Raw genomic sequence first — 57671 nt, 5'->3', positions numbered from 1 at the left:
CCGTCGCATATAGCCTATAGTGCTTTTTGCTACAGTTTTTTGGATGGTTCAAATAAACGTATTTTTCGTGGTAATGGTTAGTGGTTAGTGGGTAGGCTATTCACTACTAACAACTAACAACTAACCACTAACAACCAACTACTAAAGACCCTCATAATTATGTTTTTTTACACCCCATTACTAAAGCAAGTGTTCTCCATTCTACTTGTTGCCCACAGCAAAAGTGGAAACTATGTACGGTGAATTTATATTTGGCGTTCGCCCGATCGCAACTAATGCTTGATACACCATTGCTGCTACTTCTGCCCGGGTTGCTTCCCGTGTAGGTTCAATTTGCTTGGGATCTGGGTAATTGACAACGATCCTTTGCAGTGTTGCAGTTGCGACTGCGGCACTAGCATAGTCGGGAATACTATTGCGATCGCTAAAGCCAAGTAAAACATCGGGATGGGCTGCTGGTAAGGTAAGCCCGTTTACCAACGAAACAATTACCTGTAGCCGTTGCACATTATGCTGGGGGCGGAAAGTGCGATCGCTAAAACCACCAACAAAGCCGCCCTGTGCTGCTTGCTGGATAGATTTATATGCCCAAAAATCCTTGGGTACGTCAGTAAAATCTGGTGCCGAACGTTTAGGAGTGGGGTTAAAAGCAGCAGTTACTAAAGCAGCATACTGGGCGCGAGTCATAGGTTGATCGGGTTGATAGCTACCATTAGCAAAACCACGCGTTAAATTCATGCTTACTAATGCCCGAATAAATCCTTCTGCCCAGTGTCCGAGGAGATCGGTAAAAGAGGGAATATCTGCATCGGGATTGACAATGTAAGGGGAAATAATCGGCTTTTGTTTGCCAATTGTTACCAACGCTTGATAGATTAATGCTGCCACTTCAGCGCGAGTGATATCTCGCAACGGTTCTAGTAATTCGGTTTGCGGATAGTTCACCACCAGCAGTTTCTGGGTAGCAACTGCCACGGCATCATTGGCATAACTGGGTATTTGGGCGCGATCGCGATACACTGTTAACACATTTGGATTACCACCACTTAGTTGTAACCCATTTATCAAAGATACTATTGCTTGAATCTTAGTTAAATTTTGTCCCGGTCTAAACGTCCCATCCGGGAATCCACTGATAAAATCCATGCTAGCAGCACGCTCAATGGCTGTTGCTGCCCAAAAATCTGATTTTACATCTGTAAAATTATTTACTTGATTTTTCTGAGGTAAGTCAAAACTTTTAGCAACGATCGCCGCATACTGGGCACGAGCGATCGGTGCTTCGGGTTGAAAGGTACCATCACCAAAGCCACTAATTAAGCCTTTACTCAGCAATGCTTCCACAAAAGCCGCTGCCCAATGCCCTGTCATATCAGAAAAGCTAGTGCTAATAGTTACTTTTTTGGAAGTATCTTCTGTAGTCGCGCCTAACTCAACTAACCCTTTGATTCCAACAGGATTCAATAAATTCCCAGCTGAGACTAGTTTTTTAGAAGTAGCATTGTGGACGTCAAAGCTGGAATTGCTGCGAAAAATGTTACCAGCAGGGTCTTGAGTGCTGCCCAAGTCAGGGGTGGCGTTGCCATTTACCAGCAGTCCGCCTTGGGAGTTTTTTTCGATGATATTCTGCCGGAGTACTGGTCGCGCATCTCGGGACAGAGCGATCGCAGTCCGGTTTTCTGATAGTTTATTATTTGCTAATAAAGGTGCGGCAAAGTCACTAATAGCAATTCCTATTGCATTTTTTTGCACAACATTCCGCAGCACTTCCCCTTTGCTATGGCGGGCCATGACTAGCCCAGAGGCTCCATTTTCTACAAATACGTTATCGAGAATAGCTGGTTTGCCAGTACCGCTGACAAATACAGCTTCCCGACCACACTTGATCAAAGTATTGTTAGCTAAAGTTGGTACTGTCGATTCAATCCAGACGCCAGTACCTTTAGTGATGGCGTTGGTTACAGTTACACCCATGAGGCTAGCATCATCTAACAATAGCAGTGTAATATTTTGCACTCCAAAACTTTCGCTTTGATACTCGCCACTTCCGGAAATGATAATGCCCTGACCTTTGGTTGCTTCGTTACCCACTACCATCACTCCAGCTGGAATGACCAGCGGGAAAATCTCACCATTAGTAGTGCTGTAAGTCCCCGGTGCAAGCTGAATAATCATCCCTGTTTTGGATGCTTGTAAGGCACGAGTGAGAGTTTTATAGGGAACCAACCGTGACCCAGCATTGGCATCATTCCCAGTCACGGGGTTGACATAGAGTGTAGCAACGAGGGTAGAGTTGACCATTGATGATTTATAGATAGGCAAGTTTAAATTATGACAATCAAAAATAACTGTTCACATGCCTTCTGACAAGAATTTTACAAATAGTGGTTGGTGGTTGGTGGTTAGTGGTTAGTGGTTGTTAACTATGCCCAATGCCCGATGCCCAATGCCCATTCTCCCACTCCCCCACTCCCAAATTTTCAGTGAGGTTTAATATTATTGCGTGTCTTACTATCATTAGCGATTAGTCCAAACCAATGATTGAAGTTGAGCATCTGAGTAAAATATACGGCTCGACCCGAGCAATAACTGATGTAACTTTTAACGTTGAACCAGGAGAGATTTTGGGGTTTTTAGGGCCAAATGGCGCTGGTAAAACCACGACTATGCGGATTTTGGCCGGTTATTTACCTGCGACAAGTGGTACAGCTAGGATTGCTGGCTTCGATGTCCATGAAAAATCGCTCCTCGTGCGGCAAAGGATTGGTTATTTACCGGAAACACCGCCGTTGTATCCAGAAATGACTGTGGAGGGATTTTTGTATTTTGTGGCGCGGATCAAAGGAGTTCCGGCTGGCGATCGCACTTCTAAGGTCAAAGCAGCAATAGAACGTTGCAACTTACAAGACAAACGCCACGTCATTATCCGCAAACTTTCTAAAGGATATAAACAGCGTGTTGGCATTGCTCAAGCAATTGTCCACGACCCCCCAGCGATCATTTTGGATGAACCTACCGTGGGACTCGATCCCCGCCAAATTATTGAGGTGCGAAATTTAATTAAAAGCCTAGCTGGTTCTCACACAATTATTCTCTCGACCCATATTTTGCCAGAAGTCAGCATGACCTGTAGCCGCGTGGCAATCATCAATCGCGGCAAAATAGTAGCAACTAATACACCAGAACAACTCATGACCCAGTTGACAGGTGGCTCTGGCTATGAAATAGAAATTGAAGGTGAAGCGAGTTTAGCCAAACAGGTATTGCAAAATCTGCCTGGTGTGAGTTTGATAGAATCAATGCCTGCGGCGGGAATGCACGGTCACTTTCCGAAAGACAATCGTGCTTACCTGCGGGTAATATCGCAACCGGGTGCTGAACCAGGAAAAGATATTGCCGCGGCATTGCTGCGGACGGGATTTGCTTTACATGAAATGCGACGGGTAAGCGCCACCTTAGAAGATGTCTTTTTAGAACTGACCACAGAAGAAAAAAATTTTCAGACTGAGGCAGAATCAGCAACAGCTAATGAGGAGGAAGCGGCTTAGATGGGTGTAGTACTGAGTAATATTATTGCCATTTATCGCCGAGAGTTACAGAGTTATTTTGTCTCGCCTTTAGCTTATGCGATCGCAGGTATTTTTTGGTTTATAGCTGGGTTGTTCTTTATCCTGATTTTGATGGGCCCAGACGGAATTTTGGCAGCAGTAGCCGCATTAGACACCCAAGGACAACAATTTGGAGTGCCAGTGCCGGCAATAGATGTACCCTATGAATTTGTGCGGGCATTTTTAGACCGGATGGGATGGTTGTTGTTGTTCGTACTGCCCATACTCTCAATGGGACTTTACGCCGAAGAACGCAAGCGCGGTACTTTAGAACTGTTAGCCACATCGCCAGTGACAAACTGGGCAGTAGCTGTCGGTAAATTGTTGGGAATTGTCACGTTTTTTACCACAATGGTAGTACCGATGCTGGCGTTGGAAGCGATCGCTTTGAGTGCCTCAAGTCCAGCAATGCCGCCAACAATTCCTTTGCTGGGACATTTAGCATTAATTTTGCTAGCAGCAGCAATTTTATCTTTGGGAATGTTTATTTCTTCTTTAACAGACAGCACAATTTTGGCCGCCGTCCTCACCTTTGCCACCATTTTATTGCTGCTGTTTGTGGATTTAATTGCTAAAAATATCAGTGGCCCGATCGGACAAGCCTTAGGCTATTTATCGCTGCTAAAACATTACAACAATCTCATCCAAGGCATTTTTGATAGCAGCAGCTTAGTATTGTTTGGCAGTTACATTGTCTTAGGTATCTTTCTCACCGCACAATCAATTGATGCACTCCGCTTTCAAAGACAGTAGTTATTGGTTGGTTGTTGTTTGTTGGTGGTTGGTTGGAATTGCTTGGGTGTTCGTGGTTTGTTGTTGCTTGATTAACAAACACCTAACAACTAACAACTAACAACTAACAACTAACAACTAACAACTAACAACTAACAACTAACTAATCATGAAAATTATCGCTACAAAAAAACTTTGGAAATATCTGATTTGGCTGGGCTTATTCTTAGCTACTGCTGGCTTAGCAACTGGTTTGGTTGCAAACGAGTGGGGAACAATTCCCCTAGCGTTGATAATTTCTGGAACAGTCATCATTGGCTTGTGGCTAGTATTGCAAAGCCAGGAGAGTAACTGGTGGGGGCGTCGTTCCACCCAAGCTGGTACTAATGCCTTAGTTGCAACTTTGGCAGTGTTGGCGATTTTAGGGTTAATTAACTTTTTAGCCAGTCGCTACGAAGTGCGGGTAGATTTAACAGAAACTCAGTTATTTACCCTCGCCCCTGAGTCTAAAGAACTGGTGCGGAACTTAAAACAGCCAGTAAAAGTATTGGTATTTGATGTGGCACAAAATCCTCAAGATCGGGAATTGCTGGAAAATTATCAGAAGCAAAACTCAAAGTTTCAGTTTGAGTACATCGATCCTCAAGCTAGACCAGGATTGGTAGAGAAGTTTGGCGTCAAAGATTATGGTGAAGTTTATTTAGAATCTGGGAATAAACGGCAATTATTACAGGTAGTAAATGTTAACGATCGCCTTTCAGAAATCAAATTAACTAACGGTCTGCAACAAATCTCTAGTACCAGTACAGCTAAAGTTTACTTCCTCCAAGGCCACGGCGAACGCCAGCTTTCCAGTGGTGAAGGTGCGATTTCCCAAGCAGTTCAGGCATTAGGCAACAAAAATTACACCACCGCCCCACTCAATCTAGTGGAAAAGTCAAGTGTTCCTAGTGACGCTAATGTCTTGGTGATAGCCGGGCCAAAGCGATCGCTGTTTGACGGCGAGGTGAAAGTCTTGCGAGACTATCTCAATCAAGGTGGCAACTTGCTGTTGATGCTCGATCCAGGTACAGATCCTAAACTTGACAGTTTGCTGACAGAATGGGGTGTAAAGCTGGATAATCGCTTGGCTGTCGATGTCTCTGGTAGCGTCGCATTTGGCCCTGCTGTTCCCATTGTTACAGAGTACGGACAACATCCAATTACTAAAGATTTTGGTAACAGCATTTCTTTTTATCGGTTAGCACGACCAATTGAAACTACTCCAGTACCTGGTGTTGAAGCAACTAAACTACTACTGACTAAACCCTATCCCAACACTTGGGCAGAAAGCGACTTGCAAAACGAAAACTTGCAGTTCAACGAAGGAAAGGATCTCAAAGGCCCTTTGACCTTAGGTGTTGCTTTAAAGCGGAAACTACCAGTTCCATCTCAAGCCAATCCCAGCCCCACTCCTCCTGCTAACCCAACTGCTACCGAATCACGAATGGTAGTCATCGGAGATTCTGACTTTGCTACAGATGGCTCATTTGCACAACAGTTAAATGGAGATGTATTCCTCAATTCCGTCAATTGGGCAAGTCAACAGGATCGGCAACCTCTTTCCATTCGCCCCAAGGAACCAAAGAACCGTCGCATTAATCTCACAAGCGCACAAGCCAATGTTTTAGCTTTATCTTCTCTGTTAGTTTTACCCCTAATCGGATTTGCAGTCGCAGCTATTCTATGGTGGCTGCGAAGGTAAGTGGAAGTGCAGGATTAACCAAGGGATTGATGAATATCTTGCGCCTAACGTCTACAGGCGTCTCAGGCGGATTAACCAATCCAGTCTTGTCAATCATTGAGCTTACGATCGCAATCGCACTGTCTGTTTTGGCGATCGCAACCCCACTGGTAGCAGGAATCATCGTCATTGGTGTTCTAATATTTGCTATTCAAAAAGTCTGGAAGTTCTTCAAAAGAAAACCATCTTCCCAACAATCCGAAAGCATCTCTACATGAAAGCAAAGCATCAAGTTTTAATGAATGTCAATATTGCAAGATTTTAAAGACCGTAGGAGTGTATGTACATTCTTGTATAGTCGTTAATGTAGCTTTGACGATTTAATGAGTAAGTTTCAAATCGATATCGACTTCGGCAATGTAGATTTCTCTTCCCTTGAGACAGAAGACGATTTTCAAGCAGAGGCGAAAAAATTACTACCTGCTGCACTTGTAAAACTAGGTGAAACCATTGGTGAAAAGACGTGGGAGGAATTACAAAAAGGGGGCAAAGCACTAGGAGGTAAACTTAAATCTTCTCAAAGTGAGAAACGTAAATTTATTCAAGAAACAGGAAAAAATTATCAAAGGAGTGCAAGTAATCGAGAAAGGCAAGAACTAGAAGATTACATCGTAGAGCAATTACGCAAGCATAAACAAAATGACGGTTAACCGCTTGCTTTACCCAGACAATTGGTCAACAATTGCTTTAGCATTTATTATTGACGCCGGTTTACTTACAGCATGAAGACCGTGTTACTGGTTTGATTCGGCTGCTTGCAATTGGCTTACTCTTTTACCCCTGAGTAGGCTTTTTTCTAACTCCTCTAAAAATGGGCAACCGGGAGTCATAAGCAACTATCAATAAATGACAAACGACTGATGACTAAAAAATGAAATTACAGCGAACAACTTTAATTTTGATATTGCTAGCGCTGGGTTTGGGCAGTTTTGTTTATTTCTATGAATTTCGTTGGAAGACTCAGCAAGAGAAAGTCCAGGAGAAAAAGCAGCAAATTTTCTCGTTTGTAGCGGATGATGTGGCGTCTCTGGTGATTAAGACTAAAAAAGCCACCATTATTCTGGAACGCAACCAGAATTCTGAACGACCAAAATGGTTAATGAAGTCTCCTCATCAAGCACCAGCCAGTGATGCCATAGTTTCTTATTTAATGGATTTGTTGGTCAAGGGTAAGAGCGATCGCACTTTATCAATCTCTGCTAACCAACTTCCAGAATTTGGTTTAGTTCAACCCCAAGCAACTATCGATATCAAACTTAAAAATCAGAAAACCCATCAATTAATTTTGGGTAAGTCTGACTTTAACCGCCGTTTATTATATGCTCAAACCGATCCTGGTATTAAACCAGATGGGAATGTAAACGTACTGTTAGTATCTACAGATTTTGAAAACGCAGTCAATCGAGAATTATCAGAATGGAAACAATCTACTGATACTGGTGAAAGTAAGCCCTTACCTAGCCTCAATTTACCCACTCCTCAAAATACTAAATAGACAATTAGAGATTAATATCGTGTCCACTTGAATACTAATATAGGACTAGTATTTGATTTTTGAAAAGATACGTAGGGGAGGCAAAAAGGGGTGTGGATTTTCCTCCCCTTTTATTGCCGTTGCGTTACGCCAAAGGCTAACGCACCATTCTATGTTTTTGGGCCGTACTCTCGCTGATCGCACACTAATTCATGTTCATTAAAAACCCTCACCCCGTCCTGTCGAACACCCCTCTCCCAAGTTGGGAGAGGGGCACGGGGTGAGGGCAGATACGGTAACTAATCAAACGGATTTGATATTATAAAACAATAGCCTTTAAGTAATTAACAAGTTTTGTATCACTACTCATAAATACTAGAATCTGACTTATTGATTAATATATCGATAAATCTTTTGTGTTTTTTATGAAACTTTAATAGTTCTAAATAAGCAAAAGGAACTACGATTGGCCACAGAAGACTAGCTACAACTAAAATGATACCAGAAAAAGAGCGCTGTGCTGAATTCATTTCTTTGTCTTGTAGAAAGAAATCCAGCCATGCACTAAAAAAACAGTAGGTCATTACTAAGTAAATTAGCATAGCTGAATAAGCGAGAATAGTTTTCACCATCATCATCATTGGTTCTTAATTTAAATTAATGTTAAGATTGTCTTACCTTAAAACTGCAATCATAACCTAGTGACTAGGTAATACAGGTTTTTTTAAAAAATTTTTATTAAAAATCATATACAAATTTTTTCTCTTGATGCAGCTAATGTATAGCTACTCTTGCAGACATTAGCATTTCGATGTTACGACTTTATCATGACAAGTCCAACAGCAACATTATTAATTTCCTGCCCCGATCAACGGGGATTGGTGGCAAAATTTGCCAATTTCATCTATTCTAATGGCGGTAACATTATTCATGCAGATCAGCATACAGATTTTGCATCTGGGTTATTCCTTACACGCTTGGAATGGCAATTGGAAGGGTTTAACTTGCCGCGTGAGTTGATTGCACCAGCATTTAATGCTATTGCCAAACCATTAAGCGCGAAGTGGGAACTGCACTTTTCTGATAAAGTCCCGCGGATTGCTATTTGGGTAAGCAAGCAAGAACATTGTCTGTTGGATTTAATTTGGCGACACCGTGCTAAAGAATTTGCTGCTGAAATTCCTCTGATGATCGGCAATCATCCTCATCTTAAGGAAGTGGCAGAGCAATTTGATATCGATTATTACCACATTCCCATCAATAAAGATAATAAACCGGAACAGGAAGCTAAACAACTAGAATTACTGCGGCAGTACAACATTGATTTGGTTGTATTGGCAAAATATATGCAAATTCTTAGTACTGATTTTATTGCTAAATTTCCGCAGGTTATCAATATCCATCACTCCTTTTTACCAGCTTTTGTCGGTGCAAATCCATATCATCAAGCTTTTGAACGCGGCGTGAAGATTATTGGTGCAACAGCACATTATGCAAATTCTGACCTAGATGCGGGACCAATTATTGAACAAGATGTGGTGCGGGTAAGCCACCGCGATAAAGTGGAAGATTTGATTAGAAAAGGTAAGGATTTAGAGAGAGTTGTATTAGCTAGGGCAGTACGTTTACATTTGCAGAATCGCGTCTTGGTCTATGAAAATCGTACGGTAGTATTTGAGTAAATTATCTCTAAAAACGTGATTGTCTACGATATCCAAGGTTTAGTCAAAACCTATCCGGGACAAACTGAACCTGCCAACAAAAACATCACACTGCAAATTTATCAAGGAGAAATCTTTGGTATTTTGGGCGATAACGGAGCAGGTAAAAGTACACTTGTACGCCAGATGGTAAACTTACTCGCCAGTGATTCCGGTGTGATCGCTCCGATGTTGGGTATCATTACTCTTGGTAGTTTTGCCCAAGGTTCACAGCAGCCAAACCTGGCATACATCCTCACGGGTAATCTAGTGATGGGGAGATGGGGTGATCCTAATTCTGTATTCTCCCCACCTCCCTATCTCCCTATCTCCCACTCTCCCACTCTCCCATAAAGACAATATCTGAATACTGAATCGACGTTCTAGAACATCTCGCGTCCATCCCCGAGAAGGTTTGAATGACAATCAATTCCTTGTTTGACACAGGAATCAGTCCAAGTTTCCTTGATTTCTGGATCCCAACCGTCAAACCAGTCTGCGTGCATTGAATAGCCACCCGGTTGATCGGTGCCGTAAGTGTCAGAAGAAAGTCTCCATCCGGAGGTGTCGCCATCTGGTGGAACAGAATACAGAATATTCATCGTAATGGTAGGTATTGCAACTGGATGTGTCGATGGGCAGGCGTTATCCACAGGATAGACGACATGACTTTTATGGTCAGCTGAATCAAGATTTTTACCATCCCAACACTGTGGAAAATCAATACCCATCTTTATAAAGTCACCTACCTGACATTTCGAGTCCGGAATTGAGTCGAGATTGCCAATATATTGATTCCAACAGCCCCAGTGTACATGTTCTGTGTTTTGAGGCCCTGTTGCTTTGGCATTTCCCGCAATCATTCGCAGTCCATCGGGAATTTTATTGATTTGAGAGGCTGAAACCCCAAAGTAACCTGACTTGTAATAAAAGTGGCTTTGAGCAGGTTGTATCGGTTCACCTTGCTTATCAAGCACTGCTGGCACCCAGTAGGCGCTGCGATTGGCAATACCTCCGAAGCATGTGGAGTTACCACTGCTTCTCAAGCTCTCATAGGTAGAAGAAGCATCAGCTAGGGTATTTCCAAAATAGACATGCAAGTGCGATTTTCCAGGTTGATTAGGAAACAGAATTGCATCGTCGTTGTTCATGTGAGAGGGGTCGCACACAGTACGAAATGCACCAACACCATCACCAGCTGTCACGGTTTGTGCATCAGTTGGTCGCACATTGAATTCGCCCGATCCAGAAGCGGCCACTAGTTTACTTGATTCAAAAAAGCCCAATAGGAGTATCAGAATCAAGCTCAACGCAAATTGGTAGAAGAACTTCCATGATTTTTTTGCAACGCTCACCTTCAGATTTGTCCCTAAAGTATTCGCCATAAGTTGTCCCTTGGAGTAACGTCAGTTGGTAGATACCCCTGGGTTTACATAGCTGGCGGATTTAGCTGAAGGAAAATTCAGCATTTGGAAGGGTGTAGGTAAAAGCAAACTCTTATTCGTTCACACCCTTACACACTTCAAAACTGACATCTTGCACTAAGCTGATGTGCATTTAAGTTGCATAATCAGGGCGGGCGAGACGCCCACCCCACAAGAGTTTGATTTTTTTTGAGAATGCAAATTAAATGCCTTTTAGCTTCTTCTCAAGAAGAGCTAAAAGCTCTTATTCTCACCTGCCAGGTTAAACCTGGCACAAAGATTGAATTGTACTAACTGAACTGTATTGGCTTCTAACCTAGTAACCAATACCTGTTCCTTTTGAGTGCATACAGCCGCAACCCCACCCTAATGAAAGACTTAAAAGCTTTCATGCTTGCGTGCGAGATGGAGTCAAGGTGTATGTATCCTCAACGAGAATTGCTATAGATATCAGACCATCACGAAATCACTAGCAATGGTTTCAAGCCATCTGTTCGGTGTAGGCTCAAGACACTTTTTGGTAGAAGCAAACCTGAAGAGAAATGAGTAGAGGTAGTGAGAGCCTGTAGGAAAGAAGCTTTTATCGGAGGTCTGTTGATTTGGGTTGGCTTTGGGGGTTAGATTCAGACCAGTGGCTTCACAAGCAAGTAGATATCTCAATTACGTCTCTGCCTTTTGGTATTTCTTGTTTTAGGGGTTCTTTCTCTGTAAAAACTGAATTTTTAGAACTAGTACTCATCAAGCCCTCGATCCATGAGATTTACGAACACGTTCCACAAGACAACCCACACTCTCCCACAGAATGTGAGTTTCGGTCGAGGTAGAACGCACAATTGCAGGGGTATGTTTGTAGTTGGTTAGAATTACCCCTACATTGGAAGCGGTTTGCTACTTTGCTTTCTTGATAATTAAGCAAGTGTAAACAAGTATCTCCACAAAAAATTAGATACTCGCGAAATCTAGGGATTCGCTTGCAAACCTGTATACGTGCACACCGTCACGTAATTTGCTTTTAACGAGTATATCAGCCTGATGAATTTTTTGTATACACAAAAAATTAAAAAGTCTCTTTGATTTCAAGGAAAGTTAAAGTATTACTTTAAATACGTATATACAAATATATATGAATTCAAGCATTAAAAGCCGTTAATTCTAGAAAATCAATGCTAATTAGCATGTCACAATACGTTTAATATTACACGCAGAGAATTATTTAATACTTTAAATTAAATAAAAAATACCCAATATTGCTGAGGTAAATTATTTTCTAGAATTGCACAAGATTGAATCAACAATGGCAAGCAAGGAAAATATGATTTTTTTGAGTATCTTTATTAACTAACATTTACTTAAAATCTACATGGTTCGCTTAAGTGAGAATTAATGGCATTTTTATTTATAAAACTATAATTTATCTAATATTGCCGAGTATTCACATTATTGTTGTCTATGCCAAAACGAATATTCAAACCTTTAAATGTATTTTTATTTACTAAAAATTTTTATTTAACTGAAAAATAAATTTGACTTTCTAAAAAATTGGTCTAAAATGACTGAAGTCAGTATTGGATGTAATGTTTGAACTGAGTCTCATTAAATTCAAGTTTAAAAATTTGACAAGGTCTTACTAGAAAAATTCCTGTTATGACTAAAACACCGTGTAAAGAAGTAAAGGTAAGGACTGAAAAACGTAAGGGTGCTTTAGATACTCCCATAGCGTCAGATATGTACATCTCCATCTAATCCTTAGAACCTTGGAATACCGAACGCGTGCGAGTCAGGCTTTCCGATTGCATAAAGCTTATAACTGGAGGGTAGCAAAATGCTTCAGGCAATTGAGTTTTTGTCTTTACTGCATCGTTACCAATTGTTGCCGCAGATATGGTGAGCCAAAGTTATAGACGAAGCGATCGCGCAATTTTCGACGTTGCTGAACTTGGTCATGAATTATGTTTGTAAAAATTTTTGTAGTTAGACCCAAATCTTTGTAGAGACGTAGCATTGCTACGTCTCTACACACCCGTGAATTGTAAATTCATCCGCATGATTCAGCAAAGCCCAATTTTCTTATCTAGAAGCAGAGAAACAAACAGCTTTCGCCCACTTTTGACAACAGCGCCGACTAACCTCCACAGAGTTACAAAGGACATGGTTGCAGCAAAACCGACTACTTGAGATAAAACAGCATTCCAATTCCAGCGATCGCCATTATTACACCCGCGATCGCTCTCCAGGTAACTTTCTCTCCTAACCAAATCGCGATCGGAATAATAAACACTGGACTAGTCTGCAACAGGGTAGAAGCAACTCCCGCAGTTGTCAATTTCAGCGCTACCTGCTGCAACCAAATTCCTAAATAAGTTCCGCAAAAAGCTGCAAAGAAAATTGCTAGTATGACTCGCGAAGATTGCCAGTACCCTGTAACCCTATCTCTTTGCTCCTTTCCCAACTTCTGCAAGAAGTCTAAGGATACCCATATTATCAGAATCAGCACGCCTGCACTCAACCGCAACAAAGCTGCCCACAAAGGGCTGATACTGGTATGAGTGAATGCTGCACGAGAAAAAACAGCCCCTGCGGCATTTGCCATTGCTGCTAACACTCCCAAGCCGATTCCCTGCCATAGGTGCGTTGTAAAATTATTGTTTGTATCAGGAGTACGTTCTGTCACCACCCAAGCGACGCCCAAAATTGTCAGCAAAATTCCGCACCAAGCACTGATATTTAGACGTTCTTGAAGAAAAATCACTGCTGCTATAGCTGTCATAGGCGGGGCAAGGGTTCCCATGAGCAAGGCACGACGCGGCCCGAAAGTATTGATGCTGGCAAAGAAGACTGTATCTCCCAAACCAATACCCACCACACCGCTGAGGAGGATTAAAGACAGGGGAACAGGGGCAATGCTGGGAAATAATTCGCCACTGATGAAGATGGTAAGGAGGAGGAAGGCGATCGCGACTATGCCTTTAATCAAGTTTAGTTGCAACGGTGGGATGCGCTCTCCTAAACGCCCATACACCACAGATGCTATAGCCCACAAACAGGCGGCAGATAATGCTGCTATTTCACCTTCAAAACCCGTTAATGGCAATATTAACAAAATATTAAAAATAATATATACCCCTTTTCAAACACTAAAAATTTTTCATATTTTTAAGATATATACCTTTATAAACTTTAGCACTCAATGCTCATCACTGCTAATTTTTGAGGAATAAGCTTTAGCACTCAAACTAATCGAGTGCTAATAAATTTCATCAGATTTAATCCCTATGACATAGATATCAATAACACTTTTTTCAGATGACTTTTCAGCAAATTTATACCATCATTTAACAAAGCCAAAATAGCATACAACTTATTAATAAGTGGGATAACTGAAATGAAATACACTTTTGATATTGTTGGAGTATCTCAAATTTTACATTTTCTCAACCACCAACAGCAGACTTTGCAAAAACCACAGCACCAGGGAGTGGAGTATGTGACAACACATACGTGTACGCTGGATGCTTTCATCGAATCTGTGGAACCAGTACCGCCGAAATGGGGTTGGGATCAAGATGAAGTTGTAGGTACAGTCATTGATTTTTGGATGAAAAACTCCGAGAGTATTCGTTATTGGAAAGCACGTCTAAAGGATGCTGGCAAAGATAATTTATTAGTAGCAAGAGTAGCAGATATTAAGGCTTTAAAAGCAGAGCTGGAATATCTTTTAGATGATAATTTGTAACTAGATTATTAAATTTTTTATTAGCTGTTTATTTGGCGTTGCTGAATTTGGTCATGAATTATGTTGATAAACATTTTTGTAGTAGAGACGTAGCAATGCTACGTCTCTACACACCCGTGAATTGTAAATTCATCCGCATGATTCAGCAACGCCGTTTATTTTTAGCCACCAATCAATCCCTGAATGATGTCTAAATCACTATTTAACTTTGGGGCAAATAATGACTAGCTAAAACTGCACGTCTGACTGTAGAGATGGCAATTAAGCTGTGCCATGAGTCATATCATGTTTGTTAAAATACCTATAAAAGCTTTAGGGGCGGGTTTAGCAGATAAATGTCAGTTCAATTTATATATTGTTCACAAAACTCGTGCCTACGATAATCTGTTTAATTTAATGGACATGATATCAATATAATTTACTTATCAAATCATAATCAAAAGAACGAACATCTTCTACTATTCTCAAGAAGAGCCAGAAGCTCTTAATTCTCACCTGCCAGGTTCAACCTGGTAACTAGGGATTGGAGGCTCTGCCTCCAGGCTGTTGTAAATCATAATCAAAAGAAAAGAACAGACTTTTTTGTGGTAACAAAACTTACATGTATTTAAATAAACAATAATCACTGAATATTCACGTTAAAAGATTTATTGAGAAGTGATATTTATAATAAGGATTTCAAGTGATAATTACAGTTAGATACTAGATTTTGATATAAAAAAAATTACTTTATATGTGAAATTTTACTTAGTTACAAATTCTGTAGCGTCAGGTTATTTGATGTTCGATTCCTGAACAATAGTGATTGTTGTCTAGTTGAGAAACTAGTTTATGACTCAGAATGAGAATAATGCTCAGTCGAAAGTCAATCAATCTTCTCTATATTCAGTTACAAGATACTGGGGTAAAGTTGAAGTGATAGAGAAGGGAAGTAACTATAGTATTAATCGTATTGAAATCAAACCTAAGCATGGTATTAAACCACAAATCCATTATCACCGTAGTGAACACTGGGTTATAGTTTCTGGTACAGCAAAAGTTATCTGTGGTAATAGTGAAATATTACTGACTCGAAATGAATCAACTTTTGTTCCTCCCGCAACGCTTCATAGGGTAGAAAATCCAGGTTTTATTCCGTTGATTATCTTGGAAATTCAAAATGGTGAGTACTTGGGTGAAGACGATACGGAGCGTCCATTGGACTTGACTTTGGTCTAACCTGTAGCAGACAGTCAATTCCTACATTACTGCTTGGCGTCACTGAGCGAAAACTTTGGATACTTTGCTCAGCATGTAGTCGCCATATCTTCCGCGAAAGTGATGAACGCTAGGATGGGGCTAGTGTTCATCACTTTCGCCATTCATTACCACTCCATCTAGTTCTATTGGCTTCACTTCGGCGTTGAAGTTGGGGTCGAAGAAGGACGGAAACGAAAGGCGATCGCGTTCCGAATCTGAACACGATAGGTGTTGAACAATACAATCCTCGCGTCATGCGATCGAGTATATCCCCAATGTTACATACGAACTTGTTGGGCTGCGATCGCTTACCATAGAGCATTAAGCAGATTGACATATTACAAGTTCTCCCTTGCTACAATCATGATAATTTCCGATAGCCTTAACTAACCTGAAGAAGATGAAGCTAAGAGTAATTCTAGAACCTAGTGATGAAGGTGGCTACACTATCTATGTTCCCTCTTTACCTGGTTGTATCAGCGAGGGTGAAGATATTGACGAAGCATTAGCAAATATTCAAGAAGCCATAGAACTTTACCTTGAACCCCTAGAACACGAAGTCTCCTCTAAGGAAGGCATTATTGTCCGAGAGTTAGTTCTATGAGTAAAGTTCCTAGCCTTTCGTACACACAAATTATTGCTGCTCTAGAACGAGACGGGTGGGTAGTAGTCCGTCAGCGTGGCAGTCACATTCGATTAGAAAAAGAACTATCTGATGAAGTTCTTAAGTTGACAGTTCCGGCTCATCGACCTGTCAAACGTTCAACTCTAGCTCGTATCTTGAAACAAGCCCGTACCGATGTAGAGCGATTTCTCGATCTTTTGTGAAGAACCCAGGACAAACCTTGACCGTTGCGTCTAAAGAATAGCTTTCTAAATATCAGGTAAAAATAGCTCTTTAAGTATTATTACTATTCCGAGTAATCCGACTCCTAAAACAAAAGCGTAAGCTAAACCTCTGGCGGTTCCGAGGTTTAGAGTAAAGGAACCTAAGATTACGTTACCACCAACCAATCCAACTACAGAAGTAAGCACTAAAATAAGCCCTACTAACAGTTCTGGATTATCTATTGGTATTTGCATCCTTTTTCTTCTCTGCTACAGCTAGTTGACCCTAATTATACTTGAAATTCTGCTTAGATAGGACTGACTTTATTTCCCCAACGGCACAGACTGTTTCAACAGGAAAAAATCTTTGTCGGCTCTCAGACTGAATGAGAGGCGTTACTCGTGCATCGTAAACAACTACATCGCACTCCTTACTAATTTCGTTATTAGGATTGATGATAAAGCCCTGAGAAATATCTAAATTCAGCGGGACTACAAATTTTAAAAAATCTTTTACTATTGCCTCCCTGTATGAACCGTACTCACCAGGATGAATAAGCTTACCTTGACTTTCATCATAGAAAAGTAATTTAGAAACGTTACAAAACGAGTTTCTAAAAATATTTATTTGTTCTAATAATAATTGCTCAAATATTGTGTTTGCCACAGTCGATATTTAGCTTTTTGGTTTAATGACATTGTCTCATCGAAAACCTCTATACACCTTGGCAGAAAAGGCTGTATCAGGGATATAGAATCTTTTAGTTATAATAGACAGAATTTTTTTAGATATTGTTCATATCCAGGTATTAGATAGAATTTTTCCATATAACTCCTTATTTTGGGTAGATATCCAGAATGATTCTGGATATTATTCCATTTCGGATAATAATCAGTTCTTACAAAAGAAGATGATTTATACTCGTGTTCTTAACCGCGGTGGTCGAGGGGTGCGGAGTCCGCTTGACTTATAAAAAACCTATTATTGCAATTGTGCGATCACTTCTTATTTGTTTATCTAGCAATGTCATAGTTTACCTCATCAGGCTGTAGCCCACCTAATTATTTGTTGTGGCATCCCAATAACTGAAGTTTGCTTCAATTTGACTCCAAGCCAGTTCAATAATGCCTGGTTTTGAAGAACCGTTATCAATACCCCAAGGATTAAAGAGTGTAAAAGTTTGGCTAGAAGGATTGTAATCTAGCAATACGTAAGCATGATTGGCGATAATGTTGTAGTCAATCACATTTGATTTTGTACTTAGACCAATCATTTGACCGGAATAAAAAGCATTAACTATTGAGTTAAAGTTGAGCAAGTTGGCAAAAGAAGTGTTGAGTCCTGTAATGTGTGTGAGTGCATCACTGACATACCCACCACTATCAATACCGTTGTAGGAATTGGTATTATCTTGATATATCCACCCAGATTGATTGAGTTGAGCATAAGCTTTCTCAGCCAAAGCAACCCATAACTCATTGCTAGAGTCGTTGCGATCGCGACTTTTGTTGGCGTAAACGAAATACCCCTGTTGATTGGTTGGTAAATATCTATCTACTGTCAGATAATCAGCAATCCCATTTTTGTAGAAGCGCACGGTGAAAGTATTATCGCCATTGTCAATGAACATACTTTCAATTGTGCTGGATGAACGCCAAGCTACCGCTGCTAAACCTGCCAGATAAAAGCAGTCATTAAGATTACCTTGTTTCACATCTTGGTAACTAATACCGTTTTGGAATAGAGAACCGTTAGCGTATTGATATGTGTAGGGGGTTGTTGGGCGATCGCTACCCAAAAACCATTTGCTAATTAGGTTCTCAATCTGAATATCACTGCTACCTGCATACAAATTGCCCAGTGTGTTACCCTGATAAATCTGATTGGCAGGATCGTCTTTGACAACCTTATGAAACAAAACGCGCACATATTCTGGCATTCCTAAGAAAGAGGCGTTACTAACTAATGTGCCCAGATCTGTCAGTTCGCTACCATCAACTATACTATTGTCTTTTGCTTCGCGCAGGATAGCGATCGCATCATTGCGATCGAGGATATTATCTGCAAAGCGCCACCTTGCTGCCTCACGTATACCTACATCTTGAATGTTCCGATCAAACCAATCTTGAATTGGAGGGAGCACAACATTAAAACTAGTGTGTATACTGTCAGTGCTAGCACCAGATTTGTCATAAGCTTTTGCTGACAATAGATAGTTACCAATACCTAGATCGGGCAAGCTGTAGTCAAAACTGGCATAGCGGTTATCACTGCCATTGACATTGAAATTAACTGCATCGCTAATGTCTTGCCAGTCGCCACCATCTTTTTGCAACCAAAAATCTACTCGTGCTAAGTCAGCTGTACCATTGCCATCAAATACGCTGGTATTGCTGAGGCTGACAGTTTCACCGGGTTGATAGCTGGTTTGACTGGTGCCTAATTGTAATGACTGGGGTGCTTCATTGCCAGAAATCTTTAAGTTGTAGTAGGTATTTTTCTTGCGATCGGCTCGGTAAACTCGAATGTAGTAAGTGCCTTGATCCAATGTCGTGCTGATTGACTCAGCCCGCTTGCGACGGGCATAAGAACCTGCAATTACTGAACCATTACTGTGAAGTAACTGTAAATCGGCATTTGCCGAAAGACCATCTACAACTAAATTTAAGCTACTACGACCACTGAGGTTAACACTGTAGTAATCGTATTTATCACCCCGACCTACCCAGTCTCTGAAAGTTTGGGTAATATAATTAACATTTAAATTTCTAGAAATATGTAAACTGTTACCGGCCAAATCTGCTGGCATAATTCTTCATTCTTTGGTTGTAAAGTTAATGAAAATTTGGCAATAGCAACCCTGAAACCCTTGTCTGGAAAGGGCTAAGCATGTAAATACGCTATTAAAATTCGACAGCCGCACTTCTATGCTGCTGTCGTTTGTGGCGAAATTGGTATGTAAAAATTACGTATTTTTAGATACTAAAATTAATATATTCGTAAGTAATATTATTGTTAGTAAGACTTGAGAAAAAAGTAATGAGAGTAAAAAATAGTACTAGAGAATTACTGAAGCAAATTCACTCGAATTTTGCATCATCAACAACGTAATTTGATCCCCTTGGTACAATGTGGTGGAGATAACCAGATAGTTAGAATATGACCAAAAACTTGATTTTATGGGTGCTATGATTTTTTGGCTGAAGATACTTGCTGTGGAGTGCATAAAGTATCTGCGATCGCACCATCAGCCAGTAACCTAGCTTTTGGAATTTTTAATAAAAAAATAAGTATTTACGCCCTGCGTTGGTTTATAGTGACCGAGTGTGGTAAAAAAGTTGCTGGATCTTCGATTATGAGAAGTTACTGCCACAGCAAAGCTAACCAAGAGGCATGACAGGGTTGTTGCTAAATTGGCAAATAAATATTGCTTGCTTAACGGGTACAGATAAACATTAAACTTAAAATTCCAGCGACCGCATAACCTCTAGCTGAAAAATCAACCATCATGTCTAAGGTTCTCGTCTCCGATCCAATAGATCAAGCTGGGATCGATATTTTATCCCAGGTTGCCAACGTTGATGTCAAAATAGGTCTGAAGCCAGAAGAACTAGTACAAATCATTGGTGAATACGATGCACTGATGATTCGTTCTGGTACTCGCGTCACGAAAGAAATCATTGAAGCTGGTACACAGCTAAAAATTATCGGACGTGCGGGTGTGGGTGTGGATAATGTAGATGTTCCCGCCGCTACCCGTCAAGGAATTGTAGTCGTCAACTCTCCAGAAGGAAACACGATCGCCGCTGCCGAACATGCGATCGCCATGATGTTGTCCTTATCTCGCCATATCCCCGATGCTAATGCTTCTGTAAAACGTGGTGAGTGGGATCGCAAAACCTTTATCGGAGCTGAAGTCTACAAAAAAACTCTGGGTATTGTCGGCTTAGGTAAAATAGGCTCCCATGTTGCCGCTGTCGGCAAGGCAATGGGAATGAAATTACTTGCTTACGATCCCTTTATCTCTACAGAACGGGCTGAACAGATTGGCTGTCAACTAGTGGATCTGGATTTATTAGCGCAGCAAGCAGACTACATCACGCTGCACATCCCTAAAACTCCAGAAACTACTCACCTCATTAATGCCAAAATGTTGGCAAAAATGAAACCCACCACGCGGATTATCAATTGCGCTCGCGGTGGCATCATTGATGAAGAAGCTTTAGCAGCCGCTATCAAAGAAGGTAAAATTGCCGGTGCTGCCCTGGATGTGTTTGAATCAGAACCACTAGGAGAATCTCCCTTAAAATCTTTGGGTAAAGAAGTTATCCTGACTCCGCACTTGGGCGCTTCAACAACCGAGGCACAAGTAAATGTAGCAATTGATGTTGCCGAACAAATTCGGGACGTGCTACTGGGATTACCAGCGCGATCGGCAGTCAACATTCCTGGACTAGGGCCTGATGTCTTGGAAGAACTCAAACCTTATATGCAGCTGGCGGAAACCTTGGGTAATCTAGTCGGACAACTGGCTGGCGGTAGAGTGGAATTACTCAACGTCAGACTGCAAGGTGAACTAGCAACCAACAAAAGTCAGCCGTTGGTGGTAGCATCCCTGAAAGGACTACTTTACCAAGCATTGCGAGAACGGGTAAATTACGTTAATGCCAGCATTGAAGCAAAAGAGCGCGGAATTCGCGTCATTGAAACGCGGGATGCTGCGGTAAAAGACTATGCTGGTTCCCTGCATTTAGAAGCTACAGGTTCTTTAGGCACTCATGCTGTTACAGGCGCTTTGTTAGGTGACGGAGAAATCCGACTTACCAACTTAGACGGTTTTCCCATTAACGTCCCCCCCAGCCCGCATATGCTGTTTACCCTGCACCGGGATATGCCAGGAATCATTGGTAAACTAGGTTCCCTACTGGGCAGCTTTAATGTCAATATTGCCAGTATGCAGGTAGGCCGTAAAATCGTTCGCGGTGATGCGGTCATGGTTCTCAGCCTCGATGACCCCTTACCCGATGGCATTTTGACTGAGATTACTAAAGTACCTGGAATTCGTGATGCGTATACAGTAACACTTTAAAAAGGGAATAGGGAACGGAGATCGGGGATCGGGAAATAAATAGGAAGAAATTCTTCCTTGTCTCCCTTCCCTTGTCTTCTCCCGATCCCCAAATTATCTATGGCTAACACTTGGTGGGAACTACAAATTTTTTGTGAACCAGACTTAGAGGATACTATCTTTTGGCGGCTGGCAAATTTTGGCTGCCGTGGTACCGCAAGTGAAAAGAAAGGAAATCATAGTCTAGTTAGGGCTTACTTGCCAATATTCCAAGCACAGCTTTTGGATTTGGCTGCACTGTCGCTGTGGCTGCGCCAAGACGCCTTGTGTGTAGGAGTTCCTGAACCTACCATGCACTGGCAGTTGATTGACGAACAAGATTGGGCCAGTAGCTGGAAACAATACTGGCAACCGCAGGATATTGGCGATCGCTTCTTGATTAACCCCGCCTGGTATCCAGTTCCAGAAAATAGCGATCGCTTGATTATTCGCCTCGATCCCGGTATGGCCTTTGGCACAGGCAACCATGCTACAACTCAGTTGTGCTTGGAATCCTTGGAAATGCGGCTTTTAGAACCTCCTTCATCTTTGCCGAAACAAGAGGAACAGCAAGAAGCTGCGGTAATTGCGGATATTGGTTGTGGTTCTGGTATCCTTTCCATTGGTGCTTTGCTACTAGGAGCAAAGCAAGCCTATGCGGTAGATACCGATCCCTTAGCGGTACAATCAACTCAAGAAAATTGTTTACTCAACGGCATTGCACCAGAACGCTTGCTGGTAGCACCAGGAAGTGTAGACGCTTTGGCAAAAATGCTTTCTGAACCAGTGGATGGTATAGTTTGCAACATTTTAGCTGATGTAATTATTGAATTAGTTCCACAAATGAGTGCGATCGCCAAACCCAGCACTTGGGGTATCTTTAGCGGGATTTTAGTGGAACAATCGAAAGCAGTCGCTGACGTTTTAGAAAAGCACGGTTGGATAGTAGCAGCTCTGTGGAAACGCAAAGAATGGTGTTGCCTAAACGTGCGCCGTTCTTAGAAGTCTATCAAGATTTATTAGCTTGGTACAGCATTGCACAAATTCGTAACGAATTAAACTTGGAAAGACTCTGCGTTCCTCCGCGCTTACTCCGCGCCCCTCTGCGTTGAAAAAAGCTGCGATTTCACCCAAAGCTGGACTCAGGAATAGGCAACAGCTTAAGCTTAGCAAACTCATAGCGAGTTGCTTAGAAAATCCAATATTTTGGCATCCCCCTATCTTCTTTTTCATGGAAATAGGGGGATCATATTCATACCAAGTTGTATTCAGATATAGCAATTCGTGCCCTCTCCCCCTCCCCTGTTCCAAATTGGGAGAGGGGCTGGGGGTGAGGGAAGTACTATCTTTGACTGCAACTTAGTATCAGATCTGGTTTCCGCAGGGTAGAAACCTGGTTTTTCAGGCGGTGTGTTTTCATCTGTGGTTGTTAATTTTGCATAAAGATGCCAACCACTCCACAATTTGCCCATTTACCACATCTGGTACTTCATCATGGGGGCAATGTCCAGCACCGGGAATGGGAACGATTTTGATATTTTTACCGTCCTCACGTGCCTGTTCGTATATTTTTGCGCCTGCGATCGGTGTCCAGGGATCGTCCGCACCCCAAATTACCAACAGCGGATGTTGGACTTTGGGTAATATTTCCGCAGGGGTGGGCCCAGGAGGTGCTGTCAGGATGGAAGCAAACACTTTCTGCGCTCCCGGATCGCAGGAAGGTGTATAAAGCATGTCTACCAGTTCATCAGTAACGGCTTGGCGGTTGCGATAAATCTGGTAGAGTGTACGGCGAATTTGATGTTTTTGGCGGATGCGGTTAAATACGAAAGTCCCTGTAATTGGATGACCGACCAACTTGTTAAAAGCTGCCATGACAATTCTAAGTGGTGGGTTCAGTTCGTGGGGACGATGACTCAACCCTCCCGCAGAGTTAATTAACACAGTACCGGCAGCAATTTCTGGATGTTCTGCCACTACCATCAAGCTTAAAAGAGCGCCGATAGAGTTGCCGATAAATACGGCTGGTTCTTGAATGTGTGCCGAGCAGAAATCTTTGAGCAGTTCTACCCACACCTCTACAGTGTAATTAATGGGTGCTTTATCGGAGCCACCAAAGCCCAAAAGGTCAACGGCAAAGACTTGGTAGCCAGCATTTGCTAAAACGGGGATATTTTTTTGCCAGTGTCCAATACAAGCACCAAAGCCGTGAACTAAAACCAAGGGTTTGCCTGTACCTACAACAGTGTACTGAATTTTGTAGCCTTGCCAAGTCCAAAAGTGTTTTTCAAACGTGGCTGCTGTTGGTAGCTGCTGTGTGTTTACAGTCATTATTATTAACATTAGTAAACTATTTATTTATATATACCAATCTTATTCAGTTGTAAAAATTCTATTATTTTAGAAAATCAGTTTCTTTTAAAATCATCAATTTCAGAATTATTGCTAAGTAGAACAACCAAATTAAACGTAAGATCCCCAACTACTCTAAGAAGCCGGGGATCTTTGTTCAGCAGTGCTGTACCTTTGATATTAAGTAATAGTACCAATTCTATATGAGTGCCAATTAACACTATAGCGTATTAATTGTTAGTCAATTAATAATTACTAATTACTTATTATTATTGATTTGTGTTTGCAATCAACTTTTGATCTTTATATTGCATTTCTAAGAGTTCTGGGACAGTGACAAAGCTATAACCCTGGTTTCTCAATTTGCTGATAATTAGTGGTAGGGCCGCTACTGTATGAGAACGATTACCTCCACCATCATGCATTAGCACAATACCACCAGGCTTAGACTGTTGTAGTACTCTATTCGTCAAAACAGATGCAGAAGGACGACTATAGTCTGCGGAGTCAGCCGACCACATAACCACAGCGTAATTTTTACCTCTGGCATAAGCTGCTAAGCCATTGTGCAGCATTCCACCAGGAGGCCGAAACAAAGTTGTCTTCACACCTGTAACTTGATAGATTAAATCTGATGTATTGTCAATTTCAAAAGCAGCTGCTTTTTGGTTAAAGTAATGATACCAATGATGCCAAGAGTGGTTGCCAATAACATGACCTTCAACCACAATTCGCTTGCCTAACTCAGGATTATTTTTGAGGTATTTCCCGACAACAAAAAATGTAGCTTTGATGTTATTTTCTCTGAGTATTTCCAGTACTTGGGCAGTGTACCCAGGCCAGGGACCATCATCAAAAGTAAGAGCTATTACTTTTTTGTTGGGAGCGAGTTTTGCCTTCCTAATTATTGTTCCTTGAAAACGTGTAGGTAAAGTATAGGAAAAACCTTTTACTTTTGCTTCTTGTTGCCAACTTGTTAGCATTGCTGGCTTAAATTTTTTTAAACGCTGCTGAGTTCCTACTTTTACTTCTATATCATTGATATTTTTTATAGTCTGCTTAGTTTCAGCTTGAAAACCAGTTAAATTAATAGGTATAATAAAACCAATAGTTAAGCTGCTGCATAGGGCAAGGAATGCAAATAATATCCCTTGCGGACAAGCAAACGACTTATTGTTTTCCACGTTATAGCTCCTTCACTGATTTAACCGTCACACACCTATCTGACGGTAATTTATAGCACAGTTTTTCAGATAATATTTAGATACCGTACTGTTTTCTGGAAAGCTTGAAAAATCAATGCAGATTCATAGAAATCCAGATATCAGGAAGATAAATTACACAGGTTTAGCTTTGGAAGGCCAATGCTAGAAATTGCTACTCTATATTTCTTAGTATTTAATATCAAAATATTAATTTCACACCCCATAAAAATATATTCTACTGCTGAGCTATATTATTACCTTGAAAAAAAATATTAAGTTTCTGGCTAACTTTTGCAATTCAGCTCTCACAAAGTAGCTAGACGCCGATCGGTCAAAATAGTTTCTGATCTACAAGAGATACTAAAACTTTAACCAAACTAGATGCTTTTTTATTTATAGCTTAGTTCTGCTAAGTCTTTTTCATGAGTTTTTAACGCTGATACTTCAGTAATTAAGTACCAGAAATTAGTAAACATCTAAATATCTGAGTTTGATCAACCCAATAAATTAGACTGTTCACATCATTAATATTACAATTGAATAAATATTATTACAGTATAAATACTGAATTTTTCTAATTATTTAGAAAATATCATTTTTTAGCTATATAGACATACTTTAATTCGACTATTTAAATTCCGACTTAGAAATCAGATTATATACATATACTAATTTAATTTACTAAAGTAATTTTTGTTTTTAAGTAACAAAATTCAGTAACGTTATTGATTGAGGCGATCGCATTCGCAGCTAGCGATCGCCCCTTTGACGCCCTAACATTACTCGCTTAGTCACAGTTGAGTATGGGGAAGCTAGCCCAATCGCCGCCTCCGACTAGATTTTTCCATTAACCAACCCAGAGGTTTTGAGCAAAGCCAATAGCAATTTTGGCAAGTATAACAGAAAACCAGCCTAGGATTAAGTATCCTTGACGGGGATAGCGTCCTAGTAAAACACCGAGAGCTATACTCAAAGGTACAAGACCGTAAGCCAGACGGCTAAGGGAGATCGTACCGCCGGAGGCTAGCAACAAAGCAATACCGCAAAAACCGTAAAAAATATTAACTGAGGTCAGTTGTTTACGTAAGTGCCATAGTAGATAGGCACCTCCCAAAACCATTACTGCGTTAAGCAAATGATTGATGAATTGTTCATCAACAAATATCAACAAAAATGTCACCAGGGCGTAAAAGCTGTAGAACAGCTTGATAGAACTCAACCTTTGTCGATAGCGCCACAAACCATAACAGCTGCTGACGATGATGCCAAACAATAGCAAATGCAACAGGTTTTGAATCGAACTATGTCGCCAATTTGATGTACCTATGGCTATATTCAGCAGCATATTCAACCAACCTCGCCAATCAAATCCCAAAGAGGGTCGCCATCCTCGCTGGGCATGAATAAAAGCTAGAGGATCGCCAAAATCAATTGCACAATACAGACTGAACAACAGCAGTCCAATCGCAGTAGCAAAAGAAGCAAGGTAGGCAATAGATGGTCGGCGTTCTCTCCAACTAGCAATTACAAAAGCCGGGATAAGTGCTAACCCCGTAGGGCGTGTTGCTGTTGCCATTGCACCCCAAAAAGCAGTCCAGCGATATTGGTGGCGATCAAAGGCACGCAAAGCGGCTGTACTCAAAAATAAGTACAACCCTTCGGTATAAATGACTGTCCCGAATAGAGAGAGAGGACACCAAGCTAGGACAGTAGTAGCCCATCGGGCACAGTTTGTACCATGATGCTCTAAAACCCAAAAATAGACACAATAAAGCGCTGCAAGAAATGCCAAGTTATTTACGAGTACACCTGCAACTTCAAATGATAAGCCCAGGTTCATAACGCCGCGAAGCATCAAAGGAAATAATGGAAAAAAGGCAATATTATGTTGACCTCCGTCATTGACAAATTCATACCCAGAAGTAGTTATCTTGTGGTAATGTACGCTATCCCAAGCATGAAATACTCCCCAGCCAAAGCTGGGTACAATTCCATCTTCAGGCTTGGGTAGATTGGGTGCGATCAGCAACATGGCAGTCCAAATAAATAATCGGCTGACAAACCAAATTGCTGTTGGAAAAAGAAAATCATTTTCCCATAAACTTTTTTTGATAAATATCTGAACTTGAGCCATAAGCATGAATGTTTTTAGACTCCTTGATTCACCCTTAGACCTATGGCTGTGACATTGTCATTTATGTGTAATAATTTGTGCATTTCACTCCTCCACCAAGATAAATAACCACTGAAAGTAAATAGTAAAGTAAATAGTCTAGAAAATTTGTCAACAGTCATTAATCAGCAGTTAACAGTGAAATAGTATTAACTATTATCCTCAGGATTTCTCTATAAATTGATAGTATTTATATGAACAATTTTGGTAGAAAATAAAAATTGATTAAATTCACTAGATTTCACTTGAAAATAGAGAATAGGTAAAGGGAAGCGAACACTAGCGGTAGAATGTTTGCACAACTCCAACCAAGAGTGTGAGTGCTTCAAGAACAAATTTTGCGATCGCAGATTTATTTCAAAACATAATGTTCCTCAATTTCTTGTTCATTACTGTAAGTTTTAGAGTAATGATCGCTGATATAAGTCATGAGATTGCGATCGCTCTTAATTTGAGAAGTCCACCTAGTTAGGATAATTTGCTCAGGACGATAATTTTGTAAAACAGCAAGCATTTTTGTTGATGTCAAATCTCCAGAATTCAGTCTTTTATATGACATCACAGCAATTTCTGGAGGTACGCGTAAACCAGTGTAAAATCCATAGATAGGATTATCTGTAAATATCCATTGGGTGGAATTTTTATATTTTAAAATCATCTGCATGAGTTCTATATTCTTAGGTACACTTCCCCGAGGATTAGGAGGGGTTATAATTATTAGGCAAATCAGAATCAAAATTAAAACATAAGGTATTGTAAGTTTTTTCAGATTCATTAAATTTAAATTAACATGACTTTTTTTGATAAAAAAATCACGTAATAAATCAAATCCATAAGCACCCAACCAACAAATAGGAATAGCCAGCAATGGATAATAATGATACCAAATTGGTTTATGTCTAAGTAAAATAAATGTAGCAGTAACCAGCCAGGTTATAGGAAGAAGACCATTTTTTTGTTTTTTGGAAAAAATAGCCCAAATACCGATGAAAGCAAGAAATATATAATCATAATCTTGACTAATCATGTAGTTAAGATATTTGAGGTTGTTAAAATTTTCTAATCTTGAATCTGACGGTTGGTTGAGATGAGTTCCAAGGAACTGTTCGTAATTCCAAAATTGTTGATATTGTGAACCAATCAAGATATAAATAAATACCAAAGATATTAACCATAATGAAATAGCTTTTAACTGAATTTTTAATATTTTCCTTTCTTCAATAAATTTACTTTGAAAGGCTAATAAATCAAAAAGCATCAAAGGTATTAGATAAAGAGTAAATAATTTTGTTTGCAAAGATAAAGCAAGGCAGCTACCAGATAAAACTAGATATAAATTGCGATAATTTTGTTTATACAAATACAAAAAATAAATAGATAGCATTGCCAATGTTAATGATGGAATGCCAATCATTACGGAAATACTGAGGCGAATATAGAGCCAAGAAGTGAATAATAAAATAGTGGCTACTAAAGCTGCTAAATTTCCTAGGGTAAGGCGAATAATTTGATAAAAGCACCATATTAATAGTGCTGAAAACAGAAGCGTTAAAAAGCGTGCAGCAAATATTGAGTTACCAAATATATTTAACCAATGTGATAAAAGGACAGTAAAAATTGGTGGTTGGTCATTCCAAATTTGGGTATAGAGAGCAAAACCTTTTGAGTAAAGAAAGGCTTTCATTAAATTAAAGCCTTCATCATAGTCAAATTCAAAGGTTTGCGTGATTGGCTGCAACCTAATGAGAAGTACTATACCAACAAAGAGAGCTATAATTAATAGCTGAAAGAGAATATTTTTCCATCTGAGCATACTTATGCCAATTGTAAATAGTTAGTAGTTAGTAGATAGTAGTTAGTAGTTGGTTGTTAGTCACTAACCACTAACCACTAACAACTAACCACTAACTAATTTTTAATTAAGACTTATTCACAAATAAATAAACGTCATCACGCTGGTAACTCAGTTGAAACAATGCATTATTTTTTAATTGATTAACTAAATTGTTAACCACCTCTGGATTGCCAGATCCTCCGGGATGACGTAGATTGAGCAATATATACTCAAAATGATTTAAATCAGCTGGTGGCGGAATTTGATCGTCAACATATTGAATCTGGGAGCGATGAGTTAAATGCGGAGTTATACTGTGGGTAGTTAAAACAGCGCCTTGAGTTTGAACTTGGGCGATCGCTTGTCGCGTTGCTTGCCAAGTATCGAGTTCGCCCAAATATATAGACCAAAAATTGCCATACTTCGCTAATGCAAAGAAAGCCACTACAGCCCACAGAATCATAGCCTTTCTAGTATGCAGCCATCCTTTTCCAGCAGCGAGAGTGGAAATTACAGCCAATAATAAAAAAGGCAATACTGGTAGTGAATACTGTTGAGTTAAGTCTCGCTGTACATGTAATTCAGAAAGAGAATTTACCACCAGCACTGGAATAGCACTCACTAAAGGAGTCAAATGTTGTGGCGCAAGTCCCCAAATTACTGGCGCAACTAATAGTGCTAAATATTCCAGGGTTGCGAGTGAAAATACTTTCCCCAATACTAACCCTGGCTTCAAAACCAAATTACGGGCTATCTCAAAAACTGAATCACCTAGATAAGTGTAACGCGCTACTGCTGCTGCTTCATTATTGCTGAAAAAGGGAATAATTATCTGACTAGTAATTAAAAACCAGCTAATTCCAGCCAATAAGGCAAACAATCCGCAAATCCGCCGCTTTTCAAACAGCAGCAACCAGATACCCATTGCTGCCACTGTTAGCGATATCACGGCTTTACAGCCCAAAATAAAGATAACACCTAAACAAAACCATCCCGTCTTACTTTGCCGTGCTGCCCAAATTGAACCCAGAAATACAGGTATGGCCATCACTTCTGGGTGGAACTCATACAAGTTGACATTAAAAACCAACGGATATAGCAGGTAAACTGCTGCCATTGCCACTGCTTGGTTTTCTTTCAGTCCTGCTTGACGACTAAGATGGTAAGTAGGCAATGCTCCCAAAGCCAAGGAAATAGCTTGCACAGCTAATAACCAGTAGGCACTTGGGTAAATTTTGTAGAGTAGAGCCAATGGATAGACTGCCCAGGCTGCATGGTTGCCCATGTGATGAAAGCCAAGGATAGAAGAAATCGGCGCTTGTCCTTGGCTTATCAAGTAAACTACCTGGTCATAAATTCCGATATCAAAGGCTCCTGATTGAAACAGCGCGTGTCGTACACTGCTGCAAGCAAATAAAATTAGGGCACTAATGCAGATCGCTGAACCGACAGTGCCAAGCTGAAAAAGTTGTTTTTTCACTCCCAGTTGCAAGCAACAATCATGGTTAATATTTTCTTAACCTTCTCATCTTACGATCTCCGGGAAAAAACGGAGATGAATAATTAGTAATTAATGATTAAGAATTAGTAATTACGCATTATTCTCTAAGAGGATGTCTGAGAAGTCAAAAATGTCATGCTGTAGGCGTAAGCCTTCCCGCAGGGTACGGAGCGTCAGCGTAGTGAAGCATCTCAAATCACAACGAAAAATTGGGATTCTACTCTGCGAGAAGCCGCTGCGCGTCTACGCTTCACTTCGTTACGCTCAGAATGACAAAATATACTTTTGGTCAACTTTTCAGACATCCTCTAACCTACCCAGAGTTCTTGAGCAAACCGCACAGAGAAACTCGCAAGTAAAATTGCAAAGAAGCACAAGGTTAAGTATCCCCAACGAGGATGACGAGACAACAACACACCAAGGGCGATGCTGAATGAGACAATACCGTAGACAATACGACTAAGTGACCAAGTTCCGCCAGAGACAAAAATTAATCCTAAACCGCAGAAGCCATAAATCACTGCAACATAATTCAATTGCCTGCGTAAGTGCCACAACAAGTAAGCACCACCCAAAACCGAAATGGTGTTAATCAACGGATCGCCCGCCACTATCCATAAAATTAAAAATAAAGCTGCAAAGCCATACTCCACTTTCACCGCGCCCAAGCGTTGACGATAGCGCCAGATTAAATAACCAAGGGCAACGATGACAGCAAAAAGTAGAGGATGCAGGGGGTCTTTTAACGAGCCATTTTGCCAATTGGTTGTACCAACTGTGATTTGCATGAGCATTTTCCACCAACCCTGCCAATCAAAACCCAGGGTTGAGCGCCATCCCTTTTGGGCGTTAATAAACGCTAGAGGATCGCCAAATTCAATGGCACAATAGAGGCTAAACAACACTATTCCCCCAGAAGCGGTCAAACCAGCAATATAGGCAATAAGCGATCGCCCCTCTTTCCAAGCAGTAATTAAAAAAGCTGGAATCAATGCTATTCCCGTCGGACGTGTTGCTGTTGCCATTGCCCCACAAAGGGCAGCCCAGCCATATTGTTCTTCCTCAAAGGCACGCAAAGCCGACGAACTCAAAAATAAATACAGTCCTTCGGTATAAATTACTGCTGTAAATAACGTGGGCGGACACCATGCCAGCACAGCAGTTGACCAACGCGCCTCCTGGAGACCGTTATATTCCTTTACCCAAAAATACACGCAGTAAAGTGCGGCTAAAAATGCGACGTTGTTTACTAGTTCTCCTGCCACCTCAAACGGCAAGCCTAAGCTCATCACTCCCCGAACGATGAGAGGAAACAAGGGAAAAAAGGCAATATTATGCCCCTTGCCGTCATTGATGTATTCATACCCAAAAGTGGCGATACTGCGGTAATGTACGCTATCCCAAGCATCAAATACCCCTAAGCCAAACGTAGCAGCTTTTCCTCCTGTTGGTGCATCTAAAAGAGGAGCAAGCAACAACATGGCACTCCAAATTACCAGTCTGCTGGCAAGCCACATCGTTGCTGGAAATATTAAATCGTTTTTCCATAAATTTTTTTTGATAACTGTCTGCTGTTGAAGCATAAGCTGGAGTGTTGGCAAGGACTCGTTGCCCTTGAGTTTATGGATACTTAAATAACTTACTCAAAAATGTGATTTTATTGGTGTTATTTGTGAGTCCCGAGCAATTTATAGTGGAGTTGTTTGTCGATCCTTAAACAATTGTGAAAGCGATTACTCTTCTTGGTTCTACTGGCTCGATCGGTACTCAGACTTTAGATATTGTCGCTCAAAACTCCGATAAGTTCCGAATTGTGGGATTAGCGGCTGGGAATAATATAGAACTGTTGGCTGCTCAAATCCGACAGTTTCGACCGAGTATAGCAGCGATTTGTTCAGAAGAAAAATTACCTGCACTCCGCAATCTGATCGCCGATCTCGATCCTCAACCAATTCTTATGGCTGGAGATGCGGGAGTGGTGGAAGTTGCCCGGTACGGCGATGCTCAAACCGTCGTTACGGGTATTGTTGGCTGTGCTGGATTGTTGCCAACGATCGCCGCTATTGAAGCTGGTAAAGATATCGCCTTGGCTAATAAAGAAACCCTGATTGCTGGGGGGCCTGTTGTTCTACCACTAATCGAGAAGTATGGCATCAAACTATTACCAGCAGATTCCGAACATTCCGCAATATTTCAGTGTCTGCAAGGTGTGCCTCAAGGTGGCTTGCGACGAATTTTGCTCACTGCGTCTGGTGGTGCTTTCCGAGATTGGCCCACAGAAAAATTAGCAGAAGTGACAGTCGCCGACGCCCTCAAACATCCGAATTGGTCGATGGGCCGGAAAATCACTGTGGACTCTGCCACTTTGATGAATAAGGGATTGGAAGTAATTGAAGCTCATTTTTTGTTTGGTCTGGATTACCAAGATATCGAGATTGTTATTCATCCCCAAAGCATTATTCACTCCCTGATTGAACTCCAAGATACCTCAGTGTTAGCTCAACTGGGCTGGCCGGATATGCGCTTACCCCTACTGTATGCTCTGTCTTGGCCTGAACGCATCTACACCGACTGGGAACGGCTGGATTTGGTGAAAGCAGGTAATTTAACCTTCCGCGAACCAGATCACCAGAAGTATCCGTGTATGAAGTTGGCTTATGCTGCGGGTAAAGCTGGCGGTTCTATGCCAGCTGTGTTGAATGCGGCAAATGAACAAGCTGTAGCGTTATTTTTGGATGAAAAAATTCGCTTTTTAGATATTCCTCGGTGCATCGAATGGGTGTGCGATCGCTTTTCATCCGATAACCGTTCAAATCCTACTTTAGATGACATTTTGGCGGCCGATCAATGGGCAAGGCAAGAAGTTGTGACTGCCACTGAAAATTTAGAATCTCGTCCGCGCATAATTTCTTTCCGATAACCAATAACAAACTTAAATTAGTCAGCGTTCAGCCTCAAACTGGACGCTGATAATAATTATATTTTTTATATACTATTTTTAAATTTTCATAAAAAATACTTTTTATAAATTTATAAAAATAGATTACTAAAAACATGGTGCATTGTGTTATTGTCCGGTATATTATATAGCAGGAAAAATTAACACAAACATCAAATATATCCTAGAACTACCAAAAGCTTAACATCAATATGTTGAGCTTAATTAGTCATTAGTCACTATTATTTTGCATTCGATAGAAGACAGGCGATAACCAATTAATAACTATTAAACGATTTAGCTGTTATCTCTTAAATTAGAGAGCTTCTACAGCCATAATTGTTAATAAAAATTAAATCGCCTTTTCTGTAATCATCTCCTATGCAACAAGAGCGAACTTTTTGGAATTGATAACTATGATTATTGCCTTAATTGTAGCTTGGTTAATATTTACAATATTAATTAAGGTTGTAAAAACGACCGTAAAAACTGCTCTCATGATTGCTACGGTCGTGGTGTTGCTACAGGTTGGTTACGGTATTGGTCCTCAAGATATTTTGAACTATATGATGCAATTGCCCCAAAATATATTGCAGATACGCAAATAGATAGGGGGAGTGGGAGAGTGGGGAAAGTAGGGAAAGAACCACTAACTACTAACCACTAACTACTAACTACTACCCATCATTTATTCAGTGAGGATGATATTTTTGCCAATGCATCCTTAACATTTGCAGGTAGCTGACGCATGATCTTGCCTCTTTCCCGATCTACTGCCACTAATGTAACTTTTGCGGTAACATATAATTCCTGTCTATCTGGGGATTCAATTACATAATCCCAGTTGATGCGGACACTATTTACATCAGCCATGCGGGTTTTTACTACTGCTGGCATACCTAGCTGAATTGAGCGGTGATATCGTACTGACAATTCTACAACTGGTAAGTCACAACCTAACGCTACTAAATCAGCAAAATCAATACCGATCGAACGCAAGCACTCTACCCTTGCTGCTTCCATCCAAGTTAGATATGTTCCATGCCAGACAACACCACCATAGTCAGTGTGGTGGGGTTGCACTCTCACAGGATATTCAAACCAATACTCCAGTGTCTGACTCGCCGGATTGTCAATAGCACTTGTGGGTAATTGAGGTTGTTTTGTGTTTTCTTCAGGCATCTTAAATTTTCGTTGTAATTGTTAGAGATTTTCCACATTTGGAATAGCATAAAAAATAGTCGCCTTGTGCAACTATTTTTCTTTAACAACAAGCAAACCAAACTAGGAGGGTTTTTATGTACCCTCGGAAATCATATTTAAATATTGTTACTGCTAGTGTAGTGTTTTCTCTGGGATCGGGGATGGCATTTTCGGCCGCTATTCCGGTAACAGCAAATACAAGTATACAAAATAAATTTGTTGAAATAGCCCAAGCTTCAACTCAAAATCAGAATCAATCTGAGGAGATCAAGCAACTCAATCAAGAGGCTATCCAACTATCTAAGCAAAATCGTTTTCAAGATGCATTACAGAAATTACAAACAGCTTTAGTTATCAGCACTGATACTGGCGATCGCTCTCTAGAAGCCGCAACTTTCAATAATATTGGCAGAGTTTACCAACAGCAAGGTCAATTTTCACAAGCAGCTAAATCTTATCTGCAAGCTTTAGCTATCAACAAGGAACTCAGCCTTAACGAAAAGACTCCTGGGCAAGCTCATATTGCTTTAGGCAAAACCTATAGTAATTTAGGATACCTATACGCAATCCAAAATCAACCAGAGTTAGCAATTTTCTTTTACAAAGGTTGCGTCAATAATCGCGAAAAAGCCCGCCTTAATCCTGCTGCTCTTTCTGTACAGCAACTAGATGCCTATAACTTAACTGTTCCCCAGACTTACTATGCTTTGGGTGAAGGGTTGCTAAAAGGCGATCGCGTCGCCGAAGGGCAACGCATTGTGGATTTAATCAAAGTCGAAGAACTGGAGGGGTATCTCCAAAACGTTAAAGGTAATCAAAGAACTGTCAAAGGTATTGAGTTAACCCCAACTGAAAAAAAAATTAAACAAAAGGCGGATCAAACCCTCGATAGCACTATTTTACTGGGTAAAGAACTGACAAAACTACGCCAGATTTCTCCAGAGAAGCGATCGCCACAACAAAAACAACGCATCCAGCAATTAGTCAAGACTCAGCAGCAAATGTTGGATGAGTTTAATAATTTTATCAATAGTCCAGATGTGAAAGCGCAAGTTGAACAAATCAGCCGCACAGCAAGACGGCAGAATTTGGATTTGGAGAGTCTTAACGAAATTCGGGATAACTTGGCGCAATTACCTCAAAAATCAGTACTTTTATATCCTCTGGTTTTAGAAGATAGCTTGGAATTGGTATTGGTAACTCCTGATTCTCCGCCAATTCATCGTACTGTTGCTGTTAAAAAAGAAAACCTCCAACAAACAATTGTTGCCTTTCGTCAGGCTTTAGAAAATCCCAGTTTAGATGTGAAAAAACCTGCACGTCAATTGTATGACTGGCTAATTAAACCGATAGAAAAAGACCTTGCCCAAGCAGATACGCAAACTATAATTTATGCACCAGATGGGCAGTTGCGCTATATTCCTTTAGCTGCTTTACATGATGGCAAACAATGGTTAGTACAGCGATATGGTCTTAATCACATCACAGCCGCCAGCTTAACAAACTTTAACACTCCACCTTCATCAAATTTACGCATTTTAGCGGCGGCATTTACCAAAGGTAGTTATCAAGTCGAAGTAGCTGATCGACAGCAGACCTTTTCTGGGTTGCCGTTTGCAGCAAAAGAGGTGGAATATTTAGTAGCTACAGTTCCGGAAACCAAGAAAATCTTAGATTATGCTTTCAGCCCGGAGATGACTGTACCACAAATGGATGATTTTACGATTGTGCATTTGGCAACACACGCAGCATTTGTCGTGGGTAAACCAGAAGATTCCTTTATCTTATTTGGAAATGGAGAACGTGCCACCCTCAAAGATGTTGCCACTTGGTCGTTGCCTCGAGTAGATTTGGTAGTGTTGAGCGCTTGCGAAACTGGAGTGGGAGGCAAGTTGGGTAACGGCGAGGAAATTTTGGGTTTTGGCTACCAGATGCAAAAAACCGGTGCGAAATCAGCTATTGCTTCCTTGTGGGCTGTAGATGATGGTGGAACACAGGCTTTGATGAGTGCTTTTTATGCCCTGCTACCCTCGGGAAAATTAACAAAAGCCGAAGCTTTACGACAAGCACAAATTGCTTTGATTACTGGAAACAAGTCTTTTCCTAATCAGCAGCAAGGCAGGAGTAACAATTTACCCATACCAGTGGGTGATAACCTCAGTCATCCCTACTATTGGGCACCCTTTATTTTGATTGGGAATGGATTGTAATTAATTTTAGACAAACCATTTCCTGACATTGTAATCATACGAATGGCTGCAAACATTGCTTGGAGAGTTGGGACTAGTACCGCTGCGCGAAAGTCAAAAGTCAAAAGTCAAAAGTCAAAAGTCAAAAGTCAAAAAGCTTCCTGTTGTAGGTTTTTCGTCAATTTGGAATGATAGCTTTATTTTCGCCACGTTGTACTGGTCAATAGTCAATAAATCAATAGCTTTTAGACCAATGACTCTGGACTATGGACTTTAAACTAACTCCCAATTCCCAATTTGGCATTTGATCGTGACCTTTTTCGGACTACCCTACCAGTTAAAGCCTATTTAATAGCGTTTGGCGAGGGTTTTAGTAGTTACAGAAGCTTGGATTGGGTTTTTGACGATATTGGCAAGTTCCTGTAACTGATTGACTGCCTCCGCACCCTCTAACTTCATTAACTCGCGGTCATCTCGCATTTCTGTCCAAGTAATTCCGTAATCAGATACCAAAAACCGAATCAGATGGTTTTCGCCCAGGCTAACCATAAACGAAGCACTATTCATCTGATCGCCGCATGTATAGCAAGACGCAGGGTATCCGCGTCGCTCTAATACTATTGCCAAGGCTTGTAGGTTCATAACCAAGTCTTGGACAAATTGCCGATGTTGTTGCGCTAGTCTTAGAAACACTAATGTCCTCCTAACACCACAGTTGTGTAAGTCCTTTTATATTTTTTTTAGATTTTCTCATCCACTGGTATTGTAAACTATTCATTACAATTCCCAGAAAAACATTACATTAAGACATCAAGTCGTTAAAGGGCTACCTACTTTAAGGTAGTCTATCGCTGTTTGTATGGCCGTATCAAAATATTCAATTTGCAAATTCAAAATATCAGACAGAAGTACCAAGTTTAATACTTTCTTTATACAATCTGCCAGGGTAGATGGTTGTTTAAAACAATCCGCTATAAGACTAACTCATATCTAGCACAAGTCAACTACTAAATAGTTACATATTGCACCTTTATTGGCAATTTGCAGTCAAATCCCTAATTATTAATGACTCGTTCGCTATCTCACATATTTTTATGTTGATTTGCAGATGCAATTAACGTATGCGTTATCTCACAGCGCGATTTTAGATTACCCAAGTATTGGTTTAGCGACTCACTTTGCCCTGGATATATAGAATTTGGTAGATGACCGCGGCGATCTGAAAGATTTGCAATAACTTGGTAAATAATTTTACAGTTTTGACCTGTACAGTAAATTTACCTAAGCCACAATCTCAGATGTAAAACCCAATTCGTTTGACTTACCCTGACAATAACTAAACCTTATCAAGGGATGTTGCCATTTCGGCAGTTTTTTAAATTAAACCATTATTAAAAAGTTATTATTTATACTATTTTTGCAAGTTCTAGAAGAGTTGTAAACAGCTTGTTAAATAAAATCAAGCAAGTTGAAGAGAAGTTGATGATTGTATAGAATGTGTCCCCAAGTAGGGGAGGGGGAGAGGGGGAGATGGGGAGAGTGGGAGAGTGGAGGGAGTAGTAAACCACTAACCACTAACCACCACCAATCCCTAGTTAATATTTCCGTTCCTGTGGCTGAAACATCGTAATCGTCACTGGGCGATACTGAATATCAATTCCTGCTGGTGAATAATAAGCCATTGTGTGTTTGAGGAATTTTTCATCGTCTCGTTGGGAATAATCCTCGCGGAAGTGAGCGCCGCGACTTTCTTGACGATTAAGAGCTGAGGATAGAATCATCTGTCCTACTACCATCAAACTTCGCAGTTCCAAGGCTTCAATGATTTCGGTATTCCAGCAACCACCTTTATCATCTAAATATATATGCGTATATTGTTGTTGCAATTCCTGTAATTTTTGCAACCCTTCACTCATTAATGCTTCTGTACGGAAAACACCGCAAAATTGAGTCATGGTGTCTTGAAAAGCCTGACGGACTTGGTTAATGCGATACTGTCCCGATTGATCTAGCAAAGTCTGAATTTGTTGCTTGGCTTCGTTGAGATAGCTTTGCTCGTTTATTTCCGGTAACTTGCGGTTTTGCACGTATTGGGCGATCGCCGCACCAGCTCGACGTCCGTAAACTACACATTCCAATAGGGAATTACTACCCAGGCGATTTGCGCCATGCACGGAAACACAAGCGGTTTCGCCAGCAGCAAAAAAGCCTTCTACGAGGCGATCCCCACTCCTGCGGACTCGGCCATCAGTATTAACGGGGATACCACCCATGCAATAGTGAATAGTAGGACGGACGGGCATCGGTTGAGTAACAGCATCAACGCCTACTAGGCGATGGGCTTCTTCCCAGCAGAAGGGAATCCGACTCATGATTTTTTCCTTACCCATGTGGCGCAAGTCAAGATAAACGAAGGGGCCACCTGCACTACCATCGGGATGAATGCCACGACCAGCGCGAATTTCGTAAGCGATCGCCCTTGAGGTAATATCACGCGGAGCAAGTTCCATGCGACTGGGAGCGTACCTAGCCATGAAGCGTTCTCCCTCACTATTGATTAGATAGGCTCCTTCACCACGCACAGCTTCCGATATTAACACCCCCACTGGATACAACCCTGTAGGATGAAATTGCACAAATTCCATATCTTCCAAGGGCAAACCAGCGAGTGCGGTCATTGCTAGACCATCACCCGTAGAAGCAAAATCATTAGAAGTTGTGTTGTATACCCGTCCATAGCCACCAGTGGCAAACATTACCGCTTTGGCACGTACCACCTCGATCTGCCCATCCAAGATGTGATACATCACTACCCCTTTTGCCTGATTTTCTTCCAAAATCAGGCGCATCACGTACCATTCTTCATAAACTTGCACGCCATACCGCCGCAGATTGTTGACTAATTCGTGCAAAATTGCGTGACCTGTCTTATCAGCAGCGTAACAAGTACGGTTGTGGGAATGTCCGCCAAAAGCGCGTTGGGCAATGCGTCCATCACTCAAGCGAGAGAACAAAACACCCATGTGTTCTAGATCAATAACTACATCCGGTGCTTCGCGGGTGAGAATTTCTACCGCATCTTGGTCTGCCAGGTAGTCAGAACCCTTCACCGTATCAAAGGCGTGCGCTTCCCAACTATCAGAGGAGTCAACATTTTTTAGTGTCGCTGCAATACCACCTTGGGCAGCGACTGAGTGAGAACGAATCGGGTGGGTTTTGGCAACCACAGCGATATTCAAACTCGGATGCTTTCTGGCAATCTCCACTGCGGCGCGACATCCAGCCAAACCACCACCAACAATAATGACATCGTGTTCTAGCATAATCAGCCCCGGACTGTAAAAAAAGCTGCTGTTCTATAGTAGGAGCAGGCTTGAAAACTACCCCTACTCCCACGTTAACTACTTGCTGTAAAAAAAATTCCCCGCTAACAGCAGGGAGTTTGTGCTAATGCATTTATTCTGTAGGAAGCAGGGAATTATCTCACTCTCCACTCCCTTGTCATCTCCAATATCCAATCTTCCATTTCAAATCTAAAATCTCAAATATCAAATCCTGCTCAGCTAGTTGCTTCTGCTGGTTTTTGTTGGGAAACATTACCAGGTATTGGTTCCATCTTTGTTCCCGCCTCCATAGGAGCTAACTCTATGTGATTTAACAAAGTCGTTACGAAGGCAAAAAGCAAGAAAGGCAAAGATAACAAAATGATAAGTCCAACCGTAGCTAAAGCATAAATCGGTCGTCTTGCACCCATCAGCGCCAAGGCAGATGCCAAACTGACTGTAATCGTAATCAGCCAAACAATAATTTGACCATAAATATCACCAAAGGTAAGGGTACAGACAAACCGATACTTTTGAATGTTATTCATCATTGAAATTTGCCTCTAGTATCTCCTTAGGTTCTACCTTAGAACCATGTTTGACTTTTCGATAATTTCTAAATATTTTTGAAACAATTGTAATATCACTTTACAATTAAATTTTTCTCTATATAAAGGAATTACGAATTAAACCTCTCTTTAGACATATCTTTTGACTCAAAGCCAGAGACTAATGCAACAAGGCAGGAGGAAGCAGGTAAAGATTTTAAAATATGAATTTTTTGTCTATTTTAAAATGGATGTTTATTTCCGCCGTCCCGTACTAGACTTACAGTATCAATGAAGTTTACTTGAAGTTATATTTCATTCAATTAAGTTTCCGTATTCCAGACAGAGTCAAGTATTATAAAACATGAATGATCCATTCCAAGTCAATATAGTAATTTAAGTTTTTTATTTAATTAAGAATTATTAATAATCTATTTTCATCTGGGAAGCGTAAAGAAATATAAATAAAAATATCCTCATGTAACTTACTCTACAAAATGCAGATGAACAGGAATTAAATTGCGTGTTACACAAGGAAACTTACTTGGCTAAAGATTTTCTGATTCTGGGCTTTGCCATTGTCTCGGAACAACCCAGCGGATTCACTAGGCTCTAGCTGTTTAATTTTCCTTTGTAAATCAAAGTCATTACTGCTAACAATGGTTTCTAAATTCTCAATTCTTTGCTCTAGCTTTTGTAATTGTTGAGGTTGCAAATAGTTAGTTCTTGATTTTTGATCGTCAGAACGCCACACCGCCACAGTCCCCACGGCTGCACCTGCGATCGCCGCTAAAGGGAGAATCGGCCCACTTCTAGTAACAGCTGAAAGTGGGATGCAAATTGCTAAAATTCCGGCTGTAATTCCCCAGATTTTTGAGGTTGCTCTAACTCTGGCATCTTGATCGAGGTTTTCTAGCCCATTTTTAGCCATTCCTATACCTCCGGGAGTTACTTTATAGTTTTGCATTTTTTCCCATCAAGCGCCTTCCTACTATCGGGTTAAGTATAATTACTCTAGCGTTATTTGCCTTTAGAATCACTTCGCTATTTCACATATTTTGATGACTAAAGAAAGATATAGTTAATATTTGTTGAATAGTACTATCGATTGTAAAAAGCATCCATGACAACAGCATCTTACATTTTTCTAGCTGGAGCAAGTCGGGGCGTGGGGCGAGAAATTGCCCAATGCTTGAGGGAACAACAACTCAAGGTAAAAGCACTCTTGAGAACAGATGCAACTCGTAATGAATTAGAAGCAATGGGAATTAAGGTAGTTCTGGGAGATGCGATGAATGCGGACGATGTAGAAAGTGCGATGCAGGGAGACGAACCAATTGATGCTGTAATTAGTACGATCGGTGGTTTAGCTAAAGACAACAATAGGGCAGATTATCTAGGTAATAAAAATCTGATCGATGCAGCAGTCAAAGCCGGGGTGCAAAAGTTTATTTTAGTTTCTTCCATAGGTGCTGGAAATAGTGTTGTTGCTTTATCTGCGCAAATATTAGAAGCACTGCAACCTGTTTTGATTGATAAAGAAAAAGCTGAACAGCACTTAATCGAAAGTGGACTGACCTATACTATCATCCGTCCTGGTGGGTTACACTCTGAACCCGCAACTAGAAATGGAGTTTTAACCGAAGATCCCCGCATTGCTGGTATGATTAATCGCACAGATGTAGCGCAGTTAGTTTGCCAGTGTTTAAATAGCGATCGCGCTAACAATAAAGTTTTGTCAGCAGTAGACGCAAATATGCTGTTTGGACAACCAGAGTTTGAGAAATTTAGCTTATGATTTAATCTTGGGAACGCAAGTAATCAAAAATCATTCTCCTGAAATTTGGCAAAACACAGTCCTTTTACGCGGCCCGTCTAATTCAAAAAACAAGACAGATTGATAAGTCCCTAAACCTAACTTGCCATCAACAATAGGAATTACTTCGCTATTATTCAACATCATTGCCATCAGATGAGAATGAGCATTCATGGGTTCATCTGGTGGGATATTTTTTCTAAAATGTAAGTCGTTATGCAAATAGCGTTCTGATGCTGGTGCTAGTTTCTCTAAAAATACTTTGATATCTTCTAATAATCTTTCTTCATACTCGTTGATAGCTAAGGCAGCTGTTGTATGGCGAGAAAACACCAATAATTGTCCATTTTGAATGGGTGTTGAGGAAATTAATGTTTCAATTTGGGGCGTGATGTTATGAATATGAATTCCTTGCTTGGTTTCGACTTCAATGAATTTATTGATAATTGGCATCTTTGTGTTTTAAAAATATTACTTAGAATAACTCACCACCAAGGCTCCAAGACACCAAGAAATGACCTCTTTGTGTCTTAGTGTCTTGGTGGTTAAATTATCACTTTTAAACAATCTTTTGTAAACCTCTAACTAATCTTTCTATTCCTTCTTTAGCTGTCTGTTTTTGCAATGCACCGTAGGCGACACGCAGATAACATCCGTTATTCATGCCAAAGGTAGTGCCTGGAATGACTGCAACTTGATGTTCCTGAATTAATCTTTTGACTAACTCAAAGGTATCCATTTGAGTATTAACTTTGAGAAAAAAATAGAAAGCACCATCGGCAGGAGCAATGGTACATAATCCTTCTAGGCGCTGGAGAGAGTCAAGCACCAATTCTCGCACTTGGGCGATCGCCTCAATATTATTTCTCAAATAGTCTGGTTGTGCCTGCAAAGCACCCAAAGCTGCATACTGGGAAACCACAGGCGGACAAATCAAAATTGTATCCTGGACTTTTTTGACGGCGACAAGCAGGTGTTTTGGGATCACCATGTAGCCAATGCGCCAGCTAGCAAAACCGTAAGCTTTGGAAAGGCTGTAAAGTGAAATGGTGTATTCGCTACTGCCAACAAATGCACCAGGGGAGGTGTGTTTGACTGCGTTGTAGGTAAAGTATTCGTAGGCTTCATCGCTGATGTGATAGATACTGCGATCGCGACAAATTTGATTGACTTGTTGCAAAGCCGCTTCGGAATACACCGCACCGGTTGGATTGTTAGGAGAAATTGTCACTACTGCCCGTGTTTTTGGGGTGATAGCTTTGGCGATCGCATCGGGACGCAGTTGGTAATTTTCATCGGTTTCTACTAACACCGGATAACACCCCGCCATTGTAATTGCCATTTCGTGATTGAAATAATAGGGCGTGTTCAAAATAATTTCGTCACCTACAGAAGTAATAGCAAGAATGGCATTCATAAACGCCATGTTGCTACCTGCGGTGACGACGATGCAGTTTTCCTGGTTGATTTCTATGTTGTTAAAGGTTTGCAATTTTGCTGTTAGTGCTGTTAACAATGGGGGAATTCCCTCAACAGCTTTGTATAGATGATTAGTGGGTTCGGCGAGGAATTTCGGTAAAAGTTCAAAGGCTTCTGGTGGTGGGCTGTAATAAACAACACCTTGTCCTAAAGAAATTGTTCCGGGGCAGCTTTTAATCAGTTCCCCAACAACAGGAATAATAGGCGATTGCACCGCCTCCATGCGAGAGGTAAAATTTATCATCTGAGCTAATTATCTAGCGGTATAACATCGTGAAAGCGAGAATAGTCAATACTGCGCCTACCGTTCTGTGTCTTGGATAAAATATCTACAAATCTCATATTCCAAAAAATTTCCCCAGCAATAAACGAGTGACGAGAATGAATTGCCTGGGAGACAGTTTCATCAATTCCAGTTAGAGTTACCACTACTTCCATATCATCCTCAATCATCTGTTCTGGTGTCATCCCATAGAGGGGACTGTTTTCATCAATTGGATGCATAACTGTCCAAGTCAGGGCAAATAGTGGTGTCTGGCTGCGAAGTAGTTGCATATCGTAAAATCGCCGCATTGCCTCTCCTTCAGCAGTAATCTCGCTACGTACCAAAGTCACCCGCACTTGTGCTTCTAAGATCCAGTTTTGGCGCTCGTTTGCGACTCGAAACATTAGCGTTGGTACACGGTTGTAGGGCGTAATTACCGCCACACGGCTAAACATCACTCGCGCCTTAGGCAGCGAAAAGCGGGCAAATACCAGTCCAGTCGCCATTGCTAAACCCATCAGACCCAACAGTGCTTCAATGGTTACTAAGGTATTGGCGTAAGCTGTTTTGGGAAACATCGCCCCATAGCCAATAGATGCCATAGTCTGGACGCTGAAAAAAAAGGCATCCGGAAAGCTACCCGGCTGTGCGTTTTCTATGCCATCCCCTCCCGCTAGGTATGCCAAGGCAAAGAAGGAGTTAGCAACTAAATACCCTAAAGCGATCAGCGCTAAGAACTTAGGCCAGGAAAGAGTGAGTAGTAAATGGTACAGGTCTCCCCAATGGGAATTTGATATACCTTTACGCACAACATTAAAGTTGCCAGCACGGTTGATCATTCGTGGTGCTGGGGCTTGGCGATGGACTTTGTTCATCGACGGCACAGTTATGGTGGCAAGAACCGAGAACAGCAATATTTATTAAATTATCTAACAAATGTGCCCAAGGTTTCCCCTTATACTGTTGCGTTGGGGAGAAAAATCACCACCAAAATAAAAATGCGATCGCTGCATTGTGTAAGTTTAACAACTGCAACTAGGTGTTTAAACAAATACCCATCATATGTCATTATTTATAGGTTCATAGTTTTGTTGGTTTCTGTGCGGTAAAGGCAGTTGCTAAGGAAAAATTTTTGGTAACTACCTTTCTGCCATCTCTAAAAACTAATTGAGTAACTTGATCTGGTTTGCAGCCGAAACACTTAGTTCAAAAAATACCTGTATATCAGTTAAATCCCTTATTCATTCACAACTTCCTCAAACTTTCTCTCTATACTAAAAGTGTAAGATCAAAAATAAATTAGCTTTTAAGTCTAAGACGAATTAGAGAAAGCCATCACTTAGAGGGTGGCACATTATGAAGTTATTAAAAGTATTATTGGTAACACTTCTATTTCTTACACCTGCTACTGCTTTGGCACAACCAGAAAAGCAATCAACTTATGACAAAACAGTAACAACTGGGTCGAAACTAGACCAAGAAAGAAGGCTGCGGCTACGTATTAAACAGCAAACTCACAAGTCTAATACAGATATTGTGCGAGTGTTAAGAAAGACACGACAACTCAAGCGGTTTAGCAGGCCACATATAGTTGAGTTCCAGAGACGAATCGAGCAGATGCAACATCGGCCAGATGTACCACGTCTCCGGAAACACTAAAGGTATTTGTTGGGGGGTTGCTGAATCAAGGGATGATTCTTGTGAGATAGGCATCTTGCCTGCCTGAGAATACAAGCGACAGCCTGTCCGGTTCATCCTAGCAATACTGGAACCATATCCGTTTCTTCCCAAGGCACAATTCCCAAATCCATTCTGCCAACGTGACCGTAGACAGCCAGTTTTCTGTAAAATCCACCTTTGACAATCTCAGGCAGCAATCTCAAATTAAATTTCTTGATGATTCCCGCTAGGCGGAAATCAAAATGCTTTTCCAAAAGTACTGTAATTTCTTCATCAGAAATTTTGCCTGTACCGAAAGTTTCCACCTGAATGCTGACAGGCCTGGCAAGTCCAATCGAGTAGGCTAGCTGCACTTCACATTCTTCCGCCAAACCAGCCGCCACAATATTTTTAGCTGCATATCGGGCAGCATAAGCACCAACCCTGTCTATCCGCGTCGGGTCTTTACCACTTAAAGCTGCGCCACTATGCCGAGAATAACCTCCGTAGGTATCTATGGCATTCTTCCTACCAGTTAACCCTGAATGCACGGAGGGGCCACCGATTGTGAAAGGCTGATCGAAATCGATGAGGATTCTTGTCTTTTCATCGGGCTTTATTTCTTCGTTTTCAAATTCAAAGACAGAATCGATAATTGTTTCTTTAATCTCTTCCCGGAGTATTTTTTCATTAGCTAAATCTAATTGTGACTGCCTATTTTGACTCGCCAGAATAGAGATACTGTGGATTCTGTAGGGCTGGCGATCGCGATATTCAATTCCAACTTGAGTTTTGCCATCAGGTGCAATGTATGGGAGTATTTTCTCCTGCCGTACGGTGGTTAGTCGCCTTGCTAGTTGGTGTGCCAACCAAATCGGAAGCGGCATCAAAGCAGGGGTTTGATTGCAGGCAAAACCAAAGACCGTCACTTGATCGGTAACAGGAATTAACTCTATTTCTTCATTGGATAATCTTTTTGCATCCCAATAACGGTAGCTGTGAGATGTTAATTCCTTCACGCTGGTGACAATACTACAGGTTTTAGCATTAAAATCAGGCTCATCATAACCGACCTGCTTAATTACCTGTCTGGCTATTTTTGTGAAATCTACAACTGCATCAGATTCAAATCTGGCAGCAATGAATACAATTGCAGTGGCTACAGCACATTCTGCAATTACCCTAGAATAAGGATCTCGCTGTAGAAATTTATCTACAATTGCATCGCTGATTTGGTCGCAAAGTTTATCCGGGTGTCCTTCAGTGACGGACTCGGAACTGAACATGAAATCTTTTTTCATATTTCATCTAAGTCTATCAGCATAAATAAAAGTATTGTTCGTGATGACTGTTAGTGGATAGTGGATAGTGGTCAACCACTATCCACTATCCACTAACTACTAACAAATTGTTGTGAAACAAATAACCCTGCACCTAAGTGCAGGGCTGGCTGTTGGTTTCTCCTTTAATAGGAGACGACAGCAACAGTTTGCGGTTCCACCTCCTGGTGTTCTGTTTCTAAATGTGCGATCGCAGCAACATCGTTGTTGCTAGCAGGAAGTAGACGGGTGGAGTTGTTATCTCCTTGCAGATACTTTGTCGTCAGTTCTTTTCTGCCTTCATTCACTAAGAATGGAACTACGGCGCTACTGCCGATCACCGTAGCATCAACGAGGCCGATCGGAGCGATTTGCAATAGACCTTTTAGTCCCGGCACGGTTGCAGCTAGTATCTGGAGAACGAAGGAACCACCAAGCGCAATATTCAAGTATTTATTGGCTGGCAGTTTTTGCTTGCTGAATATGCTGTGATTCTGGGAACGACAGCTGAGAGTGTGCAGCAGCTGAGCCATTGTCAAGCTCATGAAACCGATAGTACTTGCCTGTGGCCCGATACCATAACGTTTGATACCATACCAGTAGGCTGCTAAAGCACTGGCAGACAATGCCGCTGACTCTAGAATAATTCTCTTAAAGTCAGAACCCTTGATAATCGGTTCCTTGGGATCGCGGGGTGGCATGAGTAGCACATCGGGTTCCGGTGCTTCCATTGCTAAAGCCAGCGCTGGGAATATGTCTGTGATTAAGTTCAGCCACAACAGTTGTATAGCTGTCATCGGATGACCAATACCAGCTGTCGTCGCTGCTAACATAACCATGATTTCGCTGGTGTTTGTAGACAGCAGGAAATGGACGGACTTTCTGATGTTGTTATAGATTGTCCGACCGTGGCTAACGGCAACAATCATGGTTTCGAGGTTGTCATCTTCCAGCACTACATCGGCGACTTCGCGGGCAACATCTGTTCCCGTATGCCCCATCGCAATACCCACATCAGCAGCTTTTAAGGCAGGAGCATCATTAATGCCATCACCTGTCATGGCAACAACCTTGCCACTACCCTGTAACGCTTGCACTACTTGCAGTTTGTTGGCAGGGCTAATCCGGGCAAAGACATGGACGCGATGCAAGAGTCCCTTCATCACTTCGGGATCGATGTTACTCAAGTGCGTGGAATCGAGAATTTGCAGTTGTTCGCCCTTGCTCAGATTCAATTCTTTGCCGATGGCGTAGGCAGTTGGGCTTTGATCGCCAGTAATCATCACCGTGTCGATGCCAGCTTGATGGAAGTCTCCCATCAATCCTTTTACGCCATTTCTGACGGGATCGATCATGCCAACCAGTCCCAGCCAGATCAAGTCATCGCGAGTATGGAGACCATCGCAGTCATCAAGCTGGTAAGCAGCTCCCAAGACCCGCAGCGCCTTGCCTGCCATGTCCTCGTTTTCGTTTTCGATGGCTAGCCTGTCTGCCTCTGTGAGCGGGACTTTATGCCCATTCTTGATTTGCCAACTGCACAGACTTAAAACTTCTGATGGGCTACCTTTGACGGCAATCAGGTTTTGCCGCTCATCGGGAGTGGCATGCAGCGTCGTCATGTAATTGCGTTCTTGGGAGCGGTGGCTGATTTTCAGTCGTGGGTAATTTGCCCGCAGACTGATAACGTTTACACCTCCCTTGATGGCGACATCAATGAGTGCGTTTTCAGTGGCAGAACCTCTGACGATGTATTCGTCGCCTTCTTGCTCTACTTCACTTTCATTGCACAGCGTCAAGACATGAATTAGCTTTAAGAGCTGTTCGTTATCATAAGGATTAATGGGTTCGTGTCCTACCAACAATTGGTCATGACCTACTTGGATGCACTTGTTATCCGTACACAGTTCTACAGCTGTCATCCGGTTCGCAGTAATGGTTCCGGTTTTATCCATGCAGATTGTCTGTACGGAACCAAGGGTTTCTACCGCATCCAAACGGCGGATGAGGACGTTATGCTTCCTCATATTGGCGATCCCCAACGCCAGAGTTGTAGTAGCAACTGTGGGCAAACCTTCGGGAACTGCCGCCACTGCTAGGGAGATAGAAGCCTTGAGCATCTGCAATAGACCATTGCCACGCCACAGCCCGATACCAAAGAATAAGGCACAAACTGCCCCCGATACCATGACAAGCTGGCTACCTGCTTGGTCTAGTTGTTTCTCCATCGGAGTTTCGGGCATGGTGGCTTCGCTGACCATCATTTGGATCTTGCCCATCTCCGTATGTTTGCCAGTCGCCACCACTACCGCAGTTCCTTGTCCACCAGTTACTAGTGTCCCCATGTAAACCATGTTATGGCGATCGCCCAAGGGAACATTTTCGCCGATGAGAGTATGGGCGGATTTGGTTACAGGCATACTCTCACCCGTCAGCGCTGACTCATCTATGCTCAAACGCTGTGCTTCTAAGAGTCTGGCGTCTGCTGGTACGTAACTGCCGGGTTTAAGAACTAGAATATCCCCAACAACAATTTCGTGGGCGCTGATTTCTTGAATGCTGCCATCGCGGATTGTAAATGCCGTGGGATTAACTAGGTTCTTCAGCGAGCGAATCACCTTTTCGGAATTGCTTTCTGTAGCGTAACCAATGGCGGCATTGATGACTACAACCCCCATAATTACCACAGCATCGACCAAGCCTCCGGTAGCAACTGACACACCAGCTGCAACCGCCAAAAGTCCTACGGGCAAGGATTTAAACTGGTCAATAAACATACTCAACCCGGAGCGAGGCTCGGCTTCCGGTAAAGTATTTGGCCCGTATTTCTTCAGTTTTTCTTGTGCTTTCTTGCTAGATAAACCTGATGCTTTGGAAGTTTTTAACTCAGCAATAACTACATCAGTTTCTTTGAGATGCCAAGCTACAATTTCTTGCTGAGGAGCATCATTTGTCAGCTTTTGTTGACGATTATTTAATTTTTTGTTGCTTGCAGGTAAATTTTTCGCCTTTTTCTCTGCTCGGTTGATCTTATTTGCTGTGCCGACTGTTATAGAGTGCTGACTTTGCTTTGCATACTCTATGACTAGGCGTTCAATTTGTGCAGCGATCGCCGAAGCATTATGTCCTGGCTGGTAGATTACCAGAACATTACCAGTTGACGGGTTAGCACTCACTTGGGTGATGCCTTCTGCCCCTGACAACTCCAACTCTAGGTATTTCTTAAGAGCCTCCGAACCTTGCAGCCCATTAATCTTATACCTAGCCCTCCCCTCCACAGCAGTATGCAATGCCTTAACAAGAGCATTCCTCCTGCGACGGGAGACGTTGCAGTGATTTTTCATTTCTTCATTCAATTTTGAAAAAACTACTTTGCTTGAATTTTTAATTGTAATATTTATTCTAGTCTTAACCTAGTCTTAAACAGAAAATCTTTAGATAAATTAAATTGCCCTAGGAAAGATTAATTACACTTGAGCTTGGAAGGCGCTCTTTTCTGGCATTGGGTAAGTTACTCAGTTCCTTCTCTTCCTTGTGCGATCGCTGCTTCAAATTCTTCCAATGCTTGAACGTTTCCCACATGCCAAGCACGCTCTACTAAAGCAGGAATTATCTGTGTTAATTGTATGTTTTCAAAAATAGTACTGGTGTCAGATTTAACGTAAATTCCCTGACTGAGTAAATAGATAGTCAGCCTACCACTGTCATAAATCCATACTTCTGGGACACCAATTGCTCGATAGGCTTCGAGAGTAGTTTTAGAAGTTACATCTGTTTCAATTGCTAAATCCGGTGGTGGATCGTCTGCTTGCAGGCGGCGACGACCAATCATGCGTTGATAATTTTGGATATAAAAACAAGCATCGGGTTCAATTCCTGCCGTACCTTCCCGTTTGAAGGTGGTAGAACCAAAAGGCTGGTATTTGATGCCCTTAGCCTTCAGCAATGTTTTGACAATATCAGAAAGAAGGTCTCTGGGAATTTCATGTTCGGGTAGAGGAACCATAATTTCTAAAGTACCCTTGCTGTAGGCTATTCTCGCACTCCGGTGTTCTCCTAATTCCTGCAAAATCGACTCAAATTCCTGCCAACTCACATTTGGAATGGTAACGGCGCTACCAGGGGCAAGTTGCATCTGACTAACAGGTTTGACAACAGGAGTTACAGCAGTCATAAAGCGTATTTTTGATGAGGTCTTCTAATAATGTTTTATCAACAGGCGATCGCTAATTCAGCATACCTTTAGAATCGGCTGTCGTGCTTTGAAAGAGCATTTCCAGACTTAACCAGAAAAAATGAGGCGATCGCTTCTGCAAACCCTGCAAATGAACTGTAATCTTTGGCAACGATGGAAACATTTAAACCCAACTTTTTGGCATTAGTTGCAGTATATGGGCCAAAGCAAGCGATCGCACACTGCTCATAATCCTCTTTTGAGCTAACCATTTGCAAAAAACCTGCAACTTCCGCAGTGCTGCTAAAAGCGATGACATCTATATTTCCCTGACGAATTAGCCTTAACTCCACCTCATAAAAACATTTGTCTAAACGCCGCGTCATATAGGTTGGTACGCGAGTGACACTCATACCCAGTTTTTCCAAACTAGCAACAAAGTTAGGAATTATATCGGGTTCTGGTACGCCGACAACTTCTGGAACTGGCACTAAAATGGTTTTCTCTCGAATATCTGGAATTTTAGCCAATTCAGCAATGATTCCTTCTGGGCTGGGTTGTTGAGGAATTAAATCTACTTTCACACCAAAAGCCGCTAATTGTTCCGCGTCCTTACCAATCGCAGAAAAACAACAATTTTTTAGTAGCCAAGGGTCTAGCCCCAAATATTCTAAGCGTTGGAAAAATGCATCGATACCATTTCTACTTGTGAAAGCAATCCAATCGAATGCATCGATTTTTGCAAGTGCAGTATCCAACTCAGCAAAATCGTCTAGCAAACAGGTTTCTATAGTTGGCATTAGCAAAGGTAAAGCACCTTGTTGAATGAGTTGTTGCGATAATCTCACAGCGTAGTTTCGAGGTGCGGTGACAATGATGCGTTTACTGTATAAGGGTAGTTTGACAGATGGGGTCAGCAAATTGTTTACCTTCTCAGTGTAGTTTTGACTAACCTAAGATAAGCTAAAACACATTTAACCTGCATATTCTAAATTAGTCTAACTCTTGTGGGGTGAGCGTCCCCGCCCGCCAAGATCATGCAAATTAGATATGGAACAGCTTATAAGACTAGGTTGCACTCAAAGATAGTACTTCCCTCACCCCCTCTCCCAATTTGGGAGAGGGGAGGGGGAGAGGGCACGAATTGCTATATCTGAACACAACTTGGTATAACGAACTGCCAAGGATACACTTGTATGAATGCTTATAAAAAATACCCCTCCTCAACCCCTCTTTAGAAAAGAGAGGGTGCCGTCAAGCGGGTGGGGTAATACGGAAATGATTAAGTAATCAAATAAACTTGTTATTACAAGTCAGGAGGCAAAATGACGTTATCAATAGCATGAATAACGCCGTTGCTACCTTTGATATCTGGTTGAGTTACCTTCGCATCGTTGACCATCACATTGTTAGGGCCATCAACCTTAACGCTAATCGGGCCGCCTTCAACGCTTTTAACTTCGCCAGATTTCAAATCGCCAGATAATACCTGACCAGGCACTACATGGTAAGTCAAAATCTTCACCAATACTTCTTTATTCTCTGGCTTCAACAAATCTTGCACAGCATCTTGGGGCAATTTCGCAAAAGCCTCATCAGTAGGAGCAAAAACGGTGAATGGTCCTGTACCTTGCAAAGTTTCTGCTAACCCGGCTGCTTTGAGAGCCTTTGTCAACACTGTAAAATCTTTGCTGGATTCCGCCACGGCTACTAGGGTTTTGTCTTCAGTTCCTGCTTCTGGTTGAGTTGGAGTTGTTCCTGGTTCAGAAGGTGGTGTTTCAGGAGTAGTAGGTGGAACAGCAGGTGCGGGAGTAGTTTGAGGACAAGCAGCACGGTTGTAGGGACACTCCTGCAAAATACCGGGGCTAGGATTTAGTACTCCGCCACTACTGGTACCCTGCGCTATTATATTTTTAGCTGGAGTTTTACCCTTTGTTTGCTGTACCGACGCACTAGGTGTGTAATTGTTGTTTGCTAAAATTCGTTGACCACGGCTATAGGTCACTTCTTGAAAAATACCAGGATTAGGATTTAATGCCTGGTTTGCCCCTACAGGTAAACCAACAAGGAAACTGACACCAGTCACTCCCACAATACTAGCCAACTTGGTTAGCAAATTGCCATTATTTACCTTCATAAATTTTGTTTGGCTTTAATTTCCACACATTACATAAAGACTTATAACATTTTGCTAAGCAAAAAATCTAACCATAGTAGTAGGATTTTTCTGCCACGAGCGGTTGTCTTAGCAAAAGTGAATATCTTTGAGATACTGACATGGATATTTATTTACATGTTCCCACAGCCAAGACAATGTTAATTCAGTAAATATACTCCCAGGTTTACTTATCTATTAGCTTGTAAAATTCTTAAGTGATGAAGCTAATTTCCAATAAACAATAAGTATTTTTAGGTGATTTCACCAAAAAATTTTAACTCAGATGTTAATTGCTCTCAACTCATCAAAATTTCCCATTCTAGCAATCCTGTTTGAGTACTAAATATCAAAAAATTTTTCTCAATAGCAAAACTGAATGACAAGATTATTTTATGTTTACAGAATAATGAAAAAAGAGAGATAGAAGATTTGATTATTTGATTTAAGTTTGCTATCTCAGTTGAAATTAAGATAAGTGAGATTAATTTACATTAAAGATAAAACAGTAAAATAAAATAATGAACCAATTGCAGGATTGGAAGAATGCTGGAATTGTACCAATTTGAACTATCTCAGTACTCAGAGAAAGTACGTCTGCTCCTTGATTATAAAGGATTAGAATACCGCAAAATCGAAGTTACACCTGGAATTGGTCAGGTAGAACTTTTTAGGTTGACAGGTCAGCGGCAAGTACCTGTACTGAAGGATGGTTATAAATATATTGTGGATTCTACTGAGATAGCTAAGTATTTAGACTCTCAGTATCCCGATCGCCCATTGATACCCCAAGATTCTAAGCAACGGGGTTTATGCTTAATGATGGAAGAATGGGCAGACGAATCAATTGGCATCAAGGGACGCAAAGCACTGTTTTATGCGATTAGTCAAGACCAAAATTTCCGCAAAGCTTTATTACCTACTTCTGTTCCAGATGTCTTTAAAACAGTAGTGGAAGGAGTACCTAACGACGTACTCAAACTTTTAGGTTTTGGAGTAGGTTATAGTCCGGAAGCAGTGCAAAGAGCGATCGCGGATTTGAAGCAAGACTTAGAAGCTTTATGTCTGCTATTGGCAGATAGTCCTTATTTGGTAGGGGATGAACCTACTCTTGCTGACTTTGCAGTGGCGGGTTTGTCGATATTGTTGAAATTCCCGGAAGGGCCCTATCTGGATCTGCCAGCGACTCTTAGAGGCAAAGGCGTACCAGGCTTAGCAGATAATCTCGTCTATGAACCATTTTTTGCTTGGCGCGATCGCCTTTACACTCAATTTCGCAAACCACTAACAGCCCCCACTCAAAGAACAACTGGAACTGCACCAACTTCAATTGAAATTGAGTAATTAGTCAACAGTCAAGAGTCAAGGGTCAAGAGTTAATAGTTAGTAGTTAGTGGTTAGTAGTTAATAGTTAGTGGTTATTTTCCACTCTTCCTATTCACCTTTACTCCTTACCCCCTTCCATTTCCCATTCCCAATTCCCAATTTCCCATTACCCTACAACTAAAATTCAACATAAAATAGGGCACGTAAGTATGTAATTAATCAAATGAATTTAGGGCAGCCATTAGGTTCGGTCATCCAGGGTTCTCTGACAGGCGGATTAGAAGTGCGATTGCACCCTGATATTTTGGTTGAAGATATGCGAGTAGGTAAATTTCTAGTCGTGCAAGGGGTGCGATCGCGTTTTTTCTGCATGCTTACGGATGTGGCGCTGGGAACTGCTAACCAACGAATCATTGCTAATCCTCCTAGCTGGGAGGACACTTTTTTACGCGAAGTTTTAGCGGGTAGCGGTACTTATGGCACTATTACTCTTGCCCCAATGTTGATGTTTACCCCTCCAGAAGAGGAGGGGGAGAATGGGAGATGGGGAGAGGGGGAAAATGGGAAGAAGCAAGCATCCAAATCTCAACTTCTGAGTTCTTTGGCATCATTTCAGCCACAAACCAGCACCACAATGGAATTGATGCCAGTTAAAACTATTCCTAGCCATTTTAGCCAAGTTTACGAAGCTTCGGAAGAAGATTTTCGCAGGGTATTTGGTTGGGAAGATGATCCCCAAAGAAAAAACTTTTCCATCGGCAAACCACTAGATATGGATGTGCCGGTGTGCCTTGATTTAAACCGCTTTGTCGAACGCAGCAATGGCGTTTTTGGTAAATCTGGAACTGGTAAATCTTTTCTCACACGCTTACTTTTAGCTGGGACAATTCGCAAAAATGCGGCAGTAAATTTAATATTTGATATGCACTCTGAGTATGGTTGGGAAGCTGTCTCAGAAGGTAAGCAATTTAGCACTGTTAAAGGGTTAAAGCAATTATTTCCTAGCAAAGTAGAAGTATATACCCTCGACCCTGAATCAACTAAGCGTCGTGGTGTTCCTCATGCTCAAGAACTCTACCTCAGTTACGACCAAATAGAAGTAGAAGATGTGAAATTATGCTCTCGCGATCTAGGACTCTCAGACGCAAGCATCGATAATGCTAATATCCTCTACGCCGAGTTTGGTAAGTCTTGGATTCTACAGTTGTTAAGTATGACCAACGAAGAAATCAAGATGCTTTGTGAGGAGAAGCGGGGACACCAAGGTTCAATCACGGCATTGCAGCGCAAACTCTTTCGCCTGGAAAATTTGAAATATATGCGTGCTGCTTGCCCGCACAATTATATTAATCAAGTTTTGCGATCGCTCGAAGCAGGTAAGAACGTCGTTATTGAGTTTGGTTCGCAATCAGATATGCTTTCTTACATGTTGGTGACAAATATGATTACCCGCCGCATTCACCAACATTATGTCAGCAAAGCAGAAAAGTTTTTGCAGACCAAAAATCCCAACGATAAACCAACGCAGTTAATGATTACCATCGAAGAAGCGCACCGCTTCCTCGATCCTGCTATAGTCCAAAGTACTATTTTTGGGACGATCGCCCGCGAAATGCGGAAATATTTTGTCACACTCCTCGTAGTCGATCAACGTCCATCGGGCATAGATAACGAAGTCATGTCCCAGATTGGTACTCGCGTCACTGCCTTGCTTAACGATGAAAAAGATATTGACGCGATTTTCACAGGCGTGTCTGGTGCTGGCAGTTTGAAATCGGTGTTAGCAAAGTTAGATTCTAAACAACAAGCCTTGATTTTAGGTCATGCTGTGCCGATGCCAGTCGTAGTTCGTACTCGTCCTTACGATACAGTTTTCTATACAGAAATTGGCGATGCTGCTTGGGAAGAAAAATCAGATGAAGAGGTATTTGCAGCTGCTGAACTAGCAAAAGCAGACCTTGGGTTTTAATTAGTTTTGTATTTTTCCGTAAGCTTTCTTAACCCAATATCCTCTGGGTGGTTTTTCTACACCATAAACTTTACACCATTTTTCCACAGCCTTATCAGATACACCAAAATCCTTGGCTATTTGTGCTGTTGGTTTTTCCCACACCAATTTTTGCAGTTCTTCTTGTGATGGTCTTTCTACTTTTCTAGTATGAATTCTTGAGTCTGGATTAACCTTTCTGGTTGTTAAGTCAACTCCAAATTCTTTATAAGTTCGCTTTGGCGCTTCTTCTGTAAAGTCTGTAAAATCTTCCCACCAGTAAAACGGTGTTGCTGAATTAGGTATTTGGGTATTTATACAGCAACCACCAAATTTAATCGATGGATAAACAACTTTATCTATATCAGGTAGATAAACAGCATAAAAGTCAAAGTCGTCTGCTTGATACTTTTTTCGATGGACACCGTTTTTGTCCACCCACACAGTTTTATGTGCTATTTTGTTTTCTCCAGCATATTTATACCAATTTGAAAAAAGAATGCGACAGATGGTAAATCTAAGTATAGGTAGCATTCTGGGTGAGTGATGACAGGGGTAGTGCATATCGATATTCAAGAAAGTGTTGAAGAACTCGAAGG

The 57671-nt window shown here is 41.4% G+C and carries 52 protein-coding genes (1 of these 52 running past the window's edge); 22 read left to right on the top strand and 30 right to left on the bottom strand.

Annotation, left to right across the window (positions count from 1 at the left end; genetic code table 11):
- Together HXY43_RS08440 and HXY43_RS08435 are read right to left on the bottom strand one after the other, a co-directional pair.
- Positions 1-9: the 5' portion of a hypothetical protein gene (locus HXY43_RS08440; RefSeq protein ID WP_290882156.1), read on the bottom strand. Its footprint begins 696 nt before the window's first position; 9 of the gene's 705 nt are visible here — the first part of the coding sequence; its start codon is at positions 7-9; its stop codon lies off the left edge, out of view.
- Between the two features lie 192 nt (positions 10-201).
- Positions 202-2301, bottom strand: coding sequence for an S-layer homology domain-containing protein (locus tag HXY43_RS08435; protein ID WP_290882153.1), 2100 nt, complete (start codon positions 2299-2301; stop codon positions 202-204).
- A gap of 236 nt (positions 2302-2537) precedes the next feature.
- Here HXY43_RS08435 and HXY43_RS08430 point away from each other — a divergent pair, with 236 nt between their 5' ends.
- The 6 genes from HXY43_RS08430 (at position 2538) to HXY43_RS08405 (ending at position 7618) form a co-directional block, all read left to right on the top strand.
- Complete coding sequence (locus HXY43_RS08430) at positions 2538-3548, top strand: ABC transporter ATP-binding protein (protein ID WP_290882150.1); 1011 nt, start codon at positions 2538-2540, stop codon at positions 3546-3548.
- The gene (locus tag HXY43_RS08425) at positions 3549-4361 is read left to right on the top strand and encodes an ABC transporter permease (protein ID WP_290882148.1); all 813 of its coding nucleotides are present in this window, start codon (positions 3549-3551) and stop codon (positions 4359-4361) included. It begins immediately after the preceding gene.
- Between the two features lie 148 nt (positions 4362-4509).
- The gene (locus HXY43_RS08420) at positions 4510-6084 is read left to right on the top strand and encodes a Gldg family protein (protein WP_290882145.1); all 1575 of its coding nucleotides are present in this window, start codon (positions 4510-4512) and stop codon (positions 6082-6084) included.
- The gene (locus HXY43_RS08415) at positions 6066-6341 is read left to right on the top strand and encodes a DUF4126 domain-containing protein (RefSeq protein WP_367161471.1); all 276 of its coding nucleotides are present in this window, start codon (positions 6066-6068) and stop codon (positions 6339-6341) included. Before HXY43_RS08420 ends, HXY43_RS08415 begins: the two co-directional genes overlap by 19 nt.
- Before the next feature lie 105 nt (positions 6342-6446).
- Positions 6447-6773, top strand: a complete 327-nt coding sequence (locus tag HXY43_RS08410; protein ID WP_290882143.1) for a hypothetical protein — start codon at positions 6447-6449, stop codon at positions 6771-6773.
- Positions 6774-6994: 221 nt separating this feature from the next.
- Positions 6995-7618 carry a DUF4340 domain-containing protein gene (locus HXY43_RS08405; RefSeq protein ID WP_290882141.1) on the top strand — a complete coding sequence of 208 codons (624 nt, stop codon included), beginning with the start codon at positions 6995-6997 and terminating at the stop codon, positions 7616-7618.
- Between the two features lie 341 nt (positions 7619-7959).
- Here the strand turns inward: HXY43_RS08405 and HXY43_RS08400 are convergent, their stop codons facing one another.
- The gene (locus HXY43_RS08400) at positions 7960-8238 is read right to left on the bottom strand and encodes a hypothetical protein (RefSeq protein WP_367161470.1); all 279 of its coding nucleotides are present in this window, start codon (positions 8236-8238) and stop codon (positions 7960-7962) included.
- Between the two features lie 186 nt (positions 8239-8424).
- Between HXY43_RS08400 and purU the strand changes: the two genes are divergently transcribed.
- Positions 8425-9279 carry a formyltetrahydrofolate deformylase gene (gene purU / locus HXY43_RS08395; RefSeq protein ID WP_290882139.1) on the top strand — a complete coding sequence of 285 codons (855 nt, stop codon included), beginning with the start codon at positions 8425-8427 and terminating at the stop codon, positions 9277-9279.
- Positions 9280-9294: 15 nt separating this feature from the next.
- Positions 9295-9651 (top strand): ATP-binding cassette domain-containing protein, encoded by a 357-nt coding sequence (locus HXY43_RS08390; protein WP_290882137.1) that lies wholly within the window; start codon positions 9295-9297, stop codon positions 9649-9651.
- Positions 9652-9680: 29 nt separating this feature from the next.
- Here HXY43_RS08390 and HXY43_RS08385 read toward each other — a convergent pair whose 3' ends face one another.
- The 3 genes from HXY43_RS08385 to HXY43_RS08375 form a co-directional block, all read right to left on the bottom strand.
- Positions 9681-10556, bottom strand: a complete 876-nt coding sequence (locus HXY43_RS08385; RefSeq protein WP_290882136.1) for a DUF1996 domain-containing protein — start codon at positions 10554-10556, stop codon at positions 9681-9683.
- 2014 nt (positions 10557-12570) lie between these two features.
- Positions 12571-12723: a hypothetical protein gene (locus HXY43_RS08380; RefSeq protein ID WP_290882134.1), complete on the bottom strand. Its 153-nt coding sequence runs from the start codon at positions 12721-12723 to the stop codon at positions 12571-12573.
- A gap of 165 nt (positions 12724-12888) precedes the next feature.
- A complete protein-coding gene (locus HXY43_RS08375) occupies positions 12889-13812 on the bottom strand; it encodes a DMT family transporter (RefSeq protein ID WP_290882133.1) in 924 nt (307 codons plus the stop codon).
- Positions 13813-14103: 291 nt separating this feature from the next.
- Between HXY43_RS08375 and HXY43_RS08370 the strand changes: the two genes are divergently transcribed.
- The 3 genes from HXY43_RS08370 (at position 14104) to HXY43_RS08360 (ending at position 15672) form a co-directional block, all read left to right on the top strand.
- Positions 14104-14454 (top strand): hypothetical protein, encoded by a 351-nt coding sequence (locus tag HXY43_RS08370; RefSeq protein ID WP_290882131.1) that lies wholly within the window; start codon positions 14104-14106, stop codon positions 14452-14454.
- Positions 14455-14507: 53 nt separating this feature from the next.
- Positions 14508-14648, top strand: coding sequence for a hypothetical protein (locus tag HXY43_RS08365; protein ID WP_290882128.1), 141 nt, complete (start codon positions 14508-14510; stop codon positions 14646-14648).
- Positions 14649-15285: 637 nt separating this feature from the next.
- The gene (locus HXY43_RS08360; protein WP_026731556.1) at positions 15286-15672 is read left to right on the top strand and encodes a phosphomannose isomerase type II C-terminal cupin domain; all 387 of its coding nucleotides are present in this window, start codon (positions 15286-15288) and stop codon (positions 15670-15672) included.
- A gap of 130 nt (positions 15673-15802) precedes the next feature.
- Here the strand turns inward: HXY43_RS08360 and HXY43_RS08355 are convergent, their stop codons facing one another.
- Entirely contained in the window at positions 15803-16030 is a 228-nt protein-coding gene (locus HXY43_RS08355; RefSeq protein WP_290882125.1) for a hypothetical protein, read from the bottom strand.
- 63 nt (positions 16031-16093) lie between these two features.
- On the opposite strand from HXY43_RS08355, the gene HXY43_RS08350 reads away from it, so the two are divergent.
- A complete protein-coding gene (locus HXY43_RS08350; protein ID WP_290882123.1) occupies positions 16094-16297 on the top strand; it encodes a type II toxin-antitoxin system HicB family antitoxin in 204 nt (67 codons plus the stop codon).
- Positions 16294-16521, top strand: a complete 228-nt coding sequence (locus HXY43_RS08345; protein WP_290882121.1) for a type II toxin-antitoxin system HicA family toxin — start codon at positions 16294-16296, stop codon at positions 16519-16521. Before HXY43_RS08350 ends, HXY43_RS08345 begins: the two co-directional genes overlap by 4 nt.
- Before the next feature lie 45 nt (positions 16522-16566).
- Here HXY43_RS08345 and HXY43_RS08340 read toward each other — a convergent pair whose 3' ends face one another.
- The 3 genes from HXY43_RS08340 to HXY43_RS08330 all read right to left on the bottom strand — a co-directional run bounded on the left by HXY43_RS08340 (position 16567) and on the right by HXY43_RS08330 (position 19331).
- Positions 16567-16776, bottom strand: a complete 210-nt coding sequence (locus tag HXY43_RS08340; RefSeq protein ID WP_290882119.1) for a hypothetical protein — start codon at positions 16774-16776, stop codon at positions 16567-16569.
- 31 nt (positions 16777-16807) lie between these two features.
- Positions 16808-17188 carry a DUF6602 domain-containing protein gene (locus HXY43_RS08335; protein WP_290882118.1) on the bottom strand — a complete coding sequence of 127 codons (381 nt, stop codon included), beginning with the start codon at positions 17186-17188 and terminating at the stop codon, positions 16808-16810.
- Positions 17189-17579: 391 nt separating this feature from the next.
- Entirely contained in the window at positions 17580-19331 is a 1752-nt protein-coding gene (locus tag HXY43_RS08330) for a C2 family cysteine protease (protein WP_290882115.1), read from the bottom strand.
- A 699-nt stretch (positions 19332-20030) separates the two neighbouring features.
- Here HXY43_RS08330 and serA point away from each other — a divergent pair.
- Together serA and prmA are read left to right on the top strand one after the other, a co-directional pair.
- Positions 20031-21611, top strand: coding sequence for a phosphoglycerate dehydrogenase (serA, locus tag HXY43_RS08325; RefSeq protein WP_290882113.1), 1581 nt, complete (start codon positions 20031-20033; stop codon positions 21609-21611).
- Between the two features lie 99 nt (positions 21612-21710).
- Entirely contained in the window at positions 21711-22631 is a 921-nt protein-coding gene (gene prmA / locus HXY43_RS08320; protein WP_290882111.1) for a 50S ribosomal protein L11 methyltransferase, read from the top strand.
- A gap of 414 nt (positions 22632-23045) precedes the next feature.
- Here prmA and HXY43_RS08315 read toward each other — a convergent pair whose 3' ends face one another.
- From HXY43_RS08315 to HXY43_RS08290, 6 genes are all read right to left on the bottom strand, one after another.
- Positions 23046-23960, bottom strand: coding sequence for an alpha/beta fold hydrolase (locus tag HXY43_RS08315; RefSeq protein ID WP_290882108.1), 915 nt, complete (start codon positions 23958-23960; stop codon positions 23046-23048).
- Between the two features lie 290 nt (positions 23961-24250).
- A complete protein-coding gene (locus HXY43_RS08310) occupies positions 24251-25165 on the bottom strand; it encodes a polysaccharide deacetylase family protein (protein ID WP_290882106.1) in 915 nt (304 codons plus the stop codon).
- A gap of 868 nt (positions 25166-26033) precedes the next feature.
- Positions 26034-27320: a mannosyltransferase family protein gene (locus HXY43_RS08305; protein WP_290882178.1), complete on the bottom strand. Its 1287-nt coding sequence runs from the start codon at positions 27318-27320 to the stop codon at positions 26034-26036.
- A 391-nt stretch (positions 27321-27711) separates the two neighbouring features.
- A complete protein-coding gene (locus tag HXY43_RS08300; RefSeq protein WP_290882104.1) occupies positions 27712-29172 on the bottom strand; it encodes a glycosyltransferase family 39 protein in 1461 nt (486 codons plus the stop codon).
- Between the two features lie 106 nt (positions 29173-29278).
- On the bottom strand, positions 29279-30673 hold the full coding sequence (locus HXY43_RS08295; RefSeq protein ID WP_290882101.1) for a DUF2079 domain-containing protein: 1395 nt from the start codon (positions 30671-30673) through the stop codon (positions 29279-29281).
- Between the two features lie 329 nt (positions 30674-31002).
- Positions 31003-32277: a mannosyltransferase family protein gene (locus HXY43_RS08290; protein ID WP_290882099.1), complete on the bottom strand. Its 1275-nt coding sequence runs from the start codon at positions 32275-32277 to the stop codon at positions 31003-31005.
- 140 nt (positions 32278-32417) lie between these two features.
- Here HXY43_RS08290 and dxr point away from each other — a divergent pair, with 140 nt between their 5' ends.
- Positions 32418-33614, top strand: a complete 1197-nt coding sequence (gene dxr / locus HXY43_RS08285; protein ID WP_290882096.1) for a 1-deoxy-D-xylulose-5-phosphate reductoisomerase — start codon at positions 32418-32420, stop codon at positions 33612-33614.
- Between the two features lie 434 nt (positions 33615-34048).
- Positions 34049-34240: a hypothetical protein gene (locus tag HXY43_RS08280; RefSeq protein WP_026731569.1), complete on the top strand. Its 192-nt coding sequence runs from the start codon at positions 34049-34051 to the stop codon at positions 34238-34240.
- Positions 34241-34316: 76 nt separating this feature from the next.
- Here the strand turns inward: HXY43_RS08280 and HXY43_RS08275 are convergent, their stop codons facing one another.
- Positions 34317-34814 carry a thioesterase family protein gene (locus tag HXY43_RS08275; RefSeq protein ID WP_290882094.1) on the bottom strand — a complete coding sequence of 166 codons (498 nt, stop codon included), beginning with the start codon at positions 34812-34814 and terminating at the stop codon, positions 34317-34319.
- Positions 34815-34930: 116 nt separating this feature from the next.
- On the opposite strand from HXY43_RS08275, the gene HXY43_RS08270 reads away from it, so the two are divergent.
- Positions 34931-37045, top strand: coding sequence for a CHAT domain-containing protein (locus HXY43_RS08270; RefSeq protein ID WP_290882093.1), 2115 nt, complete (start codon positions 34931-34933; stop codon positions 37043-37045).
- 327 nt (positions 37046-37372) lie between these two features.
- Here the strand turns inward: HXY43_RS08270 and HXY43_RS08265 are convergent, their stop codons facing one another.
- The 4 genes from HXY43_RS08265 to HXY43_RS08250 form a co-directional block, all read right to left on the bottom strand.
- Positions 37373-37717, bottom strand: a complete 345-nt coding sequence (locus HXY43_RS08265) for a DUF1815 family protein (RefSeq protein ID WP_026731572.1) — start codon at positions 37715-37717, stop codon at positions 37373-37375.
- Between the two features lie 902 nt (positions 37718-38619).
- On the bottom strand, positions 38620-40347 hold the full coding sequence (locus tag HXY43_RS08260) for a succinate dehydrogenase/fumarate reductase flavoprotein subunit (RefSeq protein ID WP_290882090.1): 1728 nt from the start codon (positions 40345-40347) through the stop codon (positions 38620-38622).
- 236 nt (positions 40348-40583) lie between these two features.
- Entirely contained in the window at positions 40584-40898 is a 315-nt protein-coding gene (locus HXY43_RS08255) for a hypothetical protein (RefSeq protein WP_035139397.1), read from the bottom strand.
- Between the two features lie 523 nt (positions 40899-41421).
- Positions 41422-41826 carry a hypothetical protein gene (locus tag HXY43_RS08250; RefSeq protein WP_290882086.1) on the bottom strand — a complete coding sequence of 135 codons (405 nt, stop codon included), beginning with the start codon at positions 41824-41826 and terminating at the stop codon, positions 41422-41424.
- Positions 41827-42018: 192 nt separating this feature from the next.
- On the opposite strand from HXY43_RS08250, the gene HXY43_RS08245 reads away from it, so the two are divergent.
- Positions 42019-42693: an SDR family oxidoreductase gene (locus HXY43_RS08245; RefSeq protein ID WP_290882084.1), complete on the top strand. Its 675-nt coding sequence runs from the start codon at positions 42019-42021 to the stop codon at positions 42691-42693.
- Positions 42694-42723: 30 nt separating this feature from the next.
- Here the strand turns inward: HXY43_RS08245 and HXY43_RS08240 are convergent, their stop codons facing one another.
- The 3 genes from HXY43_RS08240 to HXY43_RS08230 all read right to left on the bottom strand — a co-directional run bounded on the left by HXY43_RS08240 (position 42724) and on the right by HXY43_RS08230 (position 45330).
- Positions 42724-43164, bottom strand: a complete 441-nt coding sequence (locus HXY43_RS08240) for a secondary thiamine-phosphate synthase enzyme YjbQ (protein WP_290882082.1) — start codon at positions 43162-43164, stop codon at positions 42724-42726.
- Between the two features lie 106 nt (positions 43165-43270).
- Positions 43271-44434: a pyridoxal phosphate-dependent aminotransferase gene (locus HXY43_RS08235; protein ID WP_290882079.1), complete on the bottom strand. Its 1164-nt coding sequence runs from the start codon at positions 44432-44434 to the stop codon at positions 43271-43273.
- A 5-nt stretch (positions 44435-44439) separates the two neighbouring features.
- Positions 44440-45330, bottom strand: a complete 891-nt coding sequence (locus HXY43_RS08230; protein ID WP_290882076.1) for an ion channel — start codon at positions 45328-45330, stop codon at positions 44440-44442.
- Between the two features lie 481 nt (positions 45331-45811).
- On the opposite strand from HXY43_RS08230, the gene HXY43_RS08225 reads away from it, so the two are divergent.
- Complete coding sequence (locus HXY43_RS08225; protein WP_290882073.1) at positions 45812-46114, top strand: hypothetical protein; 303 nt, start codon at positions 45812-45814, stop codon at positions 46112-46114.
- A 92-nt stretch (positions 46115-46206) separates the two neighbouring features.
- Here HXY43_RS08225 and metK read toward each other — a convergent pair whose 3' ends face one another.
- From metK to HXY43_RS08200, 5 genes are all read right to left on the bottom strand, one after another.
- Positions 46207-47415, bottom strand: coding sequence for a methionine adenosyltransferase (gene metK, locus HXY43_RS08220; protein ID WP_290882071.1), 1209 nt, complete (start codon positions 47413-47415; stop codon positions 46207-46209).
- A 164-nt stretch (positions 47416-47579) separates the two neighbouring features.
- Entirely contained in the window at positions 47580-50774 is a 3195-nt protein-coding gene (locus HXY43_RS08215; protein ID WP_290882070.1) for an HAD-IC family P-type ATPase, read from the bottom strand.
- A gap of 167 nt (positions 50775-50941) precedes the next feature.
- Positions 50942-51604 carry a Uma2 family endonuclease gene (locus HXY43_RS08210; protein WP_290882068.1) on the bottom strand — a complete coding sequence of 221 codons (663 nt, stop codon included), beginning with the start codon at positions 51602-51604 and terminating at the stop codon, positions 50942-50944.
- A 68-nt stretch (positions 51605-51672) separates the two neighbouring features.
- Positions 51673-52524 (bottom strand): uroporphyrinogen-III synthase, encoded by an 852-nt coding sequence (locus HXY43_RS08205; protein ID WP_290882067.1) that lies wholly within the window; start codon positions 52522-52524, stop codon positions 51673-51675.
- A gap of 386 nt (positions 52525-52910) precedes the next feature.
- A complete protein-coding gene (locus HXY43_RS08200) occupies positions 52911-53741 on the bottom strand; it encodes a fasciclin domain-containing protein (protein ID WP_290882066.1) in 831 nt (276 codons plus the stop codon).
- A gap of 564 nt (positions 53742-54305) precedes the next feature.
- Here HXY43_RS08200 and HXY43_RS08195 point away from each other — a divergent pair.
- Positions 54306-55103 carry a glutathione S-transferase family protein gene (locus tag HXY43_RS08195; RefSeq protein ID WP_290882065.1) on the top strand — a complete coding sequence of 266 codons (798 nt, stop codon included), beginning with the start codon at positions 54306-54308 and terminating at the stop codon, positions 55101-55103.
- A 205-nt stretch (positions 55104-55308) separates the two neighbouring features.
- The gene (locus tag HXY43_RS08190; protein ID WP_290882062.1) at positions 55309-57054 is read left to right on the top strand and encodes an ATP-binding protein; all 1746 of its coding nucleotides are present in this window, start codon (positions 55309-55311) and stop codon (positions 57052-57054) included.
- Here HXY43_RS08190 and HXY43_RS08185 read toward each other — a convergent pair whose 3' ends face one another.
- Positions 57055-57606, bottom strand: coding sequence for a hypothetical protein (locus tag HXY43_RS08185; protein ID WP_290882060.1), 552 nt, complete (start codon positions 57604-57606; stop codon positions 57055-57057).
- Between the last annotated feature and the right edge of the window lie 65 nt (positions 57607-57671).

The sequence above is a fragment of the Fischerella sp. genome (assembly GCF_013388695.1).
In the GTDB taxonomy this organism is placed as follows: Bacteria; Cyanobacteriota; Cyanobacteriia; order Cyanobacteriales; family Nostocaceae; genus PCC9605.
The sequence above is the reverse complement of the archived record's forward strand: the minus strand, read 5'-3'. Positions and strand labels throughout refer to the sequence as shown.

Coding starts and splice junctions, on each gene's coding strand:
- HXY43_RS08435 (WP_290882153.1), bottom strand. CDS start 2,301: ATGGTCAACTCTACCCTCGTTGCTACACTCTATGTCAACCCCGTGACT.
- HXY43_RS08430 (WP_290882150.1), top strand. CDS start 2,538: ATGATTGAAGTTGAGCATCTGAGTAAAATATACGGCTCGACCCGAGCA.
- HXY43_RS08425 (WP_290882148.1), top strand. CDS start 3,549: ATGGGTGTAGTACTGAGTAATATTATTGCCATTTATCGCCGAGAGTTA.
- HXY43_RS08420 (WP_290882145.1), top strand. CDS start 4,510: ATGAAAATTATCGCTACAAAAAAACTTTGGAAATATCTGATTTGGCTG.
- HXY43_RS08415 (WP_367161471.1), top strand. CDS start 6,066: ATGGTGGCTGCGAAGGTAAGTGGAAGTGCAGGATTAACCAAGGGATTG.
- HXY43_RS08410 (WP_290882143.1), top strand. CDS start 6,447: ATGAGTAAGTTTCAAATCGATATCGACTTCGGCAATGTAGATTTCTCT.
- HXY43_RS08405 (WP_290882141.1), top strand. CDS start 6,995: ATGAAATTACAGCGAACAACTTTAATTTTGATATTGCTAGCGCTGGGT.
- HXY43_RS08400 (WP_367161470.1), bottom strand. CDS start 8,238: ATGATGATGATGGTGAAAACTATTCTCGCTTATTCAGCTATGCTAATT.
- purU (WP_290882139.1), top strand. CDS start 8,425: ATGACAAGTCCAACAGCAACATTATTAATTTCCTGCCCCGATCAACGG.
- HXY43_RS08380 (WP_290882134.1), bottom strand. CDS start 12,723: ATGCTACGTCTCTACAAAGATTTGGGTCTAACTACAAAAATTTTTACA.
- HXY43_RS08370 (WP_290882131.1), top strand. CDS start 14,104: ATGAAATACACTTTTGATATTGTTGGAGTATCTCAAATTTTACATTTT.
- HXY43_RS08365 (WP_290882128.1), top strand. CDS start 14,508: ATGAATTATGTTGATAAACATTTTTGTAGTAGAGACGTAGCAATGCTA.
- HXY43_RS08360 (WP_026731556.1), top strand. CDS start 15,286: ATGACTCAGAATGAGAATAATGCTCAGTCGAAAGTCAATCAATCTTCT.
- HXY43_RS08355 (WP_290882125.1), bottom strand. CDS start 16,030: ATGTCAATCTGCTTAATGCTCTATGGTAAGCGATCGCAGCCCAACAAG.
- HXY43_RS08350 (WP_290882123.1), top strand. CDS start 16,094: ATGAAGCTAAGAGTAATTCTAGAACCTAGTGATGAAGGTGGCTACACT.
- HXY43_RS08345 (WP_290882121.1), top strand. CDS start 16,294: ATGAGTAAAGTTCCTAGCCTTTCGTACACACAAATTATTGCTGCTCTA.
- HXY43_RS08340 (WP_290882119.1), bottom strand. CDS start 16,776: ATGCAAATACCAATAGATAATCCAGAACTGTTAGTAGGGCTTATTTTA.
- HXY43_RS08330 (WP_290882115.1), bottom strand. CDS start 19,331: ATGCCAGCAGATTTGGCCGGTAACAGTTTACATATTTCTAGAAATTTA.
- serA (WP_290882113.1), top strand. CDS start 20,031: ATGTCTAAGGTTCTCGTCTCCGATCCAATAGATCAAGCTGGGATCGAT.
- prmA (WP_290882111.1), top strand. CDS start 21,711: ATGGCTAACACTTGGTGGGAACTACAAATTTTTTGTGAACCAGACTTA.
- HXY43_RS08315 (WP_290882108.1), bottom strand. CDS start 23,960: ATGACTGTAAACACACAGCAGCTACCAACAGCAGCCACGTTTGAAAAA.
- HXY43_RS08305 (WP_290882178.1), bottom strand. CDS start 27,320: ATGGCTCAAGTTCAGATATTTATCAAAAAAAGTTTATGGGAAAATGAT.
- HXY43_RS08300 (WP_290882104.1), bottom strand. CDS start 29,172: ATGCTCAGATGGAAAAATATTCTCTTTCAGCTATTAATTATAGCTCTC.
- HXY43_RS08290 (WP_290882099.1), bottom strand. CDS start 32,277: ATGCTTCAACAGCAGACAGTTATCAAAAAAAATTTATGGAAAAACGAT.
- HXY43_RS08280 (WP_026731569.1), top strand. CDS start 34,049: ATGATTATTGCCTTAATTGTAGCTTGGTTAATATTTACAATATTAATT.
- HXY43_RS08275 (WP_290882094.1), bottom strand. CDS start 34,814: ATGCCTGAAGAAAACACAAAACAACCTCAATTACCCACAAGTGCTATT.
- HXY43_RS08270 (WP_290882093.1), top strand. CDS start 34,931: ATGTACCCTCGGAAATCATATTTAAATATTGTTACTGCTAGTGTAGTG.
- HXY43_RS08260 (WP_290882090.1), bottom strand. CDS start 40,347: ATGCTAGAACACGATGTCATTATTGTTGGTGGTGGTTTGGCTGGATGT.
- HXY43_RS08255 (WP_035139397.1), bottom strand. CDS start 40,898: ATGATGAATAACATTCAAAAGTATCGGTTTGTCTGTACCCTTACCTTT.
- HXY43_RS08250 (WP_290882086.1), bottom strand. CDS start 41,826: ATGGCTAAAAATGGGCTAGAAAACCTCGATCAAGATGCCAGAGTTAGA.
- HXY43_RS08245 (WP_290882084.1), top strand. CDS start 42,019: ATGACAACAGCATCTTACATTTTTCTAGCTGGAGCAAGTCGGGGCGTG.
- HXY43_RS08240 (WP_290882082.1), bottom strand. CDS start 43,164: ATGCCAATTATCAATAAATTCATTGAAGTCGAAACCAAGCAAGGAATT.
- HXY43_RS08235 (WP_290882079.1), bottom strand. CDS start 44,434: ATGATAAATTTTACCTCTCGCATGGAGGCGGTGCAATCGCCTATTATT.
- HXY43_RS08230 (WP_290882076.1), bottom strand. CDS start 45,330: ATGAACAAAGTCCATCGCCAAGCCCCAGCACCACGAATGATCAACCGT.
- HXY43_RS08225 (WP_290882073.1), top strand. CDS start 45,812: ATGAAGTTATTAAAAGTATTATTGGTAACACTTCTATTTCTTACACCT.
- metK (WP_290882071.1), bottom strand. CDS start 47,415: ATGAAAAAAGATTTCATGTTCAGTTCCGAGTCCGTCACTGAAGGACAC.
- HXY43_RS08215 (WP_290882070.1), bottom strand. CDS start 50,774: ATGAAAAATCACTGCAACGTCTCCCGTCGCAGGAGGAATGCTCTTGTT.
- HXY43_RS08210 (WP_290882068.1), bottom strand. CDS start 51,604: ATGACTGCTGTAACTCCTGTTGTCAAACCTGTTAGTCAGATGCAACTT.
- HXY43_RS08200 (WP_290882066.1), bottom strand. CDS start 53,741: ATGAAGGTAAATAATGGCAATTTGCTAACCAAGTTGGCTAGTATTGTG.
- HXY43_RS08195 (WP_290882065.1), top strand. CDS start 54,306: ATGCTGGAATTGTACCAATTTGAACTATCTCAGTACTCAGAGAAAGTA.
- HXY43_RS08190 (WP_290882062.1), top strand. CDS start 55,309: ATGAATTTAGGGCAGCCATTAGGTTCGGTCATCCAGGGTTCTCTGACA.
- HXY43_RS08185 (WP_290882060.1), bottom strand. CDS start 57,606: ATGCTACCTATACTTAGATTTACCATCTGTCGCATTCTTTTTTCAAAT.